We start from the raw sequence: 55,308 nt of genomic DNA on the forward strand, positions 1-55,308 counted from the left end.
CTGTCAAACGGGTATCTGACGGGGATACCATTCTCGTCGCTGACAGGTTTGGCAAGGATGTCAAAGTTCGGTTTGCCTGTATCGACGCTCCAGAAATTGCCCATTCCAAAAAAGAGAAGCAAAGCCGCAAATTGGTAGACAAAAGTCAATTCAAATGGGGAAATAAAGCCAAGGAGCGACTTCAGGAACTGGTTAAACAAAGCGATAATCAGGTAGTTTTGACTGTAACTGATACTGACCGCTATGGGCGCAGCGTCAGTGAAGTACGCTTAACCGATGGCACCTTTGTCCAGGAAGTGCTAGTAAAAGAAGGACTAGCACAGGTATATCGCCCCTATCTGAAAGATTGCCCCAGTGCGGAAATGGTCGATAGTGCTGAAGCCAATGCCAAACGATATCGGCGAGGGTTGTGGCGAGACCCTAAGTTTGTTCCAGCTTGGGAATATCGTAGTTTAGCAAAAACTAAATCCTCCTCCTGAGTCGGAGAGTGTTTAGTCCTCTGAGTCTTTAGTCCTTAGAGAATGTTTGTTAAACTTTGCTTAAATCCTTGCCTAGGGTGGGTTAGGCGGCGATATCTGTCAAAGCTCACCTTTTAAGAGAGCTGTCCGCCGTAACCCACCAATATTCAAGACTATAGCTGTCTTAAGATTTACTTTATAAACCGTCTCTTAGTAGCTAGCCAATAGCCAGCCAAAAGTCTATTGGTAGTTACCACTAATGAATGAGTAATTTACTCATATAGGGTTTGTAAATCAGATGTAAACCTAAGAGGTATTTTTTTCTTATCCAATAAAACTCCGGAGCTCTTTCCCCTCTTGCCTTTTGCCTCTTGCATGCATGCCTTTTCCTGCAATTGGTGTGTTTACAACCCATATACAAACGCTATAAATGTTGCAAAATGTTAAGTAAGTGATCAAAACTAAGATTCAAAACTGATGGTACTCTTCGGATTTAAGAAAAAGCTGACCGTGCCTACTCCTGAGGAAGCCTTACCCGGACGCTCAGAACTCATGCCAGTACCCGAGCGTCACTACGTCAACGGCAATCCTCTCAAACCCCCTTATCCTGATGGATTGGAAATGGCGATGTTTGGCATGGGATGTTTTTGGGGAGCAGAACGCCGATTCTGGCAACAAGAGGGAGTGTTCACTACCGCAGTAGGTTACGCTGCTGGCATTACCCCTAACCCTACTTATCAAGAGGTCTGTACAGCCATGACCGGTCACAATGAAGTGGTGCTGGTGGTATTTGATCCAAAGGTAATCAGTTACGAAGCACTATTGAAAGTCTTCTGGGAAAGCCACAATCCCACCCAAGGCATGCGCCAAGGCAATGATACTGGTACTCAGTACCGTTCAGGAATTTATACCTATTCCGAAGACCAAAAGAAGCTAGCGGAAGCCTCACAAAACGCTTATCAGCAAGCTCTGAAGGTCGCCGGTTATGGTAATATTACCACAGAGATTCTAGATGCTCCTGAGTTTTATTACGCAGAGGGCTATCACCAGCAGTACCTGGCTAAAAATCCTAATGGGTATTGTGGTTTAGGTGGGACGAATGTGAATTGCCCTGCAATTTCATAAGTCATCACTTCTGTGGTTAACACTCATCAGTAATTAGTCATTTGTAAGTACCAAGAGACTTTGGTGGATTACAAATGACTAATGACTAAATGCAGCAATTCAGTTGACTAGGAAAGGGTGGGTTTTGTAACGTTTGTAACAAGGTTGTTTGTCTTGGGCTGATACATAAGCTAAACCCACCCCTACAGAGTGAGTGGAGTTTACACTAGTTCCTGGTGCGAAACTAAAGTTGCTAAACCGACATAATTACTGTCAATAGCGCTAAGTTTCTGGGAATCTTCTTAAATTGATATAACAGCTCTAAATTGCTTTAAGTACTTTCGTCCTGGGTTTTAATGATCTTCGGACCAGAGAACAGCTAGTGGGGTGCTCCGGCGCGGGGAGGGGGGAGTTGGAAAAAATCCTGTGTACCTAACTTGTGATGAGAATTGCTATATATCCTTTTTCAAGGAGCAAGAGAGTGATGAGACTCAAACAGTTACAGAGTTCAGCCAAGAATAAATATACTCAGCTTTTGTTAGTGCTGCTTTTGGCTTTTGTCGCCTATGCTTTTTTCTCGCAAGCAATAATTGCCGACTTAATTCTATCCCTAATTTTATTAGGAGCAATAGTTGTAATAATTACAACATTTTATTTACATAAAAGGTTTTTTTATTGTTATCTGTTCATTTCATTGCTCGCTTTTGTAGTCGATTTTATCGAGTTTATTTATCAATACTCTAACTTAAAGCTAGCTGTGGCTACAAATATTATTTATGGTGGTTTTTTTCTCTTAGCTATTGTGTTGATGATTGAGAAGATTTTTAGCGGTCACAAAGTCACGATCGATACCATAGTTGGCGGTATTAACGTCTTTCTTTTAATTGGTACTCTGTGGGTTTTGTTTTTTGAAACTATCTATTTATTAAACCCAAAATCTTTTACTTATTCAGCAGAAACAATTAATTCTTTTGACCTGCTTTATTTCAGTTTTACCACCTTAACTACCGTTGGCTATGGGGATATTACTCCTGTCAGTCCTCTAGCGAAAGCTCTGACTAATTTAGAAGGAATTTGTGGGGTGATGTATCCCGCCGTATTAATTGGCAGATTGGTCGGAATTTATAACCCAGAAGCAGAGCATTAGAGGGAGCAGGGGAAGCAGATAAGTCAGAGGGAGGAGACTTTCAAGGGTATGTTTTTAAGATTGTGAAGTTAGGACAGGTACAATTGCTGTATAGGGTTTATCATAATGATTTAGATATTTATCCGGAAAATGGTTGGTCATTACATGGTTTAGCACAAAGCTTGCAAGCACAAGGAAAAACAGCAGAAGCAGAAACTGTACAACAGCAATATCAACAAGCGTGGCAATATGCTGATATTGCTTTGTGAAATAACCGTAAAATAACCTCAGTTCGATTGGCTCAACTAGAAAGCTTATCTAATAAATCCTTTAGCACTGGTGGTAATTTGCGCATAATCTTACCCTGCTCTCGGTCAACGGCTACTAGAATCACACGACCGGTTAGGTAAAGTTCTTTGCCATCATGGGATTGAATTTTATAATCCCACTTCATACGGAAACCTTTCATTTCGGCGATGGCTGTCTTGACAACTGCTGCTGTGCCCATTGGCATTGCCCGGTGATAGCGTAAAGAAAGTTCTACTACTGGTAAATCGCATCCTAGCCTGACAAAATCACTATAATCCATACCCATTGAGCGCAAGTACTCCACCCTCGCTTCCTCCATCCAGCCAATGTAGGTACCATGCCAGACTATACCAGCATAGTCAGTGTGGTGGGGATGGACTCGCACTGGATAGTCAAACCATTTGGCTGTGGTGGCAGTTAGCTCATGACTTGCCATGGTACTGTCCAGCTGTCCTTGAGTTGAGGTTTGGGGTGTTTCTGACATGGATCAACTTAATCGTGACTGGTATGATGATCGTATATGGTGATCGTATTCTGTTAGAGCTAGATCAGATCAGCGCTAAGTTTTTGCTGATTTGGGATCTAGTTCGGGCAAGTCTAATCCTGACAGATCAAAGTAAGCGATCGCGTCCGTCTCAAAAAGTCAATCACTGTTTACCATCATCCTACTGATCGTAATCAGAACCTATCCTTATATCATGTCGGGATAATTACCCTTAATCAAAATCTCCCCCATCTCCCCATCTCCCCATCTCCCCATCTCCCCACACTTCCCACACTTCCCACACTTCCCACCCTCCCCACTCTCTCCTTAATTATGGGTATTCAACCAGACTTGATATTAGCCCTGTGTTGGGAGGGTTAGGAGTAATCTGGTCACGATTTGGTAACCAAGCTGATCACCTGCTGAAAGCGATCGCATGCGATCGCTTTCAGGGTATCTGCTCACAGGTCGCCATGGTTTCTTCTAATGGGTTTCTTCTGATGCTACCAGTAGGGTGCGTTACTGAAGCATCCTAGGTTTTAGGGAATTTTCCGGCTTTTTATGCCAGGTTTGACCAGAGCTTTTTTTTAAGTTTTGTAAAGATTAAACAATCCACTGCGTAAATCCTGGATCGGCTTCAGAAATGTAAGTAGAGGTTGAATTCGAGTCAGCCAATGACCGAAACACCTCAGTATTAACATTACAAACTTCAAGGTTCAAACCAGGAAATTTATCATGTTTCGTAGTAAAGTAGCCATTGCGTCTGTAGTTCTATCTTTGGGTGTAATCAGCCTCGGTATTCCTCAAGGCAAAGCCTTAGCACAAGATACTAACGCGCCTCGTCCCACCCCTCCGAGCAACCAACAATTTACTTTAACCACTACCCCCACCCCCAGTGCAAAAACCGTATTTGCTGTAGTCACCAGGAACGGCGCACTCAGTCGCGGATTCGGTGCCAGCCGAGCCCGAAAAGTTCTGAACGGTCGGTACGAAGTCTTTTTCAACCGGGATGTCCGTCGGTGTGCTTACACTGCTACTTTAGGTACTACAGGCTTTGGCACTGAACGATCTGGTGAAGTTACTGTAGCCACACGCGCTGGCACCACCAATGGGGTTTGGGTTGCTACTAACAATTCTAGTGGAAATGCCGTAGATCGTAACTTCCACCTTGCTGTACATTGCCCGTAGGCTGCTTAGAAGCTATCCAAAAATTTGTCTTGGGGGGTTGTGGAGCCTACTTTAGACCACAAGCCGTCTAAAGGATTACTGAAGTGAGTTACCAGTAATTTCTCCACTCTCACCCAACCATTAAATAATTTTTCGGATAACTTCTGAGTAGTTTCTACAATATGCTAGTCTATTAGGCCTTTTTTGCCCCACTGTGTCAACCGTGGGGCTACACAAACCCAGCCGAACTAGAGTTCATGTAGGGTGGGCAGTGCACCAGACAGATAATCAAGCTTGCAAAGGGCGTTGGTAGGCACTGCCCACCCTAGGATTAATCACTGGATTTACGATCCGTATCAACCTAGGTTGATGTAGGGTGGGCAGTGCACCAGACAGATAATCAAGCTTGCAAACCGCGTTGGTAGGCACTGCCCACGCTACGATTAATAACTGGATTTACGATCCGTATCAACCTAGCTGAACTAGTAATCACCCTCAACCACCAAGGTTCCCCACTTGGAGAACTTGGGCTGAGGGCTCCCACCCTGACCATTTATCCTGTAATCAGTTTGAGAAGGTGACCATGATGGTGAAATTTTGGTCTTTGTCCCTTGCTTTAGAAGCTGCCTCAATCCTGCTAATTGTTCCCAAGGCGTTTAGCCTGCCACTGACGCTTGCCTCTGGCTTCTCCCCTGTACCGAGCACAGAGATTGAGCTACCAGTGTGCTACATGCAAACCGATAATGGCACCCTTGTAGATCTTAGTAGTCTATGTGGCATCTCAGACTCCAAAGTAGTCATTAGCGAAGTGAGTTTCCAAAATGACCGTCTTATCGGTCGTGTAGTCAACAAAACCGACAAAACTGTCTACTCGACCCGAGTAAACTATGAAATTCTCGATGATGACGGCAGTGTAATTGGCACCAGTTCCATGTACACCAATCCCCCTAACCTCAGTGCTGGAGAAAGTGCTACTTTCGAGACGGAAATGTGGGGTGGTCGGGAATTAAAAACCACATCCGTTGACTGGGATCGTAAACCGACTCCATGATTTCGATATCAATTCACGCTTTTGAGGCATAAATTGCTGAGCAACTGAACCTAAGTATTTGGTCTTTAGGTGAATGCTTACCACTGAATCCCACATAATAATGTCATCAATAAATTTAAAATTGACAGTTTTCAATTAATAACTAATAATTCACTATAACGGTTCTCATATTAATCAGGTACACAGGATTTTTTTATTGTTTCCTACTCCCTACTCCCTGTGCCCTGTGCCCTGTGCCCTGTTTCCTGTGCCCTGTGCCCTGTTCCATAAAAACCCAGAACTATGTACTTAAAAAATCGCAAACCGCTATAACAATTAACGTACCTGACTACGAAGTGATTAACAGTCGGAGATATTAGATTCAGATTTGAGTGAACAATCAACCCACCCCTTGAGCTTAAGCAGAAGGGGTGGGTTTTCATTCACTCTAATGACAAGAGTAAGGGAGTAGCCAAAAAATCAAATACCAGTTTTTAGCTTGTAGGGTGGGCAAAAACAGTTTGTTTCTTTTGATTATTCTAAATTATATTACTTTGCCCACCCTACTTTAATTGGTATTTTTTTTACACGCAAGTCCCTAAAGCTAGCTGCTGACTATCCTAAACGTAGAAGGAGAAGTTGAGATCCTCAACCGTATCGATAACGACAATATTACTAAGTGAGTTATTCTCGATTATCCACATGCCATTCTGTCCAGTAACGGAATTACGGAAGAAGAAATCATTAATACCATCTCGGTTAGCGTCATAGGCCCCACGGAATTCCCAAGGACCGTCTGCTGGTCGGGAATCGATCAGCACTGCCTCCTGGAAAACAGTACCATCGAGCTTCCAGTAGGCAAACTCTTGGGTATTCATATTTTCCCAGATAGCATCTGCGTCACCATCGTCATCCATGTCTCCAGCCGCAACTAACTGCCAGGGATCATTAGGTGATATGGTCAACCTGTCACCATTGGTATTCGTAATAAACGTAGCATTCTGAAACCCGTTTTCATCTATTTCCCAAACAGCAATTTCTCCGCTGGATGTGTTGTACCAGAAAATTTCTTCTGCACTATCACCGTTAACATCTCCCGTGCCACGGATTTCCCAGTTGAGGTCTGATCCCGGTTGACCTGCTGGTGCCTGAGTAATTATTGCTTCCTGGAACTCGGAGCGTTCCATCTTCCAAACCGCAACACCGCCGGTTAGGGTATCACGCCACAGAGGATTCCTGATACCATCGCCTAAATCCACAACACCACGAGCTTCAAATCCAGTGTTGTCTGGTACCGACACCTCCTGACCACTTTGATCGGTAATAAACGCTGTCGTCTCGACGCTAGTCCCCTGGCCATTTAGAGTCCACAAACCAACTTTTGCACTGACAGGATTATGCCAGAACAGATCCACACTGGGGATTCGGGTAATTTCAATGGCATCAAGTCGCCCTCGCTCGAAATTCAAATCAGAATTATTGCTATCTGCCAGTACCGAGATTTCTATTTCATCCCCTGGAGCAAGGTCTATGTTTTGAAAAAGGGGTTTATTTGGATTAGCCTCAGCACTTAGGGTGCCACTTGAATTGCCACCCCTCAGAGGGACATAATTCCTTGGCTCAGCTGTTGGCCGAGGTCTATTAGCAGGTAAGTTTAGATTATAAACATAGGTACCAACTACCTCTCCATTGACACTAAATGTCAGGGGAGATTCCCCATCCTCTTCGTCAAAGTAGGCAATACGAATATCGTACTTACCAGCTGGTCCATCCTGTGCTGTCCATTGAAAGGTAAGCACACCGGGAACTGGAACCGGGTTATCAAAGTCTGTGATCTCGACGGCTCGACCCCCTGAAGCAACGAGATTAATATTGTTGAAACCGGTTATGCCGTAGTTTACTCGCGTTACGCGAGTACCTTCTGCTTCAATCAGAACCATAAGATAGTTTTTTCCCAAAAGTTATCTGTGTTTACATTGGTTGGCTTTTCTTTTCCGTCCTGATGCACCAAAAAATTTCTAATTACTCCATCCCAATTCAGTCCCAACTCACTAATTGACGGGATGTGTAACTTACAAAAGCGATGCAGCTTCGGAACAGGGGAGGCAGTGCGGTCTTGGGGGTTCCCACGGGGCAAACAGCGGTGCGGACGCAGGTTCCGCACACAGCCCCTCCCCACTCGCGGTCTGCCGTGGTTTCCCCCACTCGCGCTTTGCATCAATACACTGGCATTACTCAAGGTCCCTTGCCTGAAATGGGATAAGAGTCTGTGAACTTTGTCTGTGAACTTTTGGGGAAAATTTAATTATGCTTATCGATGTATCTAGGGTACAATACCTTTCTAGATACCTATTTCTAGATATATCGATAAGGGTAAAACACCCCCTTTAATAGTTCAAAGATGCCCTGCTGAAATTTATCCAGTGAAACTGGATAAATTTTTTGAAGCCTTTTATATTATTTTACTGGCTAACGATACCCTGATAAAATTCCACCCCTAACAGATGATCTACTCAAAAAAATATTTTTGTTCCAGGCTTCAGATTTTTTTGGCGTTTTGACTGAAAAAAAACCTACCACTAGTATAAATGCCATAAAAATCCGTAAATGTCACTATCAAATTAGGTATATTCATTAAATTTTCATAAAAATTTATAAAATTTTTACTGAGTTGGCACTGAGCAAAAACTAATTATTATATAACATCAAGTCAGCTAATAATTATGAATGATAAATTTTCCCCTGCCTCAGGGCAGTTAGTGGGTAAGCTATCAGCTATCAGCTAATGCCCTACAGAGGGTGCTACTTGAGGTGCTTTTGAATAAAAGAGGTAAGCATTCGTTTAATCTTTTTTGGATCACAGCGTCGAAGCCTGTGCCACAAAGGACTTCAAGTAGCGTGGCCATAGGCCAAGGACTTTTCTGTTGACTTTCAATTCTCATTAATCTATCAATATTAAATTATCCCGTTTGCCCATTGCACATTGCGCATCGGCGCACGCTACGAAAACGGCGCACGCTACGGGAACGGCGCACGCTACGCTGGGTTTATTTTAAGCATGATAGCTGACAGCATTAGCCTGAATGCTGACAGTTTTATATCCTGGTGGTCGTACCTATTAATTAGTGAAAATCATAGTGGCGCTAAAGATAAGCCAAATAAATAATATACCAGTTTAATTCATCCCCGTCAAAATTTTTGGGTCAGCAATAAATTTTTGGGTCAGCCAAATGCCAATAAGATCTGGTTTGTGACGATTAGATGCGTTTGCCCTAAAACTCGGAGATATTAGATTCAGATTTAAGTGAACAATCAACCCACCCCTTGAGCGTAAGCAGAAGGGGTGGGTTTTTCTCAACTTTAATTACAACAGAAAAGCTAGCTGCTGACTATCCTAGACGTAGAAGGAGAAGTTGAGATCCTCAACCCTATCGATCTCGACAATCTGACCCAGTGAGTTATTGTGGATCATCCACATGCCATTCTGTCCAGTAACGGAATTACGGAAGAAGAAATCATCAGTACCATCGTTGTTAGCGTCATAGGAACCACGGAATTCCCAAGCACCGTTTGCTGGTCGGGAATCGATCAGCACTGCGTTTTGGAAAACAGTACCATCAAGCTTCCAGTAGGCAAACTCTTGGGTATTCATATTTTCCCAGATAGCATCTGCGTTACCATCGCCATCCATGTCTCCAGCCGCAACTAACTGCCAGGGATCATTAGGTGATATGGTCAACCTGTCACCATTGGTATCCGTAATAAACGTAGCATTCTGAAACCCGGTTTGATCTATCTCCCAAACAGCAATTTCTCCAGTAGATGTGTTGTACCAGAAGATTTCTTCTGCACCACCACCGTTAACATCTCCGGTGCCACGGATTTCCCAGTTGAGGTCTGATCCTGGTTGACCTGCTGGTGCCTGAGTAGTTATTGCCTCCTGGAACTCGGAGCCTTCCATCTTCCAAATCGCAACACCCCCGGTTTCGGTATTACGCCACAGAGGACTCCTGTTACCATCGCCTAAATCCACAACACCACGGGCGTCAAATGGACTGTCGTCTGGTACCAATACCTCCTTACCACTTTGATCTTTAATGAACGCTGCCGTCTCGACGCTAGTGCCTTCGTCATTTAGAGTCCACACACCAAGTTGTCCAGTGACAGGATTACGCCAGAACAGATCCAAACTGGGGATAATATCTTCAGCTGGGGTAATTTCAATGGCATCAAGTCGCCCTAGCTCGAAATTAGCATCATTATTAATGCTATCTGCCAGTACCGAGATTTCTATTTCATCCCCTGGAGCAAGGTCTACGCCCTGAAAAATGGCATTTGGATTATCCTCAGCACTTAGAGGGCGAGGGCCACGTGGATTGCCACCGCTCAGAGGGACATAATTCCTTGGCTCAGCTGTAATCCCAGGTAAGTTTAGATTATAAACATATGTACCAACTACATTGTCGTTGACACTAAATGTCAGTGGAGATTCCCCATCCTCTTCGTCAAAGTAGGCAATACTAATATCGTACTTACCAGCCGGTCCATCATCTGCTGTCCATTGAAATCTAAGCACACCAGGGTTTTCTTCAACCGGGTCATTAAAGCTTGAGATCTGGACGGCTCGACCGCCTGAAGCAACGGTATCAATATTGTTTGCACTGGTTGTCTCATAGTTGACTCGCGTTACGCGATCGCTTTCTGCTTCAATCAGAACCATAAGATGGTTTTCTCCCAAAAGTTATCTGTGTTTACACTGGTGGGCTTTTCTTTTCAGTCCTGATGCACCAAAAAATTTCTAATTACTCCATCCCAATTCAGTAACTCACGGGATGTGTAACTTACAAAACTGGCATTACTCAACGTCCCTGGCCTGAAATGGGATAAGAGTCTGTGAACTTTTTATGTGAACTTTGTATGTGAACTTTTGGGGCAAATTTAATCATGCTTATCGATGTATCTAGGGTACAGTACCTTTCTAGATACATGTTTCTAGAAACATCGGTAAGGGTAAAACACCCCCTTTAATAGTTCAAAGATGCCCTCCTCAAATCTATCCAGTGAAACTGGATAGATTTTTTGAAGCCTTTTCTATAGTTTGACTCCCTAACGATTCCCTGATCAAATTCCACCCCTAACAGATGACCTAGTCAAAAAAGTAGTTTGGTTCTAGGCTTCATATTTTTTTTTTGCGTTTTGACTGACAAAAAAAAATCCTACCATTAGTATAAATGGCATAAATTTCAGTAAATGTCACTATCAAAATAGGGATTTTCATCAAAAATTCATAAAAATTTATGAAAAATTTACTGAGTTAGTCCTGAGCAAAAACTAATTATTATATAACATCATTCAGCTAAGAATTATGAATGAGTAATTTTACCCTCCCTCAGAGCAGTTAGGGGTTATACCAAATCTGGGTTAAAGAATAATCTTTTTCATTCAGTCCCTCTTTGATTCAGTCATTGAGGTGTGCAAGCAAGCTTTTGCCCCAATCAATTTACTGTGTGGCAAAAAGGGTTAACAGCAGGTGATTTGAGATTATTCATAAAATTAACTAATTGACAATAAATAATGTTGAAATGTAGCCAGATATCTCTTGACTTGACGAAATATCCAAGAACCATCTATGGAGATGAGCTAAATTAAACAATGATGAAAATTTTTATAGGTGCGCGCCTCCTAGGGCGAGTAAATCGCCCTTGGGTCGCACCTCTAGGAATAAAAATCTGTTGCTATTGAAATCTAGGCTATCCACTATTACCGAGACAGTTACTCATTTTGGTAACGGCTAATGGGTAATAGGTAACTGGTCGGGGTTGTATAGCGCTACGGGCAAGTCAGAAGTGAGAAGTCAGAAGTCAAAAGTAAGCTAGGACTAGGTTTCGGAGTTTAGAAGCGATGCAGAGGTGCGACCCGTGGCGAATTTAATTCGACGACTGTAAGCGCACCATTACGGTCTTGGGGAGGCAGCGCGGTCTTGGGGGTCCCCCCCATGAGCGACTGCCGTGGTTTCCCCCACTCGCGCTTTGCATCAAGACAATGTCAAACATCTTAATGGGTAGTGCTATACCAAGTAAGCATATGCGCTACAGATGGTGCTACTTGAGGTGCCGTCAGCCGTCAGCCGTCAGCCGTCAGCCTTGGCCGTTGGCCACGCTACGGGAATGGCTGGCTGATACGCGACACGCTGATACGCGACACGCTGAATGCTTACCTAATTACCTATTACCTATTACCTATTACCTATTACCTATTACCTATTACCTATTACCTATTACCTATTACCTATTACCTATTACCCATGTTCCTTTCATTAACAGGGAAACTAACCCATCAAAACCTTAGGTAATTACAGTGGGAACCTCCCGCTCTGTAAACTTGCGAATCTGGGCAATCTCATGGGCAAGGGAAATCAGTGGTTCCAATGCTTGTTGAGTATCCACGTCATGCTTAGTGGAATCTGGCTCATAGCTCTCTAAATAGAGGCGTAGGGTTGCCCCTTTTGTGCCAGTACCAGATAGGCGGAATACAATCCGAGAGCCATCAGTAAAGCCAATCCGAATCCCCTGCTTCTGGCTGACGCTCCCATCTACTGGGTCTGTGTAACTAAAGTCATCACCATACTCTACCTGGTAAGAGCCAAATTGCTGTCCTTTCAGGTCTGGCACACTTGAACGCAGACGCTCCATCAGTTCCTGAGCTCGTGCCCCATCTACCTCTTCATAGTCATGGCGGGAATAGAAATTACGACCATAGGTTTGCCAGTGGCTACGGACAATCTGCTCCACTGATTCACCCCGCACTGCCAGGATATTGAGCCAGAATAGCACTGCCCAAAGTCCATCTTTTTCCCGTACATGGTTAGAACCAGTGCCGAAACTTTCTTCACCGCACAAAGTGGCTTTACCTGCATCCAATAAATTGCCAAAAAACTTCCAACCTGTTGGGGTCTCATAGCAATCAATACCCAACTGAGCCGCCACTCGGTCTACAGCAGCACTGGTTGGCATGGAACGAGCGACCCCTGCTAAACCTTGACTATAACCAGGTACCAGATGGGCATTGGCGGTTAACACAGCGATGCTATCACTGGGGGTAACGAAGAACGAGCTTCCCAGGATCATATTGCGATCGCCATCCCCATCGGAAGCAGCCCCAAAGTCCGGTGCATTATCACCATAGAGAATATCCACCAAGTCCTTAGCATAGACTAAATTGGGGTCAGGATGACCACCACCAAAATCTTCTAACGGTATACCATTAAGTACTGTACCTTCTGGTGCCCCTAGGCGTTGTTCAAAAATAGCATGGGCATAGGGACCAGTTACCGCATGTAATGAGTCCATACACATGCGGAATTTCCCAGAGGTTAGTAGCTGGTGAATGCGGTCAAAATCAAACAGGGACTCCATCAATTGAGTATAAGGCTCAACTGGGTCAATCACCTCAACGCTCAAGGTTCCCAGGGTAAATGCACCTGGTCGGTCTAGATTCACATCCGCAGCCTCCAGGATTTTGTAACTATCAATGACTTTACTCCGAGCATAGATAGCTTCCGTCACCTTTTCCGGTGCTGGTCCACCATTACTGGTGTTATACTTGACACCGAAGTCACCCTTTGGACCCCCAGGATTGTGGCTAGCCGAGAGGATAATGCCACCTAATGCCTTATGCTTGCGAATAACACAAGATGCTGCTGGGGTAGACAGAATACCACCACAACCGACTAACAACCGACCTAACCCATTGGCGGCTGCCATTTTGAGAATGGTCTGAATTGCTTGCCGATTGTAGTAGCGACCATCACCCCCTACAACTAGGGTTTGACCTTCACAGCCTTCTAGGGAGTCAAAGATAGACTGGATAAAGTTTTCCAGGTAATGGGGCTCTTGAAAAACGGTGACCGACTTACGGAGTCCGGAAGTACCGGGCTTTTGGTCTGTAAAGGGCTTAGTAGAGACAGTGCGTATGTTCATTACAAGCTAGCTACAGGTTTTACTGCTAATTCTTTATTGTTAACTGTTACCTGTTAATTGTTAATGAAAAATTCAAAAGTCTTTGATAAATGACTGATGACTTTAGTGAGCCCTGGTCTAGAAAAGCGCGAACGCACGATCAATCCTTACCTACGCATATTTTTGTTTATTTGTCAATGCTTCACTTTAATCTATCTAAGCTACAAGCGATTAGCTTTGCACAAGGTTAGCTAATCGCTCATTAAGAAGTGACAGCTCCTACACTGACCCGTTGGGTTCAGTGTAGGCTTCCCAGCCAATCCGGCTATTGCGCGCGGAGGCGCTGGGCTTTAAGAACGGACTGCCCTTCCGCTCTGTTTTTGATGTTTATAGCTGCATTGTGATCGCGATCTAGACTACATCCACAATGGGGACAGTCATGCCATCTTACATGCAGCTTCTTTGGGACTTTTTTTCCGCAATTGGAGCAATTCTGTGAAGTGTTTTGAGCGCTTACTGGGACAGCCAACAAACCAGCATTTTCGGCTTTGTTCGTCAGTATCGTCAGAAAGCTTGACCACCCAGCATCTAGCACAGATTTAGCCAATCGGGATTTAGCCATCCCTTTGACGTTTAACTTTTCGTGAGCAACTACGTCGTAGTTTGACAATAAGTAATTAGCGGTCTTGAAATGAAAGTCTTTCCGTTTATCCGCTACTTTTTTATGCTGTTTCCCGAGCTGTTTGATAGCCTTAAGTCTATTACTTCCTCCCTTCTTCCTTCTAGATACCCGCTTTTGGACAACCTTTAAGCGCTTTTGAGCTTTCCGATAGTATTGAGGAATCTCTATGGCTTCCCCTTCGGAGGTTGTCAAAAAATCCTTTAGACCAACATCAATCCCAATTATTGAATCTGGATTTATGTCTGGCTTAACTTCGGGAACTGTCTTGTCTTCCAGGGACAAGACCAGATAGTATCCATCGCACTTTTTTGTAATGGAAGCTGTCTTAATCTTGAAGCCGGAAGGAATGGGGCGATGAAGTACTACCTTTACTCTGCCTATTTTTGGGAGATTTATTAAGTCTCCATCTAGGCACCCTTCCTTTACTTGAGGGTAAGTAAAAGTGCGATAACGGTGTGGTTTTTTGAACCTAGGCCGACCACTTCGTCTTCCATTACTATCCCCTTTAATGAACCTATCAAAAGCTAACTTTACCCTCTTGACAACATCCTGAAGTACCTGAGAGTGAACCTGCTTGTACCAAGGATGGGTTTTCTTTAGTCCTGGTAATCTTTTCTTTTGACTGTAGTAGTCAGGATTAACTCTTAATTTTGGAAGATGACAGACAAGTGGGCAGGCATTAATGGGACAGCGGTTAGCTTCGTACCAGTTAAATCGATCAGCCAACAAGTAATTGTATTGAGCACAAAGCATTGACAACCAATTGTCTATTACAACTTTCTGCTCTCTCGTTGGACGTAATCGGTACTGGTAAGCTAGTCTCATTTTTTGTATCCTGTTTTTCGACCTATAACTAGGTTAGCATGTGGGTAGCCAAATAACAACCCACAACATCAAAAAAAATGAAAGATAAAAAATTGATAGTTAGAGTAACTGAGTTTGAGAAAAAGCAGTTAAAGCAGGAGGCTGACAGGAGGGGTATGACTCCATCTGAGTTGGTCAGAAGTTTTATAGCTCGTCTCCCAATCCCAGGAGACTCTGTGTAAAATTCATCCCTGGAAACGAAACCTTAGAATAAGGCAGTCTTAATCATACAGTTTTAACCTTTGTCTCATAGCCGACCAACCATAAAGACTGCCTTATTCTTACGGTAACTTTGAACACTCATCCTTGCGGATTGAGATGTGGGGCTTCTTTTACCGGACAGCTAAATTTTCATCTGACCTCTCAACTTATAATCCAACAGCAAGTTACTAGATTATGGCTGATGATCCTTGGGCTGAATCCTTACACTAAATTTCTCGGTCGAAGCCATATTTTTCGCGGATATGGGTATTAAAATACTGACCGATAGAAGGATTATCTTTTAAACCCTTGTAGATCTCCTCTGGTACATCCCGATACTTGTAGATACTACCATTATTGAATTGAACCCGAAGAATTTTTTTTTCTACATCGTAGTCGAAGGATTTAATCACAGCGCTGGTACTTTTCAGCAATGGGAAAGCAATCACATCTCGAATACTAGCTGAATCAGTGAGTAGCATCACTAAACGGTCAATACCAATACCTAAACCACCAGTGGGAGGCATACCGTACTCCAGAGCAGCGAGAAAGTCTTCATCAACATCTTGAGCTTCCAAATCTCCTGCTGCTTTCCTGGCTGCTTGAGCTTCTAGTCGTTGCCGTTGATCTATAGGATCAGTTAACTCAGAATAACTGTTTGCTGTTTCTCTTCCCACTATAAACAATTCAAACCGTTCTACTAAACCAGATTTTGAGCGATGGGGCTTAGTGAGGGGAGAGATTTCCACAGGATAATCCAGAACGAAAGTCGGTTGGATTAACGTTTCTTCTACCTTCTGCTCAAAAGCTTCATTGAGCAATTTACCAATAGAATAGCAATCATTGGGAACCTCCACACCAGCATCTTTTGCTGCTGCTTTTGCCTGCTCAATGTTGGTAAACTTATCAAAATCTAAACCAATTTGGTCTTTGACTAACTCTTGCATCGTTACTTTACGCCAAGGGGGAGTTAGATCAATTACTTCACCTTGGTAGTTAATGGTTAGTGTACCTAACACTTCCTTAGCAGCATTACTAATCAGATTTTCCGTCAACACCATCATCTGATTATAATCGGCGTAAGCCTGATAGATTTCAATCATGGTGAATTCCGGATTGTGACGAGTCGAAATTCCTTCATTGCGGAAAACACGCCCCAACTCATACACCTTTTCAAAACCACCAACAATTAGTCGCTTCAGATGTAACTCGGTAGCAATACGCAGATACAAGTCCATTTGTAAGGTATTGTGGTAGGTGATAAAAGGACGCGCATCTGCACCACCAGCCTCACTCTGAAGTACCGGAGTTTCAATTTCAATAAAATCCTGTTGGTTTAAATAGTGCCGAATAGAAGCAGTTATTTTGGCACGACGACGAAAGGTTTCCCGGACATCAGGATTAACAATTAGGTCAACATAACGTTGACGATAGCGCTTTTCTGTATCCGTCAAACCATGCCATTTATCTGGTAAAGGCAACAAAGATTTAGTCAGGATATCATACTCCTTGACATAGATCGATAGTTCCCCTTTCTCCGTGCGCTTGATGGTTCCTTTTGCCCCAATAATATCTCCAGTATCAGTGAGTTTTTTGAGAATATTGAAAGCATTGGGAAGGTCTGCCATTTTAGCAGTGATTCTCTTTTTATCCAGGTAAAGCTGAATTGTACCAGTCTCATCCTGAATGTTGAAGAAAGCTAATTTACCAAAGACACGACGAGCTATAATCCGACCAGCAACAGCCACTTCCACATCTACTTCTTCGCCATTGCCTAGGTCAGCATAGTTTTGCTGCAATTCGGCAGCCTGAGCTGTAGATTCCCAATTATAGGCATAGGGAATTAATCCTTCTGCTTTCAGTTGTTCAACTTTTTCAAGCCGTGTGGTGCGAATTTCTTCTAGAGTTGAAGTGCTTTGTGCTTCTGGACGGGATTGGTCTGACATAATTTATAGCGACAATCTAGTGGACACATAGTGGATCAACTGTGAGTTAGTGCTGCCTGGTGATCCCTTAGTATATAGCAATTATAAGTTAAACGTTAACATCCTGGTTAAAATAGGTAACGGGTAACATAAGGGAAGTATAACTTCTTATTAATAATCAGTTAGCACTGCTCTATAACTATAATTATAGCTGATTTTTAAAAGCTTATCAACTATAACTAAGTTTATAGATATTTTTAATAATTGCTAATTCGTGGTAAGGGATGTTCAGTAATTTATTACAAATATTATTACAGTATTTTTACGTAGTAAATGCTCGAAATTGACCTTTTTTTTTGTTTAATTGTTGATGTAATTGTGCTAGATTATCTGCTATATTTTTATCGATAATTTTAGCTTTATGTCCTAATCATTATAACCATTACTATCACAATCAGCAATTACCCATTCCCGATTACCCATTCCCGATTACCATGGTAAATAACTGACTTTAATGACAGGCTTGGGAAATGAGCAAAAAACCAAAAATTATTGTACTTGATGATGACCCGACTGGCTCCCAGACAGTTCACAGCTGCTTGTTGCTGATGCACTGGGATGTGGATACATTGCGGCTGGGACTAAGGGATAACTCCCCAATCTTTTTTATTCTTACTAATACCAGAGCTCTTAACCCAGAGCAAGCAGCAACTGTGACTCGGGAAGTTTGCCATAACCTCAAAATGGCCATAGACGCTGAAGGAATTAAAGATTTTATGGTAGTCAGTCGCTCTGACTCCACCTTGCGGGGGCATTATCCTGTCGAAATTGATGTAATCGCCCAAGAAGTCGGACCATTTGATGCCCATTTCTTAGTCCCCGCATTCTTTGAGGGCGGACGAGTCACTCTCGATAGTGTCCATTACCTAATCATTGATGGTATTAGAACGCCAGTGCATGAAACCGAGTTTGCCCGTGACTCGGTATTTGGATATCGCCATAGTTATTTACCCGATTATGTCCAAGAAAAGACCAAAGGTCAGATCAAGGCTGATGCAGTAGAGCGGTTTTTACTAGCAGATATTCGTAACAGTAGCTTGGAGCGTCTTCTCAAACTTACCAATAACCAGTGTGGCGTTGTGGATGGGGAAACCCAAGGGGATTTAGATCAATTTGCGGCAGATGTCCTAAGGGCTGCTGCCCAAGGGAAACGCTTTCTGTTTCGTTCTGCTGCTAGTATTTTAACCTCCCTTGCTAGTCTTGGCTTCCAACCGGTAGCCCCTATGAATATGGCTCAGTATGTCCGACAGGGGAAACCAGGAGTTGTGATTGTGGGTTCCCACGTTAAAAAGACTACTCAACAGCTGGAGCAGCTATTGGGAGCATCTGGGATTGAGGGGATTGAGGTAAATGTAGCCAATTTACTGGATGAATCCGAACAGCAACGGGCAAAACTTTTGGCAAGTATTCTCGAGCGCGTTCAGGAAATTCACAGTACTGGTAAAACACCGGTGGTTTATACCTCTCGTCAGGAATTGGTTTTTGAGGATGTGCAGAAACGGCTGGCGTTTGGAGCAGTAGTTTCAGGCTTATTGATGGATATCGTGAGGGGATTGCCTAAAGATATGGGGTTTTTAATCAGTAAAGGGGGTATTACCTCCAATGATGTCTTAAGTACTGGCCTGGCTTTGAGGTCAGCACGACTATTGGGTCAGATCCTTCCTGGATGCTCAATGGTACTAACCTCTGCTGACCATCCCCAGTTTCATAATTTACCTGTAGTGCTATTTCCTGGCAATGTGGGAGATGTGAATGGCTTGGTGACCGTTTACCGTCGATTGAGTGCAGAGTAAGAATGTTTGACAGGATATCGGTTGTGGGTGTGGGGTAACAGAGCAATAGTATTCTTAAGTATCTTGCCCTTTTGCTCCCTACCACCATTAGCTACAATTCTCAACAGTTATCCACCAGAACTTGCTGAAGAAGGTATGATCACGGAAGAATCTATCTTCGGTGCGTTAACCAATCTGGCTCCTTGTTGCATGACTTCTGATTCTGCCCAACCATCACCAGTTTCAACGGTTTCCAACGACCGCAACTCGGTAGTTAACTGCCTTGGGCAAGTTCGCTTAAAAAGTGAGGGGAAACGGCTGTTGTTGATCTTGCCACCAGCCACTAAAAACCCTAGTACTGTCAATTGGTCGGACCTATGGGAACAATTCAAGCATCGCCTCAATGCTGGAGAGCGCTTTTGGCAGCCTGAATCCAGTGTCCATCTGATGGCTGGGGATCAATTGCTGGATGGGATGAAGCTACAAGCGATCGCTGATGCCCTTGGGGCAGTCCAGTTAAGGCTAAAGCGAGTTTACACCACGCGCCGACAAACCGCTGTGGCTGCAGCAGCTGCTGGGTACTCAGTAGAACAAGAAACTCCTAAGTACTCTTTGAATCAAAAGATTGATCAACCTACTGAATTACTCGCAGAACCTCTGTACTTACAAATGACAGTACGTTCGGGTATAGAGATTCGTCACCCTGGCACTATTGTTATAATAGGGGACTTGAACCCTGGTGGTGCATTGATTGCAGCTGGGGATATCTTCGTTTGGGGGCATCTACGAGGCATTGCCCACGCCGGTGCGAATGGTAATCGAAAATGTCGGATTATGGCATTAAAAATGGAACCCACCCAGTTGCGGATTGCTGATGCTGTAGCTAGGGCACCGGAGACACCGCCACTTCAGTACTATCCTGAAGTAGCTTACGTGACATCCGTTGGGATTCGTATTGCTAGAGCTGCTGATGTTGCTAAAACCCACTTGTCGTTGAATTCATGAGTCGAATTATTGTTGTCACCTCTGGCAAAGGAGGGGTGGGGAAAACTACCATTACCGCCAATCTAGGTTTAGCCCTAGCTCGTTTGGGTCGTCGAGTTGCTTTAGTGGATGCAGATTTTGGTTTGAGAAACTTAGACCTGCTGTTGGGACTAGAAAATCGGGTAGTCTACACGGCTATTGAAGTCTTAACAGGTCAGTGCCGCTTAGACCAGGCTTTGGTCAAAGACAAACGGCAGGAAGGACTAGTCCTGTTACCTGCAGCCCAAAGTCGTAACAAAGAAGCCGTTAACCCCAACCAAATGAAAAAGTTGTTGGGGGTGTTAGCCAAGAATTACGAGTACATCTTGGTGGACTCTCCAGCAGGAATCGAAAGCGGGTTTAAAAATGCGGTTACGGCAGCTACTGAAGCCCTAATCGTTGCTACACCAGAGATTACCTCAGTGCGGGATGCTGACCGAGTTATTGGCTTACTGGAAGCGGAAGGAATCAAGCAGACCCGCCTAATTGTCAACCGCCTGAAAGCGACAATGGTAAAAGCGGATCAGATGATGTCAGTTCAAGATGTCCAAGAAATTCTTGCTATTCCCCTAATTGGTGTTATCCCCGAAGACGAACGGGTGATTGTCTCCAGTAATCAGGGTGAACCCTTGATCTTATCAGAAAAGAAAACTCTGCCTGGAATTGCCATTGAAAACATTGCTGCACGCTTAGAAGGTGCAAATATTTCCTTCCTCGACCTGATGGCAGAACACGACAACCTAATCAGCCGCTTACGCCGCCTGTTCCAATAAGGTTTTACATTGTGAATTGCCAACAACTAGTCTTGCCAAAGAGCCTCTTCCTTCTCCCCCTGTGTGATTATTCACTACTCCAAAAAGCCCCATGATTATCGAAATTCTAGAACAACTTTTTTCCTGGAGGAGTGTTCAAAGCAGCCGTGAGGAGGCTAAGCGCCGCCTCCAACTGGTAATTGCCCACGATCGCTCTGACCTGAGTCCTAAAATGGTGGAGTCGATGCGGCAAGACATCCTGGAGGTGGTCTCTCGCTACGTTGAGATTGATTCGGAAGGGTCAGAGTTTTCCTTAGAAAGCAACCAACGGACAACAGCACTAATTGCTAATCTACCCATCCGACGAGTTAAGGAAAAGCTACGAGAGGAAGAATACCAACGCTTCACTCAAGACGAAGAAGAAGAGTAAGTGTCTAGTAGCTGAAGGGGTGACAAGCTACGTGAAACGTAGGTCAGTTGACGGGGCGAACGGGTGTGGGGTGTATAGCTAAATTGAGCCTATTACTTGGCTGAACAATTATCGGATCACCTTTGAAGGTGATTATGAACCAAGGGATGCTTGCCTGGTCACCCCTAAGGGATGGGACCTATAGTCCTGTTTATATTTAATTTGGGATCAAGTTCTGATACGGTTGAACCCTAACAATGGTAATCTTGAGAGTGGCATTACTAAATGTTAAGACTGTTTTCCAAAATCTGTAACAATAGCTTGACTAAATAAGCGCAATATGGTAGGCACCGCAGAACAAACAAACACGGGCGCTATTGCCCAAATTATCGGTCCGGTTGTTGACGTAGAGTTTCCCAGCGGCAAAATGCCGCAGATTTACAATGCCTTGAGAATTGAAGGCAAAAATGAAGCTGGACAAGATGTTGCTGTGACCTGCGAAGTGCAGCAGCTTCTCGGGGATAACCAAGTGCGCTCTGTTGCCATGAGTGGTACAGACGGTCTGGTGCGGGGTATGGAAGTTATTGATACTGGTGCCCCCATTAGTGTACCCGTCGGCAAGGCTACCTTAGGACGGATTTTCAATGTCTTGGGTGAACCAGTAGATAACAGAGGACCGGCAGAATCTGAGGAGCGCTTCCCAATTCACCGCCCTGCTCCCAAGTTAACTGAGCTGGAAACCAAGCCCTCAGTATTCGAGACCGGTATTAAAGTAATCGACCTGCTGACTCCCTATCGACGTGGTGGTAAGATTGGTCTTTTTGGCGGCGCTGGAGTCGGCAAAACTGTGATCATGATGGAGTTGATCAACAACATCGCCACGAAACACGGTGGAGTATCAGTATTTGGCGGTGTGGGAGAGCGTACCCGTGAAGGGAACGACCTCTACAACGAAATGATGGAATCCAAGGTGATCAACCCGGATGATCTAAACGAGTCGAAAATTGCCCTAGTTTATGGTCAGATGAATGAACCCCCCGGTGCGAGGATGCGGGTGGGTCTGTCAGCGTTGACCATGGCTGAGTACTTCCGGGATGTGAACAAGCAGGACGTGTTGCTGTTTATCGATAACATCTTCCGATTTGTACAAGCCGGTTCGGAAGTGTCTGCTCTTTTGGGAAGAATGCCTTCTGCGGTAGGATATCAACCTACTTTGGGAACAGATGTAGGTGCTCTGCAAGAACGGATTACCTCCACTAACGAGGGTTCAATTACCTCCATTCAGGCAGTCTATGTGCCAGCTGACGACTTGACTGACCCAGCCCCAGCAACTACATTTGCTCACCTAGATGGTACAACGGTGTTGTCCCGTGGCCTAGCATCTAAGGGAATTTACCCGGCTGTTGACCCCCTCGATTCTAATTCAACCATGCTGCAACCGAGCATTGTGGGGGAAGACCACTACGGAACAGCTCGTGCTGTGCAGGCAACTCTACAGCGTTACAAGGAACTCCAAGACATTATCGCGATTTTAGGCTTGGATGAATTGTCCGAGGATGACAGACTAACAGTGGCTCGCGCCCGCAAGATTGAGCGCTTCTTGTCTCAGCCGTTTTTTGTAGCGGAGGTCTTCACTGGTTCTCCTGGTCAGTATGTTAGCTTGGACGATACTATCAAAGGCTTCCAAATGATTCTGAAGGGGGAATTGGATGACCTTCCTGAGCAAGCCTTCTACATGGTGGGCAGTATTGATCAAGCGATGGCTAAAGCTGAAAAACTAAAGAGTTAAGTCAGGTTTGATGCTAATAAGGTTATCAAGGTTGAAGGTTAACCTAGTTAACCTGTAACCTTCAACCTGTAACCTTCAACTTTCAAGCTGCTAAACTGCCAACGTCCAACAAACACAATTCATTCTGCTGATGGCTTTAACTGTTCGTATTATTGCTCCCGACAAAACCGTCTGGGATGACCAAGCACAAGAAATAATTTTACCCAGCACTACCGGTCAGCTAGGTATATTGAGTGATCATGCTCCTCTGTTATCAGCGCTGGATACTGGTGTGATGCGAATTCGTTCAGAAAAAGAGTGGATACCAATTGCTCTTATGGGTGGATTTGTGGAAGTTGAAGATAATGAAGTGACGATTCTTGTCAATGGTGCTGAGTCCGCAGATGAAATTGACAAGGATGCTGCAGGTGTTGACTTCAACGAAGCAAAAGCTCGTCTAGAAGAACTTCAAAGCGACGAGAATACCCAAGAAAAAATCCAAGCAACTCAAGCCTATAAGAAAGCCCGTGCTCGCTTTCAAGCTGCTGGTGGCATGGTTTAGTCACGCAACGGTAAATTCCAACCCCATAAACGAAGTAAGGAGGGGATGTAAACCCTATAAGCTCAGCGCTCTCCACACCCCCCGAAACAGGGGGGTAGGGGAACGTCTGGAGTTGGTTACCGTCAGTCTTTTACTTGGATTAAGGTAATTTGATTAAGGGCGTTGGATTAAGGGCGTTGTTGAACTAAGGAATCATCTCAAGTATGGTCGGATGATTGGTCAGTTACCAATTCCCAATTCCCAATTACCCTCAATCATTAGATTAATCAGCAAGGCTGGATTAAGCACTACCAGTAAAAGCGACTTCCGGGAACTTAGCCTGAGCCTCAGACATAGGTCTACGCCTACCTTCCTCTTGCCAGTAGTTAATCACTTCAGTGGCTTTGTTGAGGATTTCAATGCGATCAGCTTCAGTAATCCAGTGTTTGGCTTCCATCTCATCCTTGAGCTGTTCCCAGGCATCGTTCCGGGGCCAGAAAAAGTAACAAGTTAATGGGCTGGTGCCTTTGCCGACAATTTGATCAACTGCCAGGGCTACATTCTCATCTAGCCAGAGAACTTTTAATAGAAATTTTGACAATCAGGCCTCCCTCAGATATCCCACGTTATCTATAACTATAATCTATTGTACAATTGATGATTCTAGCGCAATAAGACTGTTCCTGATCAAGATTCAGGGATAGGTTTTTGGTTAAATTGTTGGTACTATTGGTGTTTATCGGCAATATTGGCGAGCCTAGCCCAAGCGTGCATGATGCCTAGTTCAGAAACATTCATTCCTAACTTGAATGCCATAGTGGTGTTCGACATTGACGGCGTGGTGCGTGACGTTAGTGGTTCTTACCGTAGAGCGATCGCAGATACAGTAGACCATTACACTGGTGGTGCCTATCGACCCACTATGGTAGAGATTGACCAACTTAAATCAGAAGGGCTATGGAATAACGACTGGGATGCATCGCAAGAATTAGTTTATCGATACTTTGAGGCTCAAGGGAAAACGCGTTCGCGTAGCGGCTCTTCCAGAGCATCGCATTTTTCTCTCGACTATGAAGCCCTTGTTGATTTTTTCAATTCTCGCTACCGAGGAAAAGATCCCAACCATTGGACTGGATACATTTGCGACGAACCGTTATTGTTACAACCGAGTTATTTAGAGAGTTTGACAACAGCAGGGATTCCTTGGGGGTTTTTCAGTGGGGCAACACGACAGGAAGCGAACTATGCCCTAGAAGGACGACTCGGTCTCGAACGGCCTGTTTTAATTGCGATGGAGGATGCTCCTGGTAAGCCTGACCCGACAGGACTGTTTGCCGTAGTTCTACAGCTAGAACAGGAGCATCAAGTTAAGGTGAAATTGCCAGTTATCTACGTTGGTGACACAGTTGCTGACATGTACACTGTTGAAAAAGCCAGAGACTCTCATCCAGAACGAGTTTGGGTTGGGGTAGGGATTTTACCCCCTCATGTGCAGCAGATACCAGAACAGCGGGAGGCTTATGGAGATAGGCTAAAAGCTGCTGGTGCAACAGTGGTTTTTGATAATGTTGAGCAGCTGACTCCTGAACAGATTGAGAAAATCGTACATCAGGGTTAGTGGACAGTTAATACTTGAAGCTTTAGATTCCTTGAGGTTAAAGCTCAATAGTCAATAGTTAAACAATTCACAGGTTCACGAAAACAAAAAGGACAAGGTCAAGAGCTTCCCTGTCTTGACCTTGTCCTTTTTGTATTTATTTCTGTGTGTGTAGTGGGACTTGACCCTTTACCGTTTCAACAGCTCATCCTTTAGAGCCAGTAAATGTTACCCCAGAGATAAAGTAACGATTGAAGAAGGCGTAAATCCCCAAAGCCGGTATAGTAAAGACCATTGAGGCTGCCATGATGTAGTTCCAATAACTAATGTATTGCCCCTTAAAGGTATTTAAACCTAAGGGAAGGGTAAACATTCCTGGATCTGAGGTAATCATTAGGGGCATTAAGAAATTATTCCAAGACCCCATAAAAATAAAGATAGCTTGTGCTGCCAAAGCTGGCTTGGCTAAAGGCAGGACAACCTGCCAAAAGGTTTCCCAGCGACTTAATCCATCCAAGGCAGCAGCTTCTTCAAGTTCCTTAGGAAAATTGATAAAGAACTGCCGCATCATAAAAATAAAGGTGGCATTCACTGCACTCGGTACAATCAATCCTTGGTAGGTATTGAGCCATCCCAAAGACTTTAAGATTAAATAACCAGGAATTAGGGTGACTTGTCCAGGAATCATCAAAACTGCCAAGATTATTCCCAACAATAATGAATTACCTGGAAACTTAACTCTGGCTAAGGCATAACCTGCCATTGAGTTAAATATAATATTCAACCCTGTTACACAAACACCAACCAAGACACTGTTTAAAAACCAGCGCCCAAACAAAGGGGATTCAATGAAAATATTGCGGTAGTTATCGACGGTAAAATCATGGGGGATAAAATTCAAACCGCCAGCGATAATTTCCTCAAGGGGTTTAAATGAGGCTGATAAAGCCCAAGCAAAAGGTAAAAAAGTAATAATGGCATAGAGGATAAGAATGCTATAAAATATCCCTCTGAACCAACGAAAATTATTCACTCTTATTTGATCTCCTAATTCACTTTTTCTTCTCTAAAGAAGCCGCGTTGAATCAGTGTTGTTACTAGAATTACACCAGCTAACATTAATGCCAGTGCAGCGGCATAACCCATATCCAGACTTCTAAACGCATACTGGTAGATCAGAAGCACAACCGTCAGGGTTGAGTTGTTTGGACCACCGGTGCCACCCGAGAAGATGTAAGACTGGTCGAATAACTGAAATGTACCGATGACACCCATAACCATAACGAAAAATGTAACTGGCTTGAGTAAAGGCACAGTAATATTTATGAATTGATCGAACTCATTGGCACCATCAAGTTTTGCCGCCTCATAAACGGACCTAGGTATATCTTGCAGCGCTGCCAGGTAAATCACCATGAAAAACGGTGCTGTAGACCAAATATTCATAATCATAATGGATTTGAGCGCCACACTTGGGTCTCCTAGCCAGTTATAGGTCGGTAAACCGAAGAAGTCTAGTAATCCATTAAGTAGACCATTAGAATTATAAATCCAGATAAATATCAGGGTTAAAACCGCTGAGGAAGTGACAGTCGGTAGAAAGAAAATAATCCTGAACCATTTTTTTCCTTTAATTTCTTTATTGAGGACTAGAGCTAAAACCAGAGCCAGGATTGTTTGACAAGGAACAACAATAATGACATACTCAATTGTATTTTTGAGCGCAATCCAAACTCGCTCATCCTCAAAGGTACGAAGGAAATTTTTTAACTCAACAAATCGGTAACTCAGCCCTCCTAAAATCTCAACTTTATGGAAGGAAAGGAAGATTGCATAGATAATTGGTGCAATCAAAAAGGTTCCTAAAACTAGAATAGTAGGAGCCATGAAGAGGTAGCCAGATATAGCTTCCCTAACTTTGGCTTTCTGCCAAAATCCCTTCAATTTGACATCCCTCGATTTGACGTTTTGGTCAACTCCAAGTTTAGCTTTAGCTAGTGACATTTTTTAGTAGTTACTCGCTTGAATTTCTTTGTTAGCAGTTTGTTGTGCTTTTTTCATGGCTGACTTCAAGGATTGCTCACCCAGTAAAGCACTAAGAAACTGATTGTCGAAATGGGTCATAAATATTGGCAATTTTTCATCCCCTTGCCAAATCGTGGCGTACTCAGCACCCTTGATAAAGGGGGTGTACAGAGGATTCTGTTCATAGCCAAGTTCTGATATGACCGATTTCCGAGCCGGGATTGCCAGTCCTCCCTTCGCCCAAGCTTTCATCCCTTCCTTGCCAGTCAAATAGGAAATCAGTTCCCAGGCAGCCTCTTTATTTTTAGCTTGCTTGTTCATGACATAAGCAACGGTATAAACCATGCTTCCTTTGTGGTTACCGATACTGGGAACTTCCGCAGTGGCAAACTCAATCTTGGGAAATGTCTGTTGTAGGTAAGGAATCGCATAGCTACCTTCAATAACCATTGCTGCCTTCCCTTGGCCAAACATTTCGCTCCCAGAACTAGCTCCAACGTCTGAGGCTAGGGCAGCAGAGTGGTTTTGTCGATACATATCCATCAAAGGCGTTAGACCTGATAGGCTTTGGCGAGTCGCGAAGACAGCCTTGCCCTTCTGGTCAACTAACTCACCACCAAAGGCTTTGATCATGAAGTAGTGACGAGAGAGTTCTGGGGTGATGCCCAACCCATATAGGTCAACCCTGCCATTGTGAGTTCTATCCCTGGTCAATTTATTGGCATAGTCCTCTAACTCTTCCCAGGTTTGGGGAGGGTCGGTTATACTGAGTTGAGCGAAATATTTTTTATTGTAGAAAAGGGCAAGGGTTGTAAAATCCTTAGGCAATCCGTAGGTTTTGCCTAAGGATTGGAAGGCTTCCGAGAGATGGGGAGCAAAGTCATCTAAATCTAGGTCCTCGGTGATGTAATCATCAAGAGGCTCCAAGACTCCATGAGTCATGAGTAAGGGAGCATCTAGGGCGTCTACATAGAAGACATCAGGAGCAGCATCACCAATCAACCGAGTCTTAATGACATCCATATATTGGTCAGTGATGACTTCAAACTTGACTTTTATGCCAGGATGTGATGCTTCAAACTCCCTCAGTACCTGCTCAAGGAGCTGTTTTTCCTCCGGGCTGCTCTGCCAGCCGCTGAGGGTCACAGTGGAAATGTCACTGGCGATACTGCGGCTACAGCCAGTTAGGAACAGAATTAGAGATACTAAAATTAGACATCTCGAAAGGATTTGCTTCATGATGATAAGTAAGGACGGCAAGCACACCTCCCCTGGAAAACTTGTTTCCCGTCTGAGGAGGTGGCTATGCACCTAGAAATAATTAGTCAATACAGATGATATGGTTCTTGAGATAACTCGACATCCAAGATGGCTTTCTACAGCTTATTTCTTAAGGTATCCAAGATGGCTTTCTACAGCTTATTTCTTAAGGTGTCCGATCCTTTTTAGCTACCAAAATCTACCAAGGTAGACTTTAGCCCGCCAAGGCAAGATGCTTTCGCATCCAGGGGGTATCTCCGCGCTTCTCTGACGGAATATCCCGCGAGCGCCATAAAAATGTCAAAAAAGTTCGTTCCACCGGGATTTAAGCGCAACTATTTTTACCTTGGTTTTCGGCTTTAATTTAAGTTACATAATAATCCCTGTCGGTGTTCCCCTAATTTAAGTCTAACAAATAATCAGAGTTTTTGGTAGACTCTGGGACATTTTATCTAGCTGTTTACTCACCTTATTTCTTAAGGTGTAAAGCTGTTAGTAGCCATATTTATTCGGGTAAAGCTAGCTGTTAGTAGCCAACTTTAATTATTGCTTATCTTTATTATACCACCACTTATCTTTAGCTTTAATTATGATTAACCATGCTCCCCATCGTGGCTACGCTCTTAACTGACTCAACTACGTAAGCCGGAGATCAAGACTATGAAGGCGATCCCGCCTTTTTTTTTCGGTAGCCAGGTAGTGGGAGCTCTTGCGCAGGATCGGTCAGATGAAAGATTTCAGTGAATATACTTAAGTGTATTTTTGTTGCAATATTTTACTTTTTTTGAGATAGTATTTTTAAGGTACCCTGTTGCCCCACGGATAAAAAAGGCAACAGCTGTACTTAGGTCAGTATTGATATGTAGATATTGATATGTAGATATTGATATGTAGATATCGACTCTGACTACATCGGGATTCCTAAACAAGGGAATAGGGCATTGGCGTGATTTTTCCTCATGATCCATGTCTAGCCCCCTTGCTCCCCCGTTAATTGAATAGCGTAGCCTCCGCTGCTATACCCCGTCATGACCATAGCTCTCCCCGTAGGGCATAGCCCTTAGGAAGTAACCCTTAGGGATTATAGAAAAGTACTACTTTTCGTATTTCTAAGGGGTTGGGTGAAGGCTAGAGAATAAGTGTTATTGAAAAGTAGCCCTTCTCGAAAAGTAAGGGTTACCGGAGTGTATAGCAGATGTCGCAGGAGCTAGACCTTACCGGACTCTACCAGGAGTACGGAAGCCTATGGTAGGTCTTCTGCGAGAGTAAGCAAGTCTTACTTCCCTAGTGATGTAAATGGCATAGACTCCTCTTGTAAAACCCCTTTTAGCCGAAGGAGGTTTTACAAGAGGGTATAGGGGGGATTTAAGAGCAAGCCAAGAGGGTTACGCTATGGGCACGCTACGCCCATCAAGAAGGGGGATGCTATAGGGAGGATATGGCATAGGAGTTTCGACCTGCCTGCCGATCCAGTACAGGTGCTACCTGAACCAATACGATTTACTCGTCTCCATCAAATTCGCCATTTAAGTCCTCTCTATCTAGCTACCTGAACCGCTATGCTCAGACTCATATCCGATGTCGCCCCAGAAGCTCCGTCTTTGCCGCGATTGCCAAAGTTGCTCAAGCCCCTAAACAAGGAAGCACGACCGCCGCTTAGCCCTACTGAAAAAATTCCCAAGGGAGAGATTCGCTCTAGCCTGAGGGCTGCCACCCTTGACGGCGTGTTTTCCACCTTCTTCTCCTGTATCACAGCTGAGGTTTTCCTCACTAACTTCTTGCTGCAACTGGGTGCTAGCAACTTTGAAATCGGTATTCTTTCAGGGATACCTCTACTGGCGAATTTTCTACAGCCTATTGGTGCTTATTTATCTGACCGATCCTACAGTCGCCACTGGTTTATCATCAAAACCTTCATTCCTTCGCGACTACTATGGTTATTTGTCCTAGTAGGCATTGGGATGTTCTGCACTGGTCTGGCTCCAGCTCATCATCTAGTGTTGTGCACACTGGCGATTAACCTGATCACTCACATTTTTGGAGCTTTGGGTAGTCCCTCTTGGTCTAGCTGGATGGCGGTGTTAGTTCCTGTTCGCCTGCGAGGGCGCTATTTTGGACTGCGCAATAGCTTTACTAATTTAACCAACCTACTTTGTGTTCCCCTACTGGGATACATTGTTTCTAGCTGGGACGGTGGGCAAGTTCAAGGCTATGGCGTAATCTTGATTTTGGCTATCGTAGCTGGAATACTCAGTCTACTCTTTCAGTTCTTCATGGTAGATATCACTCCTCAGATACCCTCAAAGAAGACTGCCAAGACTGATGAGACTACTGATGAGACTACTGATGAAACCTTAGAGTCTGAGGAGCCGACGCCCTCTGATTATGCTGCCCTATTGAAAGACTCAAACTTCCTAATCTTTGTACTCTACTTTGGATTGTGGATGTTTGCCTTCACCCTCAGCAATCCGTTTTTCAATGTTTATCTGCTCGACAATTTGGGCTTAGATGTGGGTTGGGTAACTCTCTATACTAGTCTGATGGCTGGGGCAAGTTTATTGACGCTGATCTACTGGGGTAAGTTGTCTGACCTGATCGGAAATCGTCCAGTACTAGTGATGGTTGGGATTCTCCTATCCGTGATTCCCTTACTTTGGCTTGGGATCGGCAGTCCAACAACTCTCGCTCTTTGGGTTTGGCTACCCCTTTTATTCTTCGGGACAGGTTCAGCTGCAGCAGCCATTGACCTGTGTGCCAATAACATCCAAATCGAGATATCACCAGCTCATAAACCCTCCACCTATTTTGCAGCAGCTGCAGCATCAGCCGGATTAGGGGGTGCTATAGGTAGTATGTTTGGTGGCTTTTTAGCCGAGTTGCCTCACTTCGGTGGTTTGCCAACATTATTTGCCCTATCAGCAGTGGTGCGATTGGCTACCCTTTTACCTTTGGCATTTGTCCGGGAGCCACGGGGTCGGAACCTCAAACAACTGCTGCTTCGCAAGGGTGCTTGATAATCAATAGTTTAGTCAAGAGTTATGAGTTTAGGGTGCGTTAATAACACACCCTAAAATTATCCTTAAGACCTAAAATTATTGCGTAAGTCCTGAAGTAATGACTCTTGAGAAAAGCTAAGGTGGATCAGGTTAATTTCATTTGAGGTTGAAGAAATTTGCTAACGCCTCAACCATCATTGGTGGCCAACGGCGGACATGCTCTACCCAGTCCAAGTCTTGGTAGCGCTTGTCGAGACCAACGGCTGCCACCCAATTACTCTCAGCTTCCCCCCGTTTTCCGTCAGCCCACAACACAGCTGTTAAAGCAGCTCGCAGATCGGCAAATTGGGGGTATTTTCTGATAGTATTGCGCATAATGCCCATGGCTTCTTTGGTTTCACCAATTTGATAGAGAGCCAGAGCATAGTTAGCATAGGCAAAGGCAAAATTGGGCGCTAGCTCGATGGATTTTTGGTAATTTGCGATCGCTTCTGTCCATTGGCCTAGTCCTGCCTTCCCATTCCCCAAGTTGTTGTAAGCCATGGCATCATTGGGATCAAGTTTTAGCAATCGCTCATAGTCAGCAATGGCATCTTGCCATCGCCCTTGTGCTTCATAGGCGGCACCGCGATTTAGATAAGGGTCAGTGGCTTCTGGTGCTAACTCAATGGCGTGAGTAAAGTCTGCGATCGCATCCTCTAATTTATATTGGCTGACTCTAAGGTTACCCCGATTACTCCAACCGACGGGATTATCTGGTAACAGCTCAATTAGCTGAGTCCAGTAATTTTCAGCAGTTGGGAATTTCCCCTGATTCGTAGCAGCAAATGCCTTTTTCCTTAACTGGTTAATTTGTTTTATCTGAGCCTTAGTCAATTCTGGGAATTGGGTTTGCGCCATTGCTGGGGGTGTGATTATCGTAGCAGCCGATAAAACGACAAGCAGTAAAATCAGTAAAATCCTAATCAAGCGTTTCATATATTATTTCAAGTGAGACCGCAATCTTGATATTCCTTACTACTGACCATTAACTACTAATTACTAACTACTAACTACTACTCATAACCCAAATGTTTCCGAGCTGCTGAGGTGGCGACGCGACCCCGAGGTGTGCGGTGCAGGAAACCAATTTGTAACAGATAGGGTTCATAAACTTCTTCAATGGTTTGAGCATCTTCTCCAGTAGAGGCTGCCACTGCTTCTAAACCAACTGGTCCGCCATTAAATTGTTCAATCATTACCTTGAGTACCAGTCGGTCTGTCCAATCTAACCCCATCGGGTCTACATTAAAGATTTCCATGGCTTGAGCTGCTACATCCTGGTTAATTTGCTCAATGCCTTTGACTTGAGCATAGTCTCGCACTCGCCTCAGAAGTCGGTTAGCAATTCGAGGTGTGCCACGAGACCGACGGGCAATTTCTTCAGCACCGTCTTCCGTTACTGCTGCCTTTAGCAGTTGGGCTGTCCTTGTTACAATTAAACTCAATTCATCGATCTCATAGAAGCGTAAGCGTTGGATCATACCAAAGCGATCGCGTAGGGGTGAGGTTAAGGAACCTACTCGTGTGGTTGCCCCCACTAAGGTAAACTGCGGCAGAGGAATACTGCGGGTCTTGGCACTCTGACCCTTACCAATAGTGATATCCAATCGATAGTCTTCCATGGCTGGATATAGCAATTCCTCTGTCATGCGTGACAAACGATGGATTTCGTCTATAAATAAGATATCCCCAGGTTTGAGATTAACCAGAAGCCCCACAATATCTCGTGGACGCTCTAAGGCAGGTGCAGCAGTAATTTTACAATTCACCTCCATCTCAGTTGCCAAAATTAGGGACATGGTTGTCTTCCCTAATCCTGGTGGTCCATACAACAGCAGGTGATCCATGGCCTCATTTCTGGCTTTGGCGGCTTGAATGCCAATTTCCAAAACTCCTTTGAGTTCTTTTTGTCCGATGTAGTCGGCTAAGCGCTGTGGTCTAATACTCTCTTCCTGATGACCAATTTCCTCAGCGGTAGCCGTTGCTAGTAGTAGGTCACCATCGCTTTGCCTCTGACGGGGTAACCCGCGACCTTTTCGTTTCTTGCTAGATTTGGGTTCTCTATCTGGGTTTTGGTACTTTTGTCTAAAAGACGTTATGGCCATGGGTCATACTTCATCCTTCATACTTCATACTTAGTTTACTTATGCTGGCTAAGAGAATCTTACCGTGCCTGGATGTAAAAGCTGGGCGAGTTGTTAAAGGGGTCAACTTTGTTAATCTTAAGGACGCTGGTGATCCAGTGGAATTAGCACAAGTTTACAATGATGCTGGTGCAGATGAGCTGGTGTTTTTGGATATAACTGCTACCCATGAAGACCGAGACATTATTATTGATGTAGTCTACCGTACAGCCGAACAAGTGTTTATTCCCTTGACCGTGGGGGGTGGCATCCAGTCTTTGGAAAATATTAAATTATTATTAAGAGCAGGAGCCGATAAAGTTAGTATAAATTCGGCTGCTGTACGCAATCCAGACTTTATTAATCAAGCCAGCGATCGCTTTGGTAATCAGTGCATTGTAGTTGCTATTGATGCTCGTCGTCGGGAAGATCCCGATAATCCTGGTTGGAATGTTTATGTGCGAGGAGGACGTGAGAACACTGGTATTGATGCGATCGCATGGGCAAAAGAGGTGGCACAACGGGGAGCTGGGGAACTTCTGGTTACTAGTATGGATGCGGATGGAACCCAGGCTGGGTATGACTTAGAGCTAACGCGCACTATGGCTGAACAGGTGGAAATTCCAGTGATTGCCTCCGGTGGTGCTGGCAACTGCGATCATATTTATCAGGCCCTGACTGAGGGCAAAGCCGAAGCCGCGTTACTAGCTTCCCTGTTGCATTACGGGCAACTGAGTGTATCTGAAATTAAAACCTATTTGAACCAACACCAAATTCCGGTGCGATTGCCATAGTAAACTAATGGATTATTCTTCCGAAAGATTTAAGTTTTGTTGTGTAGTATTAAGTAGTTTAATGGTTTGCAGTGATTTTTATAGCTGCTAAACTAAATATGGATCCAATATTAATTTTTGTAAAAAATGCTGGTGATAATTCTAATATTTGATGTCGCCTTGGTGGCTTGGTCACTGCACCTGATGCAGGAAGCCTTTGATACCCAAGAGTTCTCTCTGATGCTGGCTGGTACCTTAGTAGCCATGTCAGCGGCAGCTATGTTAGTGGTTTATTTTCTGATGAACAGCTGCATGGGGTATATTACCCAAATGGCTCAGTCTCCCAGCGTATTCTACTGATCGAGATAATTTCATTCTGAAACTACTTGACTTAGCTGAGCTATCAAGGTATACTAGGTAATGGAGTATAAAATTACGGGGTTATAGCTCAGTTGGTAGAGCACCTCAATGGCATTGAGGGGGTCAGCGGTTCGAATCCGCTTAGCTCCATATTGATTAAATATTGATTAAAGGCTGAAGTCTTTTAGCCTGAGGGGTTGCTGTAGGGTAGCTTGGCTATCAGTCTTCAGTAATAAGGTTAGAATTTTTTGACGGTTGACGGTTGACGGTTGACGGTTGGCGGGAAACTCTTAAAACAAGTTTTGGGAGTGCCGAGGGGGGAAAATCCGTGAGACTTGATGGTGAGATGTTGAGATTAAAACCTCTTTATCGAAGACGAATTCGCCGTAATCGGCGAGGTTATCTAGACCAATCAAATTTAGGATGATCTCAGCCACTAGCCAGGTGCTGACTTTCAGAAATACATTGTTCCACTGATGATTCATTGCTCTGAGGTTTAAACATTTGGTAGGTAGAGGTTTTGTCTGGCTTCTGTTTGTTCAGATGTACCTAAATCTCTACTTCAATTCCAGAGCGACGAATCCGCAAAAAAGTCAAAAATTTTTATTTAATAAAATTTCCGATATTGATTGGTGTTGAGGGTTCACGGTTTAGGGTTGACAGTTGAGATCACTTTAGCTTCCGGCAAAATTCATCCCACACTCACGTTTCACGCTTGTTGTGGGATGAATTTTGCACAGGGTCTTTAACAAAAGACCTAAGGCGCACGTTCCAATGGGCAGGTAAACTGCTCTTGGATCGCGCCTTTTGATGTGTTATAGTATGTATACTAACAAGCAAAGCCGTTCGCGTAGCGTGGCCTACGGCCTTAAATGCTGGTTTGTTGGTAAAAGATTATTCAAAAAAAAGTCAAACAAAAACAGAGCGGCAGGGCAGTCCGTTCTTAAAGCCCAGCGCCTCCTAAGCAATAGCTGGATTGGCTGGGAAGCCTAAACTGATTCAATAGAATCAGTTTAGGAGCTGTCACGTTAATCACTTTGTTTATAAGCGATCGCTTTTGAGGATTTGAACCCAATTTGGGATTATAGCGCTGCATCGCTTTTATGATAGCGATGCAGCTCAGTCTTAGGGAGGCAGTGCGGTCTTGGGGAGGCAGTGCCGCCAAAGGGGGTTCCCCCATGAGCAACTGCCGTTGTTTCCACGGGGCTGGAGAGCGATGCAGCGCGGTCATGGGGGAAAGCTCCATGACCGCGCTGCATCAAGACAGGTGCGGAAGCAAGTTCCGCACACAGACCCATGCGCCATGAGCGACTGCATCAAGACACTGTTTCCGTCAATTCTTCTCAGTTCCCTGTGCCCCATTCCCTGTTCCCGACTTCTGCAAAAAGTCTAGTCAACCTTCACGCTCCTTTAAGGATTTGGATGGGATCCCCTTGGTGCAAGACTTTACCAGCTTCAGAAGCAGGCACGTTTGTATTCACACTTAATTTGTAGAAATGATTGAAACGAGCGCTGGTTGTCCAGGATGGTAGGGTTTCCTTGCGCCTCGCCATGAAAGTCTTTTGGAAATTATCAGTAGCCTCTCCTGTCTGAGAGTCTCGTGCTAAAACAATACAACGTTGACAGGGATTAATTCCTTCTATCAAAGCTTCCCCTACTTGAAACTGAATAGATTGCCCTGATTCGGTAAACAATTGGTCTTCCCAGAAAGCAGGAACTCCTCCAATTTCTAGATTGGCTCGAACCCGACGTCGTATGTCTTCAACAGTTATTTCAGGGAACCAAGAAGCAATGGTTTCAATGGTAGCGCTACTAATAATAGTAGGACCAAGAGCATTGGTATCGTCTGGAAAACCAGTGCTGGTGTTCTGCACTACTTTAACTGGAAAATCGAAGTAATCCTTTAACCAAGCTTCCAGAGCAGTTCGCCCGTGATCAATATGAAAGGTAATGTTTTGGTTTGTGCCCTGAATCTGTAGGGATAGCAATTGGGATTGGATATGGAAGACCGACCGCAGCAAGTGAACTTTGGCATGGCGCTTACCATTGACAAATTTACCTTGCTGATCTAATAGGGCAAATTCCCGGTCATGCTTTAGGGCACCACTTTTGAGGAGAGTTGCGGTTTGGAGTTCAATCCGATCAAGGGATTTAATCGGGTAGATATAGATAGCTTTAAGGTAAGGTAAGCTGTTCAGCATTTAGATTGAGATACCTAAATTCCTCAAAGGGAACAGGGAACAGGGAACAGGGAACAGGTAATAACCAATTTTAATGCACATCAGTTTAGTGTCATTAGTCAGTCTACCACTTTTTTAAAGTAATGCGATAGTTCTAATCTATTAGAAATAAGAGATAAAGAATGATATACCAAGAATAATCAAGACTCCATCAGCTTTATCCTAGTTGTCACTATTTCGATCAAGTAAAGCATTTTTTTATAAACTTGGTAGGTGTCACAGGGCAAATTCATCTTATCAGAGTTAATAAATTAATTAATCTCTAATAATACCGGGCAGATCAAGGAAAGCGATCGCTAATCCGAGCAAGCGATCGCTAATGTTGGTTTTGTTACTTACCTTAAACAAACGTAATAAACTTTCAGTTTTAGTAGAAGAAAGTAGTTAAGCGATCGCTAAGTTATAATAGCAGCTAATTTATGCTATTAAGCCAAATATAGAGGGTTTGCCCCGAGTGGGCGCATCTCATCTTTGTAAAAACATCATTGATCCAGTCTACTTTCTCTAGTATTAATTGAAATAAAGGAGAATTATTCAGGCGATCGCTACCCTATCCTAATTCCCCCCTAAGGTCTACTATGGTAAAGTGTTGCAACGATCCTAAGCAATTACTCTACCTCCTGCCACCCTTCAATAGTTGCCATCAGAATATTCACTAGCGGATGGTCAATCGATTCCTTGAATGCCTCTACTCGTCCAGATTTCAGGGAATTGATTACCTTAACTTTTAGTGTTGGGTTATTCTCAATTTTGTCAACAACTTCACCTACAACTATCATCTTCTCTTTGTTTGTTGTAGTGGGATTAGTCTGGGAGACTTGGTCTAGAAGTTGTTGGATTTCTTCTGCTGCTTCAACTAGGGTTTGCTTATGCTCGTTGGCTATTGATAGATCAGCAGTTACAGAATTTCCAGCTATGCCTCCTGTATTGTTAGCGTAATAAACGCTTTGACTAATATTGAAATTGGATGTATTGCTATCTCCAGGCATAATAAAATCTTCTCCTTAATCAATGAGACACTTACTTTTTAGAGTAAAGCACACCAATCGTGTTTCTAGACACAAACTGATTGGGTTTTTCGTTTTCGTCTAGGGACACCCAGATCGATGCAGTCAGGTTAGCAGCTATGTTGTCTTTATATTTTTGATAATGTTGCTCCTTAAGGCTAAAAGAAGCAATGTACTTCAAGTCAGGTTTTTGTGTATTCTGTGTCCATCCATAAATCCTCAACTCGTAGTTGCCAACTTGTAAATCAAATTCTTTTCCTCCTAATTCAGGACTCCAATCGAACCGAACAATTTTATTGACTGAAGAACGTGCTTGTACTGGAATCGGTTGAGCTAGATTTTCATCTTGAAAATTTCCTCCACTCTCGATTTTAACAAAAGTAGTCCATGCCATGTCATAAAAATTGTCATTATCTTTTCTTCCAACAACTAAACGAATTCGTTTAATGGTTCCTCCTTGAGGACTCCAATTGTAGAAAGTTATGGGAAGATTGAAGCCTAATCCGACAATCTTTTGATCACCAGTTGGGTCAGTAAGGTATGTAGGAAAAAATATAATATTTCTTCCCAAAGACAGCTTAAGATTAGCTTTTCTAAAATTTGATGTATAAGCTACAGCTATAGATACAAGTAAACTAAATAAAGCAATGATGATGGTAATAGGATCCTCTGACTGCACGTTTGTTCTGGTGCTTTTATTTATTTGCGGTGCAGGTGACGACGAAGGTTGTTGAGCTATTAGCTCAGTAATTTCATAGTTGTTATGAGTCCGAAACTGCATAATTATTAGTGTCTATTGCCAAGAATAATATATAACTCACGTGGCATGATAATATTATATCATGTCTGGTTGAAGAATTATTATATACCTTGCCTACTAATTGGTACTATGTAATTATTAATTTGTAGTTTAAGATTAGGGATTATTTCGTAAGGGATTAACCGAACTTGATATTACTCCAATATAGAACCAGCTGCAGGCTACTATTCAATCAAGACTTGCTTTACCCAACTTGCATCTGCGGTCGATAAAGGTGGTGGAGGGTCTTGACTATAATCAATCGCTAAATCATAACTCCCTTGGTCGTAAAGCTGATGTAATAATTGTTGTAAATTAACCGTAGGTTCTGTATCCTCTGGTTGGAGAGGTAAAGGAAAGGAAGGGATTGCTTGGGGGAGATTGAAAGCATATAAATCGGCTTGGGGACGTTCTTGAGAACGGCTGATTACGATGCGATAGTGGCTTTGGAAGGCTTGATTATTCATAGCCATTGGTTTTCCTTGACGCAGTAAATCAATTTCCACTAAATGGGTTAAGCTATCTAATATTTTTTGCCGTTTGGTTTCATAATTGCTGCGCCCTTCTGATCGCGTAGCGTGGCCTACGGCCTTAGACCGTTTGTTTTTGGGAGAAAGAATTTCGATGACAGTAATTACTTTGCCAGTTTCTAGCTTTCGCACTTCTAAATACCACTTCTTGATGCAGTCGCTCATGGGGGGAACCCCCAAGACCGCGCTGCATCGCTCTTTAACCATTTCAGTCATCGGTAGAGCAATCTTCATCGGTTTAACACTAGGAGCAGCAACGGTAACCAGGGGTGACGGATCTTGGTGGTTGCTTTGAGAACTTTGAACCACTACATCATCAGGAATTCCTACTAGCATCGAATCATCACCAGTAGCGTTGTAGACTCTTTCCTCAATTGCTACCCGATACTTAGGACGTAGCTGGGGGTTAAGGCTTTGGGCAATCAGGACAATGAGCCATTTGTGAACTTGTGACCAATATTCAGGTTTCTCCAGGTAGGGATTCATCCCAGGAAAAGGTGAAGGCATCTGGTGTATTGAGGCTGTGAAGTGGTATAGTACCTAAGTTAGCGAAAAATTTTGGCTCTTCGGTACCTGCAACCTGGCCAGTAATTTTGGGAAACTTCTGGAAAATCACCAGAATTTAACGATGTGTTATACCAATTTATAAAATTCAATGGTATAATAGATTCTAAATAAAATTAATCTTAAGACAGCTATGGTCTGGGCTGACCCCCTAACCTGCTGTAGCCTTCGATTTAAGCAACGTTTAACAAACAGTCTCTCAAACTCCTACTCTGTATAGCTTTGAGATTTTAAGAATTCAGTTTTACTAACTAGCATCTCAATGCCTAAAAGTATTGGTAAGTAATACTCTTAGGCATTTTTTTTTGGCAAATTAGCATCCGTTTATGGGAAACAAGCATTATGAATCAAGTTGACCTAGCGTTTACTCCAGCTCTAGACCAAGCCCAACTGATCCGCAAGGGTGAGATATCACCCCTGGAATTAGTCCAACTCTACCTTGAACGGATCGAAGGATTAAATCCTCAACTAGGGAGTTACTTCACTGTGGCTTCTGACATGGCACTTGTGGATGCTAAAGCTAAAACCGAACAACTTGCCGAAACTACCGATACCTCTAAACTCCCTCCATTTTTTGGTGTCCCGATTGCGATTAAAGACCTCAGGGCTGTAGAAGGACTCCCTTGTACTTTTGGTGTTGCTGCCTTCAAAGACAATATTGCTGAGTATGATGATGGGGTAATCACGCGGATCAAGCAAGCTGGATTCATTATTTTAGGTAAGACTGCTACCTCTGAACTGGGTTCGTTACCCTATACCGAACCCCCAGGATTTCCAGCGGCTCGCAATCCCTGGAATCTGGACTACACACCAGGGGGATCCAGTGGCGGTTCAGCTGCAGCAGTAGCAGCTGGCTTATCTCCCATTGCCCAAGGTTCCGATGGTGGCGGTTCCCTGCGCGGTCCAGCCTTTTGCTGTGGTTTGGTGGCGATTAAACCGACACGAGGTCGTATTTCTTGCGCTCCAGTAGGGGACTTTCAAAGTGGTATTGCCAGTATTGGTCCGATGGCACGGACGGTTGCTGATGCAGCCGCCTTACTGGATGTGATGTCTGGCTATATTACTGGAGACCCTTACTGGTTACCTGACCCAGAGATATCGTTTCTAGAGGCTACCCATCAACAACTGGATAATTTGCGGATTAGTTTTGCCACATCGATTAAACCGATGGGAGCAGCGTCAGCTGTATGTGAAAAGATTGTGGTGGAAACCATGCAGCGACTGGAAGGGATGGGACATTTGGTTGAACCGGGTTGTCCAGATTTCAGTGACATAGTCGAACCGTTTAAGACAGTATGGCAAGCTGGGGTAACCTCAGCAGGAATTCCCTTAGAAGCCTTAAGTCCGATGAATCGCTGGATTGCTGAACAATCCGGTTCTGCTGGGGAATATTTACAAGCGGTGACTAAGCTACAAATTATAGCGCGTCAAATTGTGGGATTCTTTAACAACTATGATGTGCTAGTGTTACCTACTTATTTACATCCACCGATTCGGGTCGGAGAGTGGGACGATTTGAGTTATGAAGAAACCTTGGAGAATATTATTAATTGGATTGGACCGTGTCCACCATTTAATGCTACTGGACTTCCTGCGATCGCAATTCCTGCTGGTTTTGATGAGAAGGGCTTACCTCTCGGAATTCAGTTAGTGGGACCTCCAGCATCAGAAGCAACACTATTGGCATTAGCGGCTCAGTTGGAAGCTGCAAACCCTTGGAGTGATTATCGTCCCACTATCGCAACGGAAGTATAGTTTAGGACATAATATTTGGCTTTAAAGGGAACAGGGAATAGGGAACAGGGAACAGAAATATGTATTAACCTTGACTTCGACTGCTATAAAATCTAAAATTTACAGGACTTACGCCACATATGAGTTATTTCCCCATCCAACAAGTTATAGTTATGGCGTAAGTCCTGATTATATTTATAGCGTTTCTCGCAGTTATGAGGTACGCTCGTCAACCTCAAAGTCCCCCTTAATAAGGGGGATTTAGGGGGATAATAGGTACCTTATGGGATATAGAATTGCTATAAGTGCTGATTTAAAAGGTTAATCGTAAACCGTCAACAGTCAACAATGCTTAAGCTTTTTTCAACCAGCTGAACATAGCCCGTAAGTCTTTACCAACTTCCTCGACGGGATGTTCTTTATTCTGACGGCGCATAGCAGTGAAGACGGGTTTACCTCCCTGATTTTCCAAGACAAATTCACGGGCGAATTGACCTGATTGAATTTCTTTGAGAATTTTACGCATCTCGGCGCGAGTTTCATCAGTAACAATCCTTGGCCCACGGGTATAGTCACCATATTCAGCAGTGTTGGAGATGCTATCGCGCATGTTAGCTAAACCACCTTCTACGACTAGGTCAACAATCAGTTTCACTTCATGAAGGCATTCAAAATAGGCCAATTCTGGTTGATAACCAGCAGCGACTAGGGTCTCAAATCCGGATTTAATCAATTCACTCAAGCCGCCACACAATACGACTTGCTCACCAAATAGGTCAGTTTCTGTTTCTTCCCGGAAGGTAGTTTCAAGAACCCCGGCACGGGTACCACCAATTCCTTTGGCGTAAGCCATGGCGCGATCGCGTGCTTGGCCTGTGGCATCCTGGTAAACAGCAAATAGACAAGGTACCCCTTCTCCCTGTTCATAGGTGCGCCGCACCAAATGTCCTGGACCTTTGGGAGCAACCATGATCACATCTATGAATTCTGGGGGAACAATTTGACCAAAATGAATATTGAAGCCGTGGGCAAAGGCAATAACATTACCCTCGGTCAGATTTGGCTCAATTTCTGCCTGATAAATGGTTTTTTGCACTTCATCCGGCAGCAAGATCATCACCAAGTCAGCTGCTTTAGCAGCATCAGCCACTGTGTGGACGGTTAAGCCTGCTTCTTCAGCTTTGCCCTTAGACTTACTACCTGGATACAGTCCCACGATCACATTCATGCCACTCTCTTTAAGATTAAGGGCGTGGGCGTGACCTTGAGAACCATAGCCGATGATAGCAATAGTTTTATCCGCCAGTAGGTCTAGGTTAGCGTCGGTATCGTAATACATCTGAGCCATTGTAATTTCTGTTCCTTTTTTGCTGGTCATTGTCTTGATGCAGTCGCTCATGGGGGAAACTCCCAAGACCGCTTAGGTGCGCTTTCCGTTGGCGAATTAAATTCGCCACGGGTCGCACCTCTGCATCGCTGCAAACTTACCATGATACCGCAAAACCGATCTCAATCCTGGCAGGTGATATACCTTTTTATCGATCAATCCATCACCACATTACCCCATGTGTGAATACAGGTCTTGGATGGTAATTATAAGTATTCCTAATTATAAATCTCTAAGGATTTTGCCAAAGTTATCTGAGGGAGATAGGATCTGTAAAAATCATGTTAAACCTAGACCTTAGAGTATTTTCATGGAGGTTTTACAGCTAAATCTGTGGTGTAGATACTTGCAGTAAAAATATAAGTAAAACTTATCAAATTGGGGATTCAGCCTTTCATTCTTAATCGGTCTTAATCTGCTGAGTGTTTTCCCGTAGTATCAGAGATGGAGTAAAAATAAGCATGCCAAGCTCCTTGAACTAAAGGATAGGCTTTTGCCGTATACTCACAAAGTCTCTACTATTGTTTTACGAGAGGATTACTAGAACATGGCAACTTACAAAGTCACCTTGAAAACGCCAGAAGGGGATCAAACCATTGACGCTCCTGATGACGAATACATTCTCGACACTGCCGAGGAGCTAGGTGTAGAACTGCCTTATTCCTGCCGTGCAGGTGCCTGCTCTACCTGTGCTGGCAAACTAGAGAGTGGTACTATTGACCAGTCAGACCAATCCTTCCTCGATGATGACCAAATCGAGAAGGGCTACATTCTGACCTGTGTCGCCTACCCCCAATCTGATTGCGTGATCACCACTCATCAAGAGGAAGCTCTGTACTAAATACTAATATAAGTACTAGTAACAAAGAGGATTACTAAAACATGGCAACTTACAAAGTCACCTTGAAAAGTGAAGCGGAAGGTATAAATACAACCATTGACGTTCCCGATGACGAAATCATTCTCGACGTTGCCGAGGAGCAAGGTTTAGATCTGCCTTATTCCTGCCGTGCGGGTGCCTGCTCTACCTGTGCTGGCAAAGTAGTCAGTGGTACTGTTGACCAGGACGACCAATCTTTCCTGGATGATGACCAAATAGAAGCTGGCTTCGTTCTAACCTGTGTCGCAAAGCCCACCTCTGATTGCGTGATCGAAACTCATCAAGAGGAAGCTCTGTACTAAGTACTAGTATATGTACTAATAACAGAGGGGAAGTAAGAGAGCTTAGAATTTGGATGTTTTATCCTTGAAGCTCTTTACTTCCCCTTTGCCGCAGATCGGGTGATGATATCCTTAGCTAATGGGGTGATGGCGAAATCACGCTCAATCCAAGCTAAATCAAGGAGGAGAAGGAGGTAATTTTCCTGAAATTATCTAAAGGGAGAGTTTGAGAGGGAAAAGAATACCCCATCCTTTTTTAAGGTGGGGATGAATTTTCCCTCTCAAATAGTGTTAAAATGAAAGGAAACGGTCTCAAAAAAACTGGGTATTGACCCTACTCAGCTACCCCCGGTGCGGGGGAAAGTTACGCCCATGGAGAGAACAATCTATTTGGTTGTGCCTGGGAATCCCCATCGAAGACGGTTGGGGAAGTTCAATCCATATATTCCCCTTCTCCCCCCTTTTACCCTTGATTAGACTAGGGCTTAACTAGTGCGCTGGCATTTTGCCAGAAGATAATAGAATTGTTCAAAGGCTGAATTTGAGTACCAGGATAATAGAAGCTGAGAATTTTTTCTGCGGACCAACCGAGTTTAGCTAAATTTTGGGAACCGTGTTGGCTAAAGCCAACCCCATGTCCAAAGCCGCCACCCACGAACACGTAGCCTTTGAGGGTTTGATTACCTTTGTCATAAATCGGGTCTACGTAGAAGAGGGTGCTGCGGGGAGGACCAAAGGCGCTGCGGGCTTCATTTTTACTCAGCTCCAGGATACCCCGATCCGTTGTTACCGCCATTTTCAGCACTCGTCCTGCTGGTGAACGCTCTACCACTTCCATATGCTCAATGGTCGTGAAGTTGGCAAGGGGGTGTTTGGTTTTTTTGAGATAGCGTTGTAAATGGCTGGTGACTTGTTTCAAGCTATTGTTGTACTTCCAGCGGAATAAGTAACTATTGTCAGTCTCATTAAATCCTTGCTTCAAGTTCATGAACTCACGGAAATTTTGTTCGTCTGCTAAGGATTTTTGTGACAAATTCCAGAGGGAGTATGGGGAGTCTACCACTGCTCTTAAGTAGGGACGTTCTGACCCATTCCAAACATCACTGAAGGGCGCACTGACTCCACCAGTTGCTGCTGAATACAGAGCATCTACTAACTCATTGTTGTAGGTCAGCACTAGACCTTTAGTAGCTGCGATCGCACGGTCAGCCACTGGATTGGTTTGATTTATTCCGAAATAAACCTGGCAGTGAGTATCGGCACAGAGTTCGTAACCGTCAACATTAAATCGGCGTCGGTTCCGCAAGGCGTAGGTGCGAGCAATAATGCTCTGAGCAGCTACGGTTGAATAGCGTGCTCCAGCTCCAATTTCATGAGGTACCACACCCCGCAAGTAGCTTTCTAGAGGTACCTGATTTACTAAGGTATAGTCACCATAGGCATTGGGCTGGATCCGTAGACTACCAGGATAAAGTCTTGTCCTACGGTTATTTTCTCCTTTGCTAACCCAGATCAGATTTTTGCCAGCAGTAATATCAATTTCCCGTCGATGGTAGCGATAGTTACCAATCACAAAGGAAGCATGGGGCACCTCGGTGACAACATTAGTATCAATATAGGCAGTAGTATCACCTTTGGCTTTGATACTTGCTAGCAGTAGACGTCGCAATAAAGGGGTTTGATAAACACTCCGTTTTGCCCACACCTGCCAGCGGTCAGGCTTGGCAACTTCCACCTCAATCCCCTTTTCCCGCCATTTATTGGCACTATCTTCTGCAGTTTCAAAGGTTCCATGGTTACTCAATACCACGTACTCTTCGATCTGGGGCTGCTGTAACGGTTTATTGACTATTTCCAGCTTGAGGCTGCTAAGCTGCTTGGTTTTCGGTTGCATATCACCGCCTAAAAATTTGACGGTTAGCTGATCGTCCGGGGCAGCTTTCAGAGTGAGCTTGTCCGTTGGTTCATCTCCAAAGCGCTGCACTACTCCCACTTTTAGTGGGATATCTGAGGCTTTGGCGGCTAACCCTGATAGGATTGGTAGTCCCCACAACGATAGTGTCATCAATGGTATTAGGAAATGGGGATTGGAAGCTGGGGAATTGAGAGAGACCGGTTTTTTCGTGAACCCCACTATCCAATTGCGAAACCGACCTGTCTTACCCGATGCCGTATTTTGATGCGAATTCAAGTCAAACGCTTTTATTGTCATTAGCTTAGTTTTTAAAGTACCCAATCCATAATTCCCATTCCCCGATTCTAGATCCCGAAAAGTACGATCCTCCACAGGTATTGTTACCCTGACCGGGTCTTTTCAGAGTTTTTGCTTTGGCATTGGAGGGTCTTTGCTTTGGCATAGGGATGATTTATTGGAATTTAAAGCATCAGGAGGAGGAGGAATATTGGAAAGATCGGGGGCGAGATAGTATAGTGCTACGCCGAAGGCAACAGGCCACAGGCCACAGGCCACAGGCAAAAGTTTACTCAAACAGCTTAGGTGCGCTTTCCGCTCTTTGTGCGCTTGACCCATTAAGAATTAAATTCGCGCTTAGGTGGGCTTTCCAATGGGCGAGTAAATCGCCCTTGGGTCGCACCTCAAGGTGGGCTTTCCAATGGGTGAGTAAATCGCCCTTGGGTCGCGCCTATCGGCAAAGCCGACGCGGGGCGCGTTCGGGTCGCACCTTTTTCAGCTTTTATCAATGTCAAACACCTTAATGCGTAGTTCCTTATATTATGAATTCAAATCTGTCAAGACTAATCAGCAATGACCAGCAATTCTCAGTATGAAATATTAACTAGTTTTGGGAGGGAGTTATAACTCCAATCCCTGGAGGATGAAAGTGAGCAGATCTTCCCAGCTATCGAAATACATGTAACGGGTCAAGGCTCGCAAATCCTCAAAAAAGGTTTTCCGAGTTGGTATAGCAGAAGTCAGAAGTCAGAAGTCAGAAGTCAGAAGTCAAACTCTTGCGCTTCTTGATGCAATAGCGAGTGGGGGAAACCCCCAAGACCGTAATGGTGCGCTTTCCGTTGGCGAATTAAATTCGCCACGGGTCGCACCTCTGCATCGCTTACAAAGGGTGTGAGACTTTTGTCATGTCCTAACTGCCCTGGCGACTGCTATATACTATTACCTATTACCTATTACCTATTACCTATTACCTATTACCTATTACCTATTACCTATTACCTATTACCTATTACCTATTACCTATTACCTATTACCTATTACCTATTACCTATTACCTATTACCCATTACCTATTACCTATTACCTATTACCTATTACCTAGTTTGGCCTTTGTCTAAACTTCCCACACCCAACACCCCACACCCCACACCCTACTCCCTATTCCCGACTGCCTAAAAATCCTCTAGCATCCATTCTGAGGACCGCCCACCTAGTTCGATCGGAATACTAACCACTTTCCCCAGTCGTGGACGCTCACGGGTGTTGTTAATGAATTGTTGCAGCTGGCTGGCTCCTCCCCAACCTCGGATATAGTTGGCTACTGTATCTAAATGCTCTAGGTACTCAGCTTCGGAAAGGGGAAAGGATTGCTGCTCCAGATACTTCCACATAATCTGAACAAAGATTTTCCCTTGAGTCCTCCGAATCTGGATGTCGTAGGAGCGTCCCCACTTATTGAGCAGGAGTTGGTGCAAGTCCTGTCCTGTCATAGCTCTTGCCCTAACTTAATGTTTACATTTCGTTACAAATACAACGCTTCTTAACTTTATGATAAAGCGTAAAAGAATGTAATAATACTTATAGTTGAAGCCGTGAATCCTTATATTGCAGGGATTTGGGCAACCCTGTCCAGTGGTTGAATCACACTACAGTTATAAAAGCAGGGTTCAAAAAATTCTGGTAATTTTCCCAGAATTGTAAAAAAAGTATACCTTTAGGCGTTCAGTTATGGCTCAAGCTTCTGGCTCTGCAGACGTTCCAGATATGGGGCGTCGCCAATTTATGAACCTCTTGGCGTTTGGGACAATTACGGGCACATTTGTTGGAGCTCTCTACCCAATCGTTAAGTATTTTATCCCCCCATCCAGTGGTGGGGCTGGTGGTGGTGTCACAGCTAAAGATGCTTTGGGCAATGACATCATGGTCAGCGAGTTTTTAGCTAGTCACAATGTAGGCGATCGCACCCTGACTCAAGGTCTCAAAGGGGACCCCACCTATGTGATTGTTACTGAAGATCAAGGTCTCGAAGCTTACGGTCTCAATGCGGTTTGCACTCACTTAGGCTGTGTTGTGCCTTGGAATGCTAGCAAGAACCGGTTCATCTGTCCTTGCCATGGATCTCAGTATGACAATACTGGCAAGGTAGTACGCGGACCAGCGCCTTTGTCTCTAGCTTTGGCACACGCTACGTTAACGGAAGACGACACCCTAGTCTTCAGCACCTGGAAAGAAACTGACTTCCGCACTGGTGAAGAACCTTGGTGGAGTTAATTGCTTTAGTCCTTAGTCCTTAGTTTTTAGTTAATTGACTAGTGCTAATCAACCATTAGCAATTAACAAGTTGCAATTTTTAAATTACCAATTTTTGAGTTTTTTGGCTTAGTGATGAGAACACCTGATGTATCGGTGATGGTTAACCGTGGCAAGGGGATGATTGCCAGAACTATTGTCTTGGTTGTGGCAGCTGTGGCCCTTTTCTTTGCCAGTGATCTGGCAGTTCCCCAGTCAGCTGCTGCCTATCCCTTCTGGGCACAGGAAACTGCGCCAGAAACCCCTCGTGATGCCACTGGTAAGCTGGCTTGTGCTAATTGCCACCTAGCAGAGAAACCGACAGAAGTGGAAATTCCCCAATCGGTACTGCCAGATACTGTATTTGAAGCTGTGGTTAAGATCCCCTATGACCTAGAAGCACAAGAGGTCTATGGTGATGGTTCTAAAGGTGGCTTACAGGTCGGTGCCGTGGTGATGTTACCCGAAGGTTTCAAGATTGCTCCTCCTGACCGGATTCCGGAGGAAATGCAAGAAGAAACCGAAAACATGTACTACCAACCTTACAGCGAAGACCAGGAAAATATAATACTCGTTGGTCCTCTACCAGGTGAGGAGTATCAAGAAATTGTGTTCCCAGTTCTGTCTCCTGACCCCAGAACTGAGCAAGATATCTATTTTGGTAAATACCAGCTTCATGTCGGTGGTAACCGGGGACGGGGTCAGGTTTACCCCACTGGAGACCTTAGCAATAATAATGCCTTCAATGCCTCTGCCACTGGTGAAATTACCAAAATTTCATTTGAAGAGTATGTTGGCTACGACGTTACTATCAAGACCCCAGATGGCGAGACTGTAGTTGATACGGTTCCCCCTGGCCCAGAGTTACTGGTTGCTGAAGGAGATCAGGTAGTATCAGGACAACCTCTGAGTACTGATCCTAATGTTGGTGGATTTGGTCAAAGGGATGTGGAAGTGGTCTTACAAGACCCAGCTCGGATTAAGTGGTTGATGCTATTCATCGGCGCGATTATGCTATCTCAAGTGTTGCTAGTTCTGAAGAAGAAGCAAGTAGAGAAAGTGCAAGCTGCTGAAATGAATTTCTAGTATTAAGTGGCTGGTTTAGAGGTCACAAAGCGCGTTTGTATCTGAGTTGTAAACACAATTCTTGTGGAAAAAGGCAAGAGGCAAGAGGCAAAAGGCAAGAGGGTAAAGAGATCCTCAGTTTTATTGTCCAATAAAAAAATCCTTGCTAGGTTTACATCTCATTTATAAACGCGCTTATTGCAATAGTTATTGGTTAAAGGTTGACAGTTGATGGTTGTAGGGATGTATAGTTGTGTCCCTTGACTACATCAATGGTCAACCTTTATTTATTTAGGGAGTCGGAAGTCGGGAGTCGGGAGTCGGGAGTCGGGAATAGAAATATAATAATCGTATCTGATTCGTGGAAGCCGTAGGGTGCGTTAGGGACGGACTCGCCAAGAAGCAAGCTGTAGCCAGTTTTGTGGAAGTACGTCCCGTAACGCACCACGAGGTCAAACTTCAAAAATGAGATGCACCCGATGGTAGAAGGGAAGGGAGAAGCAGGGAGTTTTGAATAAGTCCAGATATTGTAGAAATGATTGAAGAGTGCTATATATCAATCTAAATTTGTGCCAGGTGATTGAACTATGAATGAAAATACTGATCAAAGTCGGAGCTTTACAGTTGGCGATGTAGGAGGGGACTTTAAACCAATCGGCTCAGCAATGATGTCAGATAACGTTCAGATTAGCGGTACAGTTGCCGAGTCCATAAACCAGTTACCTGCTTCCCCTGATCCTACAAAACCAGGTATCAAAGAACTATTGTCTCAACTAATTGAGGCAATCTCTACCTCGTCAGATCTAAATGATGAGGACAAAGCTGAAGCTTTGGATCAGGTTAAAATTCTAGCTGAAGTTGGAAATAATCCTAATGATGAAGCTATGAAAAAGAAGGCAAAGACAGCAATAAAAATATTGAAAGGAACGGTTTCTGGCTTACCTAATGTTGCTAAACTAGCAGATTCATGTAGTAAATTGTTGCCTTTAATTACCAATTTATTGGGGCTGTAACTATTATTTTTTTTAAAATTAGGGTGTCACCCTAATTTTAAAAATGATCCACTCTTTAGGCTTAGTTTTCTGAAGGTAAAGCAAATGGCAAACAACCTGCATATTAACTTACTGCGGCAAGGTTTCAAAGTCTGGAATAAATGGAGAAAGCTAAATCCTCTTATTCCTAAGCTTAAGGGGGCGAATCTTACAGGATTAAACCTCTTTAAAGTAGATCTCAGTAGAGCAGATCTCAGTGAAGTAGACTTTAGCAAAACCTCACTCTACAAAGCAAACTTAAGTGGTGCGAACCTCTATAAAGCAAACCTTAGTACTGCAATTCTTCAGGAAGCAGACCTTAGTAAAGCAAATCTTATCGAAGCTAACCTGAAAGATAAAAAATTTCCTCAAACAAATCTCAGCGGAGCAAATCTTACTAGGGCAAACCTTAATGGAGTAAAATTATATGCACATACAAACCTTAATCAGACCAACTTTAGTTTGTCGAATTTCAGTCGAGTAGATTTTAGCGGACTAAATTTAAGGGGTAGTAACTTTACTGGAGCAAATTTGTATCAAGCAAATCTTAGTGCAACAAACCTTAATGGAACAAACTTCAGTAGCGCTAATCTTAGTGGAGCTAACCTCGAACATGCAAATTTACGAGAAGCCCAGATTCAAGAAGCAACTATTGATGAGAAATGGTATTTAGTTTGGGACATCGTTAATAATGGTGTAGAAGGGCGAGAGCTTCAAGGACTTGATCTAAGTATGGCTGACCTTGAAGAAGCAAATCTTTGTGAAGCTGATTTGAGTAGGGTCGATTTCACAAGAACAAAGCTTAATGGAGCTAATCTTGCCAAGTCTATTCTAGTCAAAGCTAATTTCTGTGAGGCAGATCTTAGGGGAGCAGATCTTAGGGGAGCAGATCTTAGGGGAGCGAACCTCAACTATACAAAATTACACCGCACCCAAATTCAGGGAGCAAAAAGCGAGAACTTCTACAATTAATAGAGACCATACTGGTGTATAAGTTACCCAAACTCAGTCGCACGGAGATCGAAGCCATGTTTAGCTTAAGTGATTTACGGCAAACCAAAGTTTATCAGGAGGCTTTAGCAGAAGGTATACAAGCAGGGAGACTTGAAGGTATACAAGCAGGTAGACTTGAAGGTAAAATTCAAGGCAAATTAGAGTCTATACCTCGGTTGTTAGCTTTGGGGTTAACCGTAGAACAAGTTGCCCAAGCTTTAGAATTAGAGGTTGAACAAGTTACAAAGGTGATCCAGCAGTCTTCTGATAGTTGATATATTTAGGTAATAGGTAATGGGTAATAGGTAATGGCGGGTTACCCATTACCATTACTATAGGTATAGTTAAATAATGACATTAATGTGAAAACCGACACCATATTCTATCGCCTGTTCCAATCGTTTCCCAGCATCTTCTTTGAATTAATTAACCATTCCCCTACAGAAGCACAAGCTTATCAATTCGCCTCTGTGGAAGTTAAACAACTAGCTTTTAGAATTGATGGAGTATTCCTGCCGACAACTACCACAGCCCAATCACCGATTTATTTTGTAGAAGTCCAATTTTGTGGTGATTTACCCTAGGGCGTGTTTTTCAACTCGGAGATCCCCCTAAATCCCCCTTAAAAAAGGGGGACTTTGAGTATGGCTCCCCCCTTTTTTAAGGGGGGCTGGGGGGGATCATAATCTTGTGGAAAACTTTGAAAACACGCCCGAGCCGCAATGTGGATAAAGGAGCAACTCAACAATATCAAGAATTACTGGATTCTCCAAGGGTATCTCGGATTTATCTCGATGAATTAGCCGAGACCCCTGCACCATCAGTAGGTATAGCTACAGTACAGCTAATTGTAACCGAGGAAGATTCTGCAATCTCACTTGCTCAAGACTTGATTCAACGAACCACTGAGGAGGTAGACAATGAACGACAAAAGCGAGAACTTCTACAATTAATAGAGACCATACTGGTGTATAAGTTACCCAAACTCAGTCGCACGGAGATCGAAGCCATGTTTAGCTTAAGTGATTTACGGCAAACCAAAGTTTATCAGGAGGCAAAAGCAGAAGGCAGACTTGAAGGCATACAAGAAGGCATACAAGAAGGTGAAATTCAAGGCAAATTAAAGTCTATACCTCGGTTGTTAGCGTTGGGGTTAACCGTAGAACAAGTTGCCCAAGCTTTAGAATTAGAGGTAAAACTTGTCAAACAGGTGCTCGAGCAGTCAACGGATCCCTGATACAACAAGCATACCATAGTTAGGTAATAGGTAGTGGGTAATAGGTAATAGGTAATAGGTAATAGGTTATGGGAGTTAGGCAGCAGTTTTTGAGGTCTGATTCTGTCTGATTTGACTAACAACCGCCTCTAGTAAGTAGGGTGGGCATTGCTCAGGTGAATTCCGGCAGGATTTGGGGTGGGAAACCGGCAATGCCCACCCTACAACAAAATACTTGCTATTACCTATTACTTAATTCTACTTGGCGGTGCGTTACGGTACGGGCTATCCCAACATTGGCGCTCGGTGTTGAAAATTAGGGCAAGCCCGCCCCTAACGCACCCTACGCACTAAATTCTCTATTACCTATTACCCATTACCTATTACCCATTACCTATTACCTATTACCTATTACCTATTACCTATTACCTATTACCTATTACCTATTACCCATTACCCATTACCCATTACCTATTACCGATTACCTATTACCGATTACCTATTACCCATTACCTATTACCTATTACCTATTACCTATTACCGATTACCTATTCCCGATTACCTATTACCTATTACCTATTACCTATTACCTATTACCTATTACCTATTCCCGATTACCTATTACCTATTACCTATTACCTATTACCCATTACCTAGAAAAAGGGTAGAGGGCAAAAGGGCGAAAGGGCAAAGAAGAGTCCACGCCTAGGAACAAACTACCCGGAAACCGAGGTCGTTGCTCCCGTAGGCCGGCGAGTTGTCGTTGCGATAGGCACAGCGGCAGTACCTCGAATTGTAGTGCCAAGAGCCACCGCGCAGCAGCCGATAATCATTATTATTATCACTTTTATCATCCCAGGCACTACCGTCTATTGGGGCACCCTCATAGTTGTTATGCCAGGTATCTTCACACCATTCCCATACATTACCGATCATATCATACAATTTCCAGTTATTCGGGATTTTTTGTCCTACTGGATGAGTTTGGCGATCAGAATTACCATTGTACCAAGCATAGTTTCCCAGTATTGACTGGTCGTCGCCATAGTAAAATCTAGTTGTCGGACCTGCTCTACAGGCATATTCCCATTCCGCCTCACTGGGCAAACGGAATTTTCGACCCTTGAGTTGACCCTTCAATTTTGCATTGAGTGCCGTACAAAATTTTTTAGCATCCTTCCATGATACCATCTCAACGGGTAGTTGAGCGCCTTTAAAGTGAGATGGGTTTTGGGAGTCTTCCTTAATAGTTTTATTAGGGTCACCAAGAACGGCTTGCCACTGCTGCTGAGTTACTGGAAATTTTCCCATCCAGAACTGTTTTACATTTACCTGATGCTGGGGCCCTTCGTGAGTAGCCCCAGCATCAGGCTCACTGTCGGGCGAACCCATCAAGAAGCTACCTGCTGGGATGGGTTGCATTTCTAAGAGACCCCCTTTACCTAAATTAAAGATTTCTGGAATTAAATGGAACTGTATTAAGGTGCTTTTGATGTAGGTGATGATGGCTTGTTCCGTGGGGACTACAACCAGGGGGGATTCTCTGGATGGGTCGATGGTGTTACTAAATTGCGCTACTTCTACCTCGTTCCCCAGTTTCAGACTCTCAGTGACTTGCAACTTTTTGGTTGTCAACGACTCTTGTAACCCTTGCACTTGCTTGTCTACATAGGTTTTCACTGCCAGTTCCGTGGGGACAGCTTGATTCGAGTTGTCTGCCAAGGTAATATCGCTGGAAAATTCATTAACCGCTTCTCCTAATTGTAGTTTCAGGTTTCCCTTCACTTCCAGCTTAGCGGTGGAATTGTCTGTCCCAATTTCTACGTTGCCCTTAACCTTCAGGGCTTCTGCAATGGTTAGAGGTCCCTGGAAGCTTTTTGTTGATTTTGGTATGTCTTGAAGAGTCTTCCCCAAACGGTCAATTTCATCCATGGCGGCATTCCACTCTGCCGAAAGGATCAAATCTCCAGCTTTTTTCTGTTTTGGTTCAAAACCGTTGGTCATTGCTTCCTCATAGTTATCACTAAAATAAAATTTCCCACACAAGGGTTAACTTAAATTTATCGCTCTTGGTAATTACCGGAAATACCACTCGATTATACATAATTGCGGTTTCTTTGTCTTCGCTATTAAACAACCCCGCTTCAGTTAACCCAACTTCCTGACCGCCAGGTTCCCCAAAATCCAGGTCTACAGACAACATAATTTTACACTTTTTACTTTCACCGTCCCCAGTCTCTATTAAATCTTTACCGATGTCAAAGGTTTTAAGTTCTTTCCGAAACACTTCATT

General features: G+C 43.9%; 54 protein-coding genes, 1 tRNA gene and 3 pseudogenes. 32 read left to right on the plus strand and 26 right to left on the minus strand.

What is annotated here, in order from left to right; genetic code table 11:
• The 4 genes from F6K38_RS02080 to F6K38_RS02095 form a co-directional block, all read left to right on the plus strand.
• A partial coding sequence (locus tag F6K38_RS02080) for a thermonuclease family protein (protein ID WP_287355974.1) occupies positions 1 to 479 on the plus strand: 479 nt, incomplete at its 5' end.
• Between the two features lie 456 nt (positions 480 to 935).
• On the plus strand, positions 936 to 1,583 hold the full coding sequence (gene msrA, locus F6K38_RS02085) for a peptide-methionine (S)-S-oxide reductase MsrA (RefSeq protein ID WP_008183085.1): 648 nt from the start codon (positions 936 to 938) through the stop codon (positions 1,581 to 1,583).
• A 463-nt stretch (positions 1,584 to 2,046) separates the two neighbouring features.
• A complete protein-coding gene (locus tag F6K38_RS02090; RefSeq protein WP_008183083.1) occupies positions 2,047 to 2,709 on the plus strand; it encodes a potassium channel family protein in 663 nt (220 codons plus the stop codon).
• Between the two features lie 83 nt (positions 2,710 to 2,792).
• Positions 2,793 to 2,957 carry a hypothetical protein gene (locus F6K38_RS02095; RefSeq protein WP_154659762.1) on the plus strand — a complete coding sequence of 55 codons (165 nt, stop codon included), beginning with the start codon at positions 2,793 to 2,795 and terminating at the stop codon, positions 2,955 to 2,957.
• A 32-nt stretch (positions 2,958 to 2,989) separates the two neighbouring features.
• Here the strand turns inward: F6K38_RS02095 and F6K38_RS02100 are convergent, their stop codons facing one another.
• Positions 2,990 to 3,481: an acyl-CoA thioesterase gene (locus F6K38_RS02100; RefSeq protein WP_008183079.1), complete on the minus strand. Its 492-nt coding sequence runs from the start codon at positions 3,479 to 3,481 to the stop codon at positions 2,990 to 2,992.
• A 14-nt stretch (positions 3,482 to 3,495) separates the two neighbouring features.
• On the opposite strand from F6K38_RS02100, the gene F6K38_RS02105 reads away from it, so the two are divergent.
• The 5 genes from F6K38_RS02105 to F6K38_RS02120 all read left to right on the plus strand — a co-directional run bounded on the left by F6K38_RS02105 (position 3,496) and on the right by F6K38_RS02120 (position 5,699).
• Entirely contained in the window at positions 3,496 to 3,669 is a 174-nt protein-coding gene (locus F6K38_RS02105) for a hypothetical protein (protein ID WP_154659761.1), read from the plus strand.
• Entirely contained in the window at positions 3,644 to 3,862 is a 219-nt protein-coding gene (locus F6K38_RS43995; protein WP_502708059.1) for a hypothetical protein, read from the plus strand. Before F6K38_RS02105 ends, F6K38_RS43995 begins: the two co-directional genes overlap by 26 nt.
• A complete protein-coding gene (locus F6K38_RS02110; protein WP_154659760.1) occupies positions 3,847 to 4,017 on the plus strand; it encodes a hypothetical protein in 171 nt (56 codons plus the stop codon). The genes F6K38_RS43995 and F6K38_RS02110 overlap by 16 nt, the downstream gene beginning before the upstream one ends.
• Positions 4,018 to 4,216: 199 nt before the next feature.
• Positions 4,217 to 4,669: a hypothetical protein gene (locus F6K38_RS02115; protein ID WP_008183077.1), complete on the plus strand. Its 453-nt coding sequence runs from the start codon at positions 4,217 to 4,219 to the stop codon at positions 4,667 to 4,669.
• Between the two features lie 562 nt (positions 4,670 to 5,231).
• Positions 5,232 to 5,699: an FxLYD domain-containing protein gene (locus F6K38_RS02120; RefSeq protein ID WP_008183073.1), complete on the plus strand. Its 468-nt coding sequence runs from the start codon at positions 5,232 to 5,234 to the stop codon at positions 5,697 to 5,699.
• 599 nt (positions 5,700 to 6,298) lie between these two features.
• On the opposite strand, the gene F6K38_RS02125 is transcribed toward F6K38_RS02120, so the two are convergent.
• The 3 genes from F6K38_RS02125 to F6K38_RS02135 all read right to left on the minus strand — a co-directional run bounded on the left by F6K38_RS02125 (position 6,299) and on the right by F6K38_RS02135 (position 10,398).
• Positions 6,299 to 7,618 (minus strand): hypothetical protein, encoded by a 1,320-nt coding sequence (locus tag F6K38_RS02125; protein ID WP_008183071.1) that lies wholly within the window; start codon positions 7,616 to 7,618, stop codon positions 6,299 to 6,301.
• Positions 7,609 to 7,917 carry a hypothetical protein gene (locus F6K38_RS02130; protein WP_131826938.1) on the minus strand — a complete coding sequence of 103 codons (309 nt, stop codon included), beginning with the start codon at positions 7,915 to 7,917 and terminating at the stop codon, positions 7,609 to 7,611. Before F6K38_RS02130 ends, F6K38_RS02125 begins: the two co-directional genes overlap by 10 nt.
• Before the next feature lie 1,155 nt (positions 7,918 to 9,072).
• Positions 9,073 to 10,398: a hypothetical protein gene (locus tag F6K38_RS02135; RefSeq protein ID WP_008183068.1), complete on the minus strand. Its 1,326-nt coding sequence runs from the start codon at positions 10,396 to 10,398 to the stop codon at positions 9,073 to 9,075.
• Between the two features lie 1,322 nt (positions 10,399 to 11,720).
• Here F6K38_RS02135 and F6K38_RS02140 point away from each other — a divergent pair.
• Complete coding sequence (locus tag F6K38_RS02140) at positions 11,721 to 12,026, plus strand: hypothetical protein (RefSeq protein WP_131826939.1); 306 nt, start codon at positions 11,721 to 11,723, stop codon at positions 12,024 to 12,026.
• On the opposite strand, the gene F6K38_RS02145 is transcribed toward F6K38_RS02140, so the two are convergent.
• Together F6K38_RS02145 and F6K38_RS02150 are read right to left on the minus strand one after the other, a co-directional pair.
• Positions 12,023 to 13,657: an alpha-D-glucose phosphate-specific phosphoglucomutase gene (locus F6K38_RS02145; protein WP_008183066.1), complete on the minus strand. Its 1,635-nt coding sequence runs from the start codon at positions 13,655 to 13,657 to the stop codon at positions 12,023 to 12,025. The two genes, F6K38_RS02140 and F6K38_RS02145, sit on opposite strands and share 4 nt — an antisense overlap.
• Before the next feature lie 304 nt (positions 13,658 to 13,961).
• On the minus strand, positions 13,962 to 15,143 hold the full coding sequence (locus tag F6K38_RS02150; protein ID WP_008183065.1) for an RNA-guided endonuclease InsQ/TnpB family protein: 1,182 nt from the start codon (positions 15,141 to 15,143) through the stop codon (positions 13,962 to 13,964).
• A 77-nt stretch (positions 15,144 to 15,220) separates the two neighbouring features.
• On the opposite strand from F6K38_RS02150, the gene F6K38_RS44000 reads away from it, so the two are divergent.
• Positions 15,221 to 15,364 carry a plasmid mobilization protein gene (locus tag F6K38_RS44000; RefSeq protein ID WP_008183062.1) on the plus strand — a complete coding sequence of 48 codons (144 nt, stop codon included), beginning with the start codon at positions 15,221 to 15,223 and terminating at the stop codon, positions 15,362 to 15,364.
• A 246-nt stretch (positions 15,365 to 15,610) separates the two neighbouring features.
• Here the strand turns inward: F6K38_RS44000 and lysS are convergent, their stop codons facing one another.
• On the minus strand, positions 15,611 to 17,329 hold the full coding sequence (gene lysS, locus F6K38_RS02155) for a lysine--tRNA ligase (RefSeq protein WP_008183060.1): 1,719 nt from the start codon (positions 17,327 to 17,329) through the stop codon (positions 15,611 to 15,613).
• A gap of 509 nt (positions 17,330 to 17,838) precedes the next feature.
• Between lysS and F6K38_RS02160 the strand changes: the two genes are divergently transcribed.
• The 6 genes from F6K38_RS02160 (at position 17,839) to atpC (ending at position 23,654) form a co-directional block, all read left to right on the plus strand.
• Complete coding sequence (locus tag F6K38_RS02160) at positions 17,839 to 19,161, plus strand: four-carbon acid sugar kinase family protein (protein WP_008183058.1); 1,323 nt, start codon at positions 17,839 to 17,841, stop codon at positions 19,159 to 19,161.
• Positions 19,162 to 19,350: 189 nt separating this feature from the next.
• Positions 19,351 to 20,145 carry a septum site-determining protein MinC gene (gene minC, locus F6K38_RS02165; protein WP_044492862.1) on the plus strand — a complete coding sequence of 265 codons (795 nt, stop codon included), beginning with the start codon at positions 19,351 to 19,353 and terminating at the stop codon, positions 20,143 to 20,145.
• Positions 20,142 to 20,936, plus strand: coding sequence for a septum site-determining protein MinD (gene minD, locus F6K38_RS02170; RefSeq protein WP_008183054.1), 795 nt, complete (start codon positions 20,142 to 20,144; stop codon positions 20,934 to 20,936). The genes minC and minD overlap by 4 nt, the downstream gene beginning before the upstream one ends.
• Before the next feature lie 91 nt (positions 20,937 to 21,027).
• On the plus strand, positions 21,028 to 21,345 hold the full coding sequence (gene minE, locus F6K38_RS02175) for a cell division topological specificity factor MinE (RefSeq protein ID WP_008183051.1): 318 nt from the start codon (positions 21,028 to 21,030) through the stop codon (positions 21,343 to 21,345).
• Between the two features lie 319 nt (positions 21,346 to 21,664).
• Positions 21,665 to 23,113: a F0F1 ATP synthase subunit beta gene (atpD, locus tag F6K38_RS02180; protein WP_008183049.1), complete on the plus strand. Its 1,449-nt coding sequence runs from the start codon at positions 21,665 to 21,667 to the stop codon at positions 23,111 to 23,113.
• A 130-nt stretch (positions 23,114 to 23,243) separates the two neighbouring features.
• Positions 23,244 to 23,654, plus strand: coding sequence for an ATP synthase F1 subunit epsilon (gene atpC / locus F6K38_RS02185; RefSeq protein ID WP_008183048.1), 411 nt, complete (start codon positions 23,244 to 23,246; stop codon positions 23,652 to 23,654).
• Between the two features lie 280 nt (positions 23,655 to 23,934).
• On the opposite strand, the gene F6K38_RS02190 is transcribed toward atpC, so the two are convergent.
• On the minus strand, positions 23,935 to 24,234 hold the full coding sequence (locus F6K38_RS02190; RefSeq protein WP_008183046.1) for a 30S ribosomal protein PSRP-3: 300 nt from the start codon (positions 24,232 to 24,234) through the stop codon (positions 23,935 to 23,937).
• A gap of 174 nt (positions 24,235 to 24,408) precedes the next feature.
• Between F6K38_RS02190 and F6K38_RS02195 the strand changes: the two genes are divergently transcribed.
• Positions 24,409 to 25,251 carry a TIGR01548 family HAD-type hydrolase gene (locus F6K38_RS02195; protein WP_008183045.1) on the plus strand — a complete coding sequence of 281 codons (843 nt, stop codon included), beginning with the start codon at positions 24,409 to 24,411 and terminating at the stop codon, positions 25,249 to 25,251.
• Between the two features lie 184 nt (positions 25,252 to 25,435).
• On the opposite strand, the gene F6K38_RS02200 is transcribed toward F6K38_RS02195, so the two are convergent.
• The 3 genes from F6K38_RS02200 to F6K38_RS02210 all read right to left on the minus strand — a co-directional run bounded on the left by F6K38_RS02200 (position 25,436) and on the right by F6K38_RS02210 (position 28,494).
• The gene (locus F6K38_RS02200) at positions 25,436 to 26,263 is read right to left on the minus strand and encodes a carbohydrate ABC transporter permease (RefSeq protein WP_008183042.1); all 828 of its coding nucleotides are present in this window, start codon (positions 26,261 to 26,263) and stop codon (positions 25,436 to 25,438) included.
• A gap of 14 nt (positions 26,264 to 26,277) precedes the next feature.
• Complete coding sequence (locus F6K38_RS02205; RefSeq protein ID WP_438941759.1) at positions 26,278 to 27,117, minus strand: carbohydrate ABC transporter permease; 840 nt, start codon at positions 27,115 to 27,117, stop codon at positions 26,278 to 26,280.
• 120 nt (positions 27,118 to 27,237) lie between these two features.
• The gene (locus F6K38_RS02210; protein ID WP_008183038.1) at positions 27,238 to 28,494 is read right to left on the minus strand and encodes an ABC transporter substrate-binding protein; all 1,257 of its coding nucleotides are present in this window, start codon (positions 28,492 to 28,494) and stop codon (positions 27,238 to 27,240) included.
• 1,580 nt (positions 28,495 to 30,074) lie between these two features.
• On the opposite strand from F6K38_RS02210, the gene F6K38_RS02215 reads away from it, so the two are divergent.
• Positions 30,075 to 31,529 (plus strand): MFS transporter, encoded by a 1,455-nt coding sequence (locus F6K38_RS02215; RefSeq protein ID WP_044492840.1) that lies wholly within the window; start codon positions 30,075 to 30,077, stop codon positions 31,527 to 31,529.
• A gap of 138 nt (positions 31,530 to 31,667) precedes the next feature.
• On the opposite strand, the gene F6K38_RS02220 is transcribed toward F6K38_RS02215, so the two are convergent.
• Together F6K38_RS02220 and ruvB are read right to left on the minus strand one after the other, a co-directional pair.
• Complete coding sequence (locus tag F6K38_RS02220) at positions 31,668 to 32,489, minus strand: tetratricopeptide repeat protein (protein WP_008183034.1); 822 nt, start codon at positions 32,487 to 32,489, stop codon at positions 31,668 to 31,670.
• Positions 32,490 to 32,566: 77 nt separating this feature from the next.
• Positions 32,567 to 33,658 (minus strand): Holliday junction branch migration DNA helicase RuvB, encoded by a 1,092-nt coding sequence (gene ruvB / locus F6K38_RS02225; protein WP_008183032.1) that lies wholly within the window; start codon positions 33,656 to 33,658, stop codon positions 32,567 to 32,569.
• Between the two features lie 41 nt (positions 33,659 to 33,699).
• Here ruvB and hisF point away from each other — a divergent pair, with 41 nt between their 5' ends.
• The 3 genes from hisF (at position 33,700) to F6K38_RS02240 (ending at position 34,959) form a co-directional block, all read left to right on the plus strand.
• Positions 33,700 to 34,470, plus strand: coding sequence for an imidazole glycerol phosphate synthase subunit HisF (hisF, locus tag F6K38_RS02230; RefSeq protein ID WP_008183030.1), 771 nt, complete (start codon positions 33,700 to 33,702; stop codon positions 34,468 to 34,470).
• A 126-nt stretch (positions 34,471 to 34,596) separates the two neighbouring features.
• Positions 34,597 to 34,809, plus strand: coding sequence for a hypothetical protein (locus tag F6K38_RS02235; protein WP_008183028.1), 213 nt, complete (start codon positions 34,597 to 34,599; stop codon positions 34,807 to 34,809).
• Positions 34,810 to 34,886: 77 nt separating this feature from the next.
• Positions 34,887 to 34,959, plus strand: a tRNA-Ala gene (locus F6K38_RS02240).
• A gap of 140 nt (positions 34,960 to 35,099) precedes the next feature.
• On the opposite strand, the gene F6K38_RS02245 is transcribed toward F6K38_RS02240, so the two are convergent.
• From F6K38_RS02245 to F6K38_RS02270, 6 genes are all read right to left on the minus strand, one after another.
• A complete protein-coding gene (locus tag F6K38_RS02245) occupies positions 35,100 to 35,294 on the minus strand; it encodes a hypothetical protein (RefSeq protein WP_008183027.1) in 195 nt (64 codons plus the stop codon).
• A 458-nt stretch (positions 35,295 to 35,752) separates the two neighbouring features.
• Complete coding sequence (locus tag F6K38_RS02250; RefSeq protein ID WP_075873702.1) at positions 35,753 to 36,040, minus strand: hypothetical protein; 288 nt, start codon at positions 36,038 to 36,040, stop codon at positions 35,753 to 35,755.
• 169 nt (positions 36,041 to 36,209) lie between these two features.
• Positions 36,210 to 37,010, minus strand: coding sequence for an MOSC domain-containing protein (locus F6K38_RS02255; protein ID WP_008183023.1), 801 nt, complete (start codon positions 37,008 to 37,010; stop codon positions 36,210 to 36,212).
• A gap of 647 nt (positions 37,011 to 37,657) precedes the next feature.
• A complete protein-coding gene (locus F6K38_RS02260; protein ID WP_008183020.1) occupies positions 37,658 to 38,038 on the minus strand; it encodes a hypothetical protein in 381 nt (126 codons plus the stop codon).
• 31 nt (positions 38,039 to 38,069) lie between these two features.
• Positions 38,070 to 38,837, minus strand: a complete 768-nt coding sequence (locus F6K38_RS02265) for a hypothetical protein (RefSeq protein WP_008183019.1) — start codon at positions 38,835 to 38,837, stop codon at positions 38,070 to 38,072.
• 203 nt (positions 38,838 to 39,040) lie between these two features.
• Positions 39,041 to 39,892 carry a DUF4058 family protein gene (locus F6K38_RS02270; RefSeq protein WP_287262801.1) on the minus strand — a complete coding sequence of 284 codons (852 nt, stop codon included), beginning with the start codon at positions 39,890 to 39,892 and terminating at the stop codon, positions 39,041 to 39,043.
• Between the two features lie 399 nt (positions 39,893 to 40,291).
• On the opposite strand from F6K38_RS02270, the gene F6K38_RS02275 reads away from it, so the two are divergent.
• A complete protein-coding gene (locus F6K38_RS02275; RefSeq protein WP_008183013.1) occupies positions 40,292 to 41,704 on the plus strand; it encodes an amidase in 1,413 nt (470 codons plus the stop codon).
• Positions 41,705 to 42,035: 331 nt separating this feature from the next.
• On the opposite strand, the gene ilvC is transcribed toward F6K38_RS02275, so the two are convergent.
• Positions 42,036 to 43,031: a ketol-acid reductoisomerase gene (gene ilvC / locus F6K38_RS02280; protein ID WP_287262800.1), complete on the minus strand. Its 996-nt coding sequence runs from the start codon at positions 43,029 to 43,031 to the stop codon at positions 42,036 to 42,038.
• Entirely contained in the window at positions 43,000 to 43,140 is a 141-nt protein-coding gene (locus tag F6K38_RS02285) for a hypothetical protein (protein WP_287262799.1), read from the minus strand. Before F6K38_RS02285 ends, ilvC begins: the two co-directional genes overlap by 32 nt.
• A gap of 477 nt (positions 43,141 to 43,617) precedes the next feature.
• Between F6K38_RS02285 and F6K38_RS02290 the strand changes: the two genes are divergently transcribed.
• Complete coding sequence (locus F6K38_RS02290) at positions 43,618 to 43,911, plus strand: 2Fe-2S iron-sulfur cluster-binding protein (RefSeq protein ID WP_287262798.1); 294 nt, start codon at positions 43,618 to 43,620, stop codon at positions 43,909 to 43,911.
• A 41-nt stretch (positions 43,912 to 43,952) separates the two neighbouring features.
• Positions 43,953 to 44,252 carry a ferredoxin gene (locus F6K38_RS02295; protein WP_008188179.1) on the plus strand — a complete coding sequence of 100 codons (300 nt, stop codon included), beginning with the start codon at positions 43,953 to 43,955 and terminating at the stop codon, positions 44,250 to 44,252.
• Positions 44,253 to 44,709: 457 nt separating this feature from the next.
• Here the strand turns inward: F6K38_RS02295 and F6K38_RS02300 are convergent, their stop codons facing one another.
• Positions 44,710 to 46,296, minus strand: coding sequence for a SpoIID/LytB domain-containing protein (locus F6K38_RS02300; protein WP_131827322.1), 1,587 nt, complete (start codon positions 46,294 to 46,296; stop codon positions 44,710 to 44,712).
• A gap of 1,026 nt (positions 46,297 to 47,322) precedes the next feature.
• On the opposite strand from F6K38_RS02300, the gene F6K38_RS02305 reads away from it, so the two are divergent.
• Complete coding sequence (locus tag F6K38_RS02305) at positions 47,323 to 47,523, plus strand: hypothetical protein (protein ID WP_287355976.1); 201 nt, start codon at positions 47,323 to 47,325, stop codon at positions 47,521 to 47,523.
• A 70-nt stretch (positions 47,524 to 47,593) separates the two neighbouring features.
• Here the strand turns inward: F6K38_RS02305 and F6K38_RS02310 are convergent, their stop codons facing one another.
• Entirely contained in the window at positions 47,594 to 47,911 is a 318-nt protein-coding gene (locus F6K38_RS02310; protein ID WP_287249468.1) for a DUF3067 family protein, read from the minus strand.
• 238 nt (positions 47,912 to 48,149) lie between these two features.
• Here F6K38_RS02310 and petC point away from each other — a divergent pair, with 238 nt between their 5' ends.
• Together petC and petA are read left to right on the plus strand one after the other, a co-directional pair.
• Positions 48,150 to 48,692 (plus strand): cytochrome b6-f complex iron-sulfur subunit, encoded by a 543-nt coding sequence (gene petC, locus F6K38_RS02315; protein WP_008186806.1) that lies wholly within the window; start codon positions 48,150 to 48,152, stop codon positions 48,690 to 48,692.
• A 114-nt stretch (positions 48,693 to 48,806) separates the two neighbouring features.
• Positions 48,807 to 49,796, plus strand: coding sequence for a cytochrome f (gene petA, locus F6K38_RS02320; RefSeq protein ID WP_044493942.1), 990 nt, complete (start codon positions 48,807 to 48,809; stop codon positions 49,794 to 49,796).
• Positions 49,797 to 50,058: 262 nt separating this feature from the next.
• Here the strand turns inward: petA and F6K38_RS02325 are convergent, their stop codons facing one another.
• Complete coding sequence (locus F6K38_RS02325; protein ID WP_287355978.1) at positions 50,059 to 50,238, minus strand: hypothetical protein; 180 nt, start codon at positions 50,236 to 50,238, stop codon at positions 50,059 to 50,061.
• A gap of 124 nt (positions 50,239 to 50,362) precedes the next feature.
• On the opposite strand from F6K38_RS02325, the gene F6K38_RS02330 reads away from it, so the two are divergent.
• The 4 genes and pseudogenes from F6K38_RS02330 (at position 50,363) to F6K38_RS44005 (ending at position 53,036) form a co-directional block, all read left to right on the plus strand.
• Complete coding sequence (locus F6K38_RS02330) at positions 50,363 to 50,788, plus strand: hypothetical protein (protein ID WP_287355980.1); 426 nt, start codon at positions 50,363 to 50,365, stop codon at positions 50,786 to 50,788.
• Between the two features lie 84 nt (positions 50,789 to 50,872).
• A complete protein-coding gene (locus F6K38_RS02335; protein WP_287355982.1) occupies positions 50,873 to 51,778 on the plus strand; it encodes a pentapeptide repeat-containing protein in 906 nt (301 codons plus the stop codon).
• Positions 51,754 to 52,074, plus strand: a pseudogene (locus F6K38_RS02340) (Rpn family recombination-promoting nuclease/putative transposase); the annotation flags it as partial. The gene F6K38_RS02335 and the pseudogene F6K38_RS02340, both read left to right, overlap by 25 nt.
• Before the next feature lie 87 nt (positions 52,075 to 52,161).
• Positions 52,162 to 53,036, plus strand: a pseudogene (locus F6K38_RS44005) (Rpn family recombination-promoting nuclease/putative transposase).
• Between the two features lie 684 nt (positions 53,037 to 53,720).
• Here F6K38_RS44005 and F6K38_RS02355 read toward each other — a convergent pair.
• Together F6K38_RS02355 and F6K38_RS02360 are read right to left on the minus strand one after the other, a co-directional pair.
• Positions 53,721 to 55,019 (minus strand): formylglycine-generating enzyme family protein, encoded by a 1,299-nt coding sequence (locus F6K38_RS02355; protein WP_287355985.1) that lies wholly within the window; start codon positions 55,017 to 55,019, stop codon positions 53,721 to 53,723.
• A 19-nt stretch (positions 55,020 to 55,038) separates the two neighbouring features.
• Positions 55,039 to 55,308, minus strand: a pseudogene (locus F6K38_RS02360) (hypothetical protein); the annotation flags it as partial.

Source organism: Moorena sp. SIO3B2, from assembly GCF_010692525.1.
Classification (GTDB): Bacteria; Cyanobacteriota; Cyanobacteriia; order Cyanobacteriales; family Coleofasciculaceae; genus Moorena; species Moorena producens.

Bases quoted from the DNA above. Each gene is read 5' to 3' on its own strand.
- msrA (WP_008183085.1), top strand. From the start codon at position 936: ATGGTACTCTTCGGATTTAAGAAAAAGCTGACCGTGCCTACTCCTGAG.
- F6K38_RS02090 (WP_008183083.1), top strand. From the start codon at position 2,047: ATGAGACTCAAACAGTTACAGAGTTCAGCCAAGAATAAATATACTCAG.
- F6K38_RS02100 (WP_008183079.1), bottom strand. From the start codon at position 3,481: ATGTCAGAAACACCCCAAACCTCAACTCAAGGACAGCTGGACAGTACC.
- F6K38_RS02115 (WP_008183077.1), top strand. From the start codon at position 4,217: ATGTTTCGTAGTAAAGTAGCCATTGCGTCTGTAGTTCTATCTTTGGGT.
- F6K38_RS02120 (WP_008183073.1), top strand. From the start codon at position 5,232: ATGATGGTGAAATTTTGGTCTTTGTCCCTTGCTTTAGAAGCTGCCTCA.
- F6K38_RS02125 (WP_008183071.1), bottom strand. From the start codon at position 7,618: ATGGTTCTGATTGAAGCAGAAGGTACTCGCGTAACGCGAGTAAACTAC.
- F6K38_RS02135 (WP_008183068.1), bottom strand. From the start codon at position 10,398: ATGGTTCTGATTGAAGCAGAAAGCGATCGCGTAACGCGAGTCAACTAT.
- F6K38_RS02140 (WP_131826939.1), top strand. From the start codon at position 11,721: ATGTCAAACATCTTAATGGGTAGTGCTATACCAAGTAAGCATATGCGC.
- F6K38_RS02145 (WP_008183066.1), bottom strand. From the start codon at position 13,657: ATGAACATACGCACTGTCTCTACTAAGCCCTTTACAGACCAAAAGCCC.
- F6K38_RS02150 (WP_008183065.1), bottom strand. From the start codon at position 15,143: ATGAGACTAGCTTACCAGTACCGATTACGTCCAACGAGAGAGCAGAAA.
- F6K38_RS44000 (WP_008183062.1), top strand. From the start codon at position 15,221: ATGAAAGATAAAAAATTGATAGTTAGAGTAACTGAGTTTGAGAAAAAG.
- lysS (WP_008183060.1), bottom strand. From the start codon at position 17,329: ATGTCAGACCAATCCCGTCCAGAAGCACAAAGCACTTCAACTCTAGAA.
- F6K38_RS02160 (WP_008183058.1), top strand. From the start codon at position 17,839: ATGAGCAAAAAACCAAAAATTATTGTACTTGATGATGACCCGACTGGC.
- minC (WP_044492862.1), top strand. From the start codon at position 19,351: ATGACTTCTGATTCTGCCCAACCATCACCAGTTTCAACGGTTTCCAAC.
- minD (WP_008183054.1), top strand. From the start codon at position 20,142: ATGAGTCGAATTATTGTTGTCACCTCTGGCAAAGGAGGGGTGGGGAAA.
- minE (WP_008183051.1), top strand. From the start codon at position 21,028: ATGATTATCGAAATTCTAGAACAACTTTTTTCCTGGAGGAGTGTTCAA.
- atpD (WP_008183049.1), top strand. From the start codon at position 21,665: ATGGTAGGCACCGCAGAACAAACAAACACGGGCGCTATTGCCCAAATT.
- atpC (WP_008183048.1), top strand. From the start codon at position 23,244: ATGGCTTTAACTGTTCGTATTATTGCTCCCGACAAAACCGTCTGGGAT.
- F6K38_RS02195 (WP_008183045.1), top strand. From the start codon at position 24,409: ATGCCTAGTTCAGAAACATTCATTCCTAACTTGAATGCCATAGTGGTG.
- F6K38_RS02205 (WP_438941759.1), bottom strand. From the start codon at position 27,117: ATGGCTCCTACTATTCTAGTTTTAGGAACCTTTTTGATTGCACCAATT.
- F6K38_RS02210 (WP_008183038.1), bottom strand. From the start codon at position 28,494: ATGAAGCAAATCCTTTCGAGATGTCTAATTTTAGTATCTCTAATTCTG.
- F6K38_RS02215 (WP_044492840.1), top strand. From the start codon at position 30,075: ATGCTCAGACTCATATCCGATGTCGCCCCAGAAGCTCCGTCTTTGCCG.
- F6K38_RS02220 (WP_008183034.1), bottom strand. From the start codon at position 32,489: ATGAAACGCTTGATTAGGATTTTACTGATTTTACTGCTTGTCGTTTTA.
- ruvB (WP_008183032.1), bottom strand. From the start codon at position 33,658: ATGGCCATAACGTCTTTTAGACAAAAGTACCAAAACCCAGATAGAGAA.
- hisF (WP_008183030.1), top strand. From the start codon at position 33,700: ATGCTGGCTAAGAGAATCTTACCGTGCCTGGATGTAAAAGCTGGGCGA.
- F6K38_RS02235 (WP_008183028.1), top strand. From the start codon at position 34,597: ATGCTGGTGATAATTCTAATATTTGATGTCGCCTTGGTGGCTTGGTCA.
- F6K38_RS02245 (WP_008183027.1), bottom strand. From the start codon at position 35,294: ATGAATCATCAGTGGAACAATGTATTTCTGAAAGTCAGCACCTGGCTA.
- F6K38_RS02250 (WP_075873702.1), bottom strand. From the start codon at position 36,040: ATGACCGCGCTGCATCGCTCTCCAGCCCCGTGGAAACAACGGCAGTTG.
- F6K38_RS02255 (WP_008183023.1), bottom strand. From the start codon at position 37,010: ATGCTGAACAGCTTACCTTACCTTAAAGCTATCTATATCTACCCGATT.
- F6K38_RS02260 (WP_008183020.1), bottom strand. From the start codon at position 38,038: ATGCCTGGAGATAGCAATACATCCAATTTCAATATTAGTCAAAGCGTT.
- F6K38_RS02265 (WP_008183019.1), bottom strand. From the start codon at position 38,837: ATGCAGTTTCGGACTCATAACAACTATGAAATTACTGAGCTAATAGCT.
- F6K38_RS02270 (WP_287262801.1), bottom strand. From the start codon at position 39,892: ATGCCTTCACCTTTTCCTGGGATGAATCCCTACCTGGAGAAACCTGAA.
- F6K38_RS02275 (WP_008183013.1), top strand. From the start codon at position 40,292: ATGAATCAAGTTGACCTAGCGTTTACTCCAGCTCTAGACCAAGCCCAA.
- ilvC (WP_287262800.1), bottom strand. From the start codon at position 43,031: ATGGCTCAGATGTATTACGATACCGACGCTAACCTAGACCTACTGGCG.
- F6K38_RS02290 (WP_287262798.1), top strand. From the start codon at position 43,618: ATGGCAACTTACAAAGTCACCTTGAAAACGCCAGAAGGGGATCAAACC.
- F6K38_RS02295 (WP_008188179.1), top strand. From the start codon at position 43,953: ATGGCAACTTACAAAGTCACCTTGAAAAGTGAAGCGGAAGGTATAAAT.
- F6K38_RS02300 (WP_131827322.1), bottom strand. From the start codon at position 46,296: ATGACACTATCGTTGTGGGGACTACCAATCCTATCAGGGTTAGCCGCC.
- F6K38_RS02310 (WP_287249468.1), bottom strand. From the start codon at position 47,911: ATGACAGGACAGGACTTGCACCAACTCCTGCTCAATAAGTGGGGACGC.
- petC (WP_008186806.1), top strand. From the start codon at position 48,150: ATGGCTCAAGCTTCTGGCTCTGCAGACGTTCCAGATATGGGGCGTCGC.
- petA (WP_044493942.1), top strand. From the start codon at position 48,807: ATGAGAACACCTGATGTATCGGTGATGGTTAACCGTGGCAAGGGGATG.
- F6K38_RS02330 (WP_287355980.1), top strand. From the start codon at position 50,363: ATGAATGAAAATACTGATCAAAGTCGGAGCTTTACAGTTGGCGATGTA.
- F6K38_RS02335 (WP_287355982.1), top strand. From the start codon at position 50,873: ATGGCAAACAACCTGCATATTAACTTACTGCGGCAAGGTTTCAAAGTC.
- F6K38_RS02355 (WP_287355985.1), bottom strand. From the start codon at position 55,019: ATGACCAACGGTTTTGAACCAAAACAGAAAAAAGCTGGAGATTTGATC.